Consider the following 57671-nt stretch of genomic DNA (forward strand, 5'->3'; position numbering starts at 1 on the left):
TCAGGCTACGGCTTAGTGTCGGGAACGATTCTGAAAATCCATTGCCTGCTACAGGGGGATCCGGACGATTGTTCTATATCCTGCTTGCTGCATTCTTCGTGGCACTTGCCGGTGCAGCCTATGGTTTGCATGTCAGACAATCTAAAAAGGAGGGGGCAAGGTAATGAAAAAGCTGTTGTGTTTGATGCTTCAATTACTTGTTTTACTGCCATTTGTAGCAGTCCTTCTTCCTCAAACGATGTCGGCAGAAGAATTAGGGGAAGACGTTGTGGAATTTGTATTGCATAAACGGATGATTCGAGATATCGATTATAACGACCAATTTGAATTCCATGAAAATGACGGTCTGGCTATCTCTGAGGAAGCGGGAAAAACAGCAGATATCATTTCGCAGACGGTCCCGCTAAATGGAGCGACATTCGCCGTTTACGATATGACCGATTATTATCATGACAAAAAAGCTGCTGAGAACATGACCTCTAGAGAATTCGTCCAGCAAATCGCTGAAACGAGCAGAAACAATATCCGTCAGTTGATCACAGAAGAAAGACTTGCCCAGGTTGGGGAGTCGGTAACGACTGGAAAAGATACGGTTGGTGGATTAGGAGATGGGATTGCACGCATCCAAGTACCTAAGAAAAACCAAGATCGAGATGCAGTTTATTTGATTTTTGAAGAATCAATTGATCCGGAAATCGGGTTGAATGTGGATATTGATCAAACAGCAATCCCGATTGCTGCTGTTTTGCCAATCTATCATCCAACAGAACCAACCGAGGAACTGCAAGAGATCCATATCTATCCTAAAAATGTCGGTTATTTAAGAGATCCATACTTTTTCAAGTATGGACGACAAAGAGGAACAACCGAAAAAGGACGCCCATTAGAAGGTGCTGTTTTTGCTCTGTATCAGATGATAGAAGGAGAAAAATATTATTTAGACATGGCTCCTGCGAATGACTTGAAAAATCAATGGATCAAACCAGCAAACAACGATCCTTTGAATGATAAAAATGTAAGCAAATTCATTTCAGATAAAGACGGTCTAGTCACGACAGGTCAACGATTTTTGCCCTCTGGTACCTATTATTTTGAGGAATTGAAAAGTGTAGAAGGGTACGAAATGGACGAAGCAAGTAAGCAAATCGAGGTCATTGTCCCTGAATCTTGGGTGGATGCAGAAGGACAGCCGCAATATGTAATGGTCAATGGGCAGAAGATGGCTGAATTGGAATCCGGAAAAGTTCCAGCCTCTGCCTATGAATCAGCAACACCACGCGTGTATAACGAGACCATAAAAGAAACAACGGACAAACCGAAAGAACCAAGTGGACCAAGCAATCCAAATCAACCTGTGAAAGGGTCCGTATTTCCACAAACCAATGAAGCAAGAACATTGATTTCTTTGTTAGGAATCCTTTTGTTGTTAGGTGCTGTTTTATTAATAAAAAAAGAACGGGGAGAAAAAAATGAATAAAAAAATGATGACCATGGGGATGAGTGCACTGTTGCTCGCAGCTGTAGGATTAGGAAGTTTTGGAAATGGAAAATTAGTTCACGCTGAAGAAGTCACGGAAAAACCAAGTGAAGTGACGATCACATTACACAAAAAAGCATTCACGACTGTGCCTGAAGAACGACCGAATAGCGGGTTGATATCAGATGATTTTGGTAATGAGAATCTTCCAGGCGTCGATTTTGAAATGTTTGATGTTACAGATGTCTATTATAATTTGCTGAAAGATGACCCTAGAACAACTGACATAGATGATGATGGGTTAGAACCTGCCGCTGCGATTGCTTTGATCCAATCAGATCACACAGCAGCATGGTTTGTATCTTATGGTATCGAAAGTATAGATAAGCAGACGACTGGCGAAAATGGTGAATCTGTTTTCAAAAATGTCCAAGTGACGGAAGAGGCACCTTCTTCGAGAGATAAAGTCTATCTCTTCTTAGAAACATATTCACCAGCTCATATTTCAAGAATCGCGTCTCCAATGGTTGTCATGATGCCAGTTATGATACCAGATATTATTGGCGGTGTATGGGATGGAACCTCTTGGAAAGATACGTACAACACCGATGTACACTTATATCCTAAAAATGAAATCCAAGATTCTTCCAAAGAAATGAATGTAGATGAAGCAGACGTTAGAACTGTGACGATTCGCAATGAAAATGGTGAAGAAGAAACGATCCGATATGTTGACTTGGAAAAAGGAAAAACAGTTTCTTATACAATAACTGCACCGATTCCTTACTTTATTGATGAAATCAATGAGGACAATACAACAGTCATCACGGATTTCGCGATCACAGATACGCCAACAGAAGGTTTGAGTTATTTTGATCAGGAACTCCTTGTACAAGCAGGAGATACAACACTGATAAAAGATACTGATTATACAGTAACAAAAGCGGGTAACGGTTTTGCCGTGGAGATCATTCTTGAAACAGGAGGTATACCGAACACAGCAACGCTTGAAAAATTAGGGAATCATCGTGGCGGGGAATTAACTGTTACCTATGACTTGCAAGTCAACGCAATCATCAATGCAGATGAATTCCATAACAATACAGCATTGATCGAAATCGGTAGAGGTGACGAGTATGACTACAACGAACGTCGCGTGCCACCAGAAGAAGTAACGACTGGCGGGAGAAGATTTGAAAAGTTTGATGCTTCAAGCAATGCTTTACTAGACGGTGCAAGATTTGAATTGTGGAACGAAGAGAAAACTGCTTATGCTGTTTTCTATAAAGATGGCGTACGTCTATCTGTTTATGAGTCAGGTGCTGATGCAGAAGAAATCACAATCGATTGGGTAAGTGATAATAGTGTAGAGGCAACAGAATTTGTCTCAAATGACCAAGGATACTTCGAAGTTGTTGGATTAGATTACGGAACATACTTCATGAAAGAAACAGTAGCACCAGAAGGATATGTTTTACCAACAGGTGAAGCAGCTTTCACAGAGTTCAATGTAGAATATGGTAGCTATGATGATGAACTTGTGATTGTGGACTATGAGTATCCAGGAGCAGCACGCGTACCAAACGTAAGACAAGGATTTCTTCCTTCTACTGGAGGAAACGGGATCTTAGCATTCTTGCTGATCGGTCTAAGTTTGATGATTGGGGCTTACAGCTGGTACCGTAAATCTAAAATGAAGTCTGAAGTATAAGCAACAAAAATAAGCTGCAGCAATCGGTTTTTATAAAGGTTGCTGCAGTTTTTTTAAATAAGAAGGTGAAGAAAATGAAAAAGAAAACAGAGAAAAGACCTCAAACAAAAATCAGTATGTTATTACAATTATTCATGGCAGTGATGTTTCTTACAGGAGCTGCAGTTTTTACATATCCATTTTTAGCTGATGCTCTCAGCAATTATTTGGACCAAAGAAGGATCGAGAATTATCAAAAACAGCTTGCACGAGAGAAAGAAGAAAAACATGAGCAACGATTAGCAGTACAAGAAAAGAAAAATCAGGCGCTTGCTCGTACGGCAGCCATCCCAGGAATGGGTCAAGTCAAAGATCCTTTTGAACAAGCGGTTAGAGATGTCCGAAATCCAGGAAAAGAATACTACGAACAACATATGATCGGAGCAATCTATATTCCGAAAATCAATGTTAGCTTGCCTTTATTCGATGAAACAAATGATCTTTTATTAGATAGAGGAGCGACAGTTCTACAAGGTACCTCTTTTCCAATTGGAGGAGAAAATACACATTCCGTCATTACCGCCCATAGCGGTGTTGCTGAGAAAAAATTGTTTACAGATCTTGAAAAAATGGAGAAAAATGACCGTTTCTATCTTGAAGTATATGGTCAGATGCTCGCTTATGAAGTCGTTGAGAAAATCGTTGTCCTTCCAACAAAAACAGATACATTAGCAATCAGAGAAAAACAGGATCTGGTCACACTTATTACTTGCACACCTTATACTGTGAACACCCACAGGTTACTAGTGACAGGAAAGCGAGTCCCCTTTACAGAAGAAGCCTCTTCGAAGATGGAAAAGACAAAAAGATACCATCTTTATCGATTACTTGCGCTCTTATTAGGTGTATTGCTAATACTTACTCTTTTCGGTTATTGGGGTTATCGAAAATTTAAAAGACAAAAACAACCAAAGAAAAATAACAGATGATAGACCAATTATTAAGAATAACATAATAAATTTAAGCTGCTTGGAAGAGACAAAAGCGATTAAATCGCCTATTTCCAGTTTTTTTGAACGTTTTCTAAAATGACATTTTACAGGTAAGCCAACTTGTTTCACAAAGGCTTCTTTGATATTGTAGAAGCAAGAAGAAAGATGGAGGGATTTTTTATGGCAAAAATCATGGTAGTCGAGGATGAAGAAATCATTCGACAATTGATTATGGAAGAACTTGAGAAATGGCAATTCGAAACCTTTGGAACGACCGATTTCAACCAAGTATTTTCAGACTTTGAAAGAGAAGAACCACAGCTTGTATTGCTAGACATCAATCTTCCTGTTTTGGATGGGTATTATTGGTGTCAAAAAATACGTGAAGTATCGAAAGTACCAATTATTTTTATCTCCAGCAGGAATACGAATATGGATATGATCATGGCCATGAACATGGGAGCAGATGATTTTGTGACAAAGCCTTTCCAAATCGATGTACTGATTGCCAAAATCAATGCGTTGCTTCGCCGTTCTTATAATTACACAGAATTATCCAGTGAGATGATGAGCCATAATGGTATTACGTTGAATGTCGACAACGGAAGTATGGAGATCAATGGAGAGATCATTGATTTGAGCAAAAATGAATACCGCCTGCTATTTATTTTGATGAAACACAACGGAAAGATCTTAAGCCGTGAAAAATTGCTGCGAGCACTTTGGGATGACGAGCGGTTTGTAGATGACAATACATTGACAGTGAATATCAATCGGTTACGCCGAAAAATCGAACAGGCAGGTATCCAAGGATATATCGAAACAAAAGTAGGACAGGGATATATCGTTCCCTGAAAGGATGAGCGGTTAAGATGAATTTCTTTAAATATTTGAAAGATCAGTGGACATTGATCTTGGGATGGCTGTTTTTTATTGCCTTAACGATCTTTGTGATGTGGCTAGCCCCAAATATCAAAGTGGATTTGAGCACGATTGCTTATTTAGCTTTGATCGAGGGCATCTTTCTGATTTTTTATCTGCTAGGCGGCTACTTGAGCAAAAGAAGATGGTGGGGGAAGTTAGCTGACATACAAAAAACATCTCCTTTGCAAAATTATTTGAGTGGCGGGCGGACAGAAGAAGAAAAACTGGTAGAAGAATATATCAATCAGCTGATCCGCGAACATCAAGAAGTGATGCAATCAGCAATCAGCAATCAACAAGACCAAAAAGATTATATTGACTCATGGGTCCATGAGATCAAAGTACCACTTTCCGCTTCCAAGTTACTGGTTCGTTCGATCGAGTTCGATATTGACGATCAAAAGTATACCTTACTCGAAAATGAATTATCAAAAATCGACGAATACGTAGAGCAAGTCTTGTATTATGCAAGACTCGACAGTTTCTCGCGGGACTATCTCATCCAAGAGTATGGATTGAAAGGAATCATCCAGCCTGTGATACGCAGTCAGGCCAATTATTTTATCCAAAAAAATCTTCGCTACGAAATCATTGGTGAGGATCATACTGTTTTGACTGATGCTAAATGGGTCGCTTTTATCTTCAACCAACTGCTTAGCAATGCCATCAAATATACGCCGGACCACGGAAATATCATGGTGAGCATAAAAAAGGAAGCGCAAGGAGTCAGTCTTTCTGTTAAAGATTCAGGAATCGGTATTCCGGAGGAAGATTTGAAACGAATCTTTGATAAGGGATTTACTGGAAGAAATGGACGACTTAGCAAAACGCATTCAACAGGATTAGGCCTGTATTTGGCAAAAAATCTGGCAGAAAAATTAGGTATCCAATTGACGGCTGAATCAACTGAAGGAAAAGGGACGACAATGACTTTATTTTTCCCAATCTTAAATTTTTATAATGAAAAACGTTAGAAAATCGTTAGAAACGAAAAAAAACGCTTGTGTTGTTAACGTTTTCGCTGATAAGTTTCTTATCATGTGAAATAAAAGGAGATTGGTTATGGAAATTTTAATAGCATTAGTCCCTATGTTGGCATGGGGTAGTATTGGTTTAGTAAGTGGTAAAATTGGTGGCGATGCCAATCAACAAACACTAGGAATGACGATTGGTGCATTTCTGTTTTCTTTAGTTGTCTTTTTCGTTGTTAGTCCTGTAATCACCCCTTGGATTTTCTTGATCGGATTTTTATCTGGCTTAGCTTGGAGTGTTGGACAAAATGGACAATTCCATGGAATGAAGTACATGGGTGTTTCTGTAGGGTTACCATTGTCTACTGGTTTTCAATTAATTTTGAATACGATTGCGGGAGCCGTTTTCTTCCAAGAATGGACACAAACGAAAGATTATGTATACGGTATTATTGCTTTAGCTCTTCTTGTAAGCGGTGCGTATTTGACGGCACGACAAGATGACGAAGGAAAAATAGATACAGATAATAAAATGCTTGATTTTGGTAAGGGTTTTAGAGCATTGATCTTCTCTACGATTGGTTATGGCGTATATACGATCATTGTCAACTGGGCGAATTTGGATGCGATGTCAATTATCTTACCTCAAAGTATCGGAATGATCTTAGGTGCAAGCTTCTTTGCTTTCCGTAAAGTTAAAGTAGATCAATTTGTATGGAAAAACATGATCTGTGGATTATTATGGGGCTTAGGTAATATCTGTATGCTTCTTACAGTCAAATCCCTTGGTTTAGCGGTTGGATTCTCACTTTCACAAATGGGGATCATTATCTCTACTTTAGGCGGGATTTTCATCCTTGGCGAAAGAAAAACGAAAAAAGAGCTCATTTATGTTATTGTTGGTTGCCTTTTAGTCATTTTAGGTGGTATCCTTTTAGGGTACATGAAAACAGTTTAATCACTGTTTTCCAACCTAAAATGGGGAGGAACTTCAATGGATTTGTTTCGTAAGAAAGAGATCAATCTCAATCATACGAGTGAGATGAAAAAAGAACTAAAAACGTCTGATTTGATCATGCTTGGAATTGGCGCGATCATCGGTACGGGAATATTTGTGGTGACAGGGGTTGCGGCCAATCAAAATGCTGGTCCAGCACTGTCACTTTCATTTGTTTTAGCTGCAATCGTTGTCATTTTGTCTGGACTGAGTTTCGCAGAGTTTGCTTCGCGAGTGCCAGTGATCGGTGGGCCATATGCCTATCTGTATGTTGTCTTTGGTGAATTTGCTGCCTGGTTGACAGGGTGGTTGTTGATCGGGGAATTTTTGCTAGCAGTTTCCTCTGTGGCTTCCGGCTGGTCTGGCTATATGCAAGGTTTCTTGAAAAGCTTAGGGGCCGAACTTCCACAAGCATTAACTGGCGGGTACAATCCGGAAAATGGTACATACATTGACTTGATTGCGGTGCTCGTAGTGATATTCGTCACTTACATCGTGTCGCTTGAAGCCAAGAAAGCATTACGTTTGAATAATGTCATGGTATATGTCAAATTTGGTATCATCGCGTTGTTTATCATTGTAGGGATATTTTTCGTTAAGCCTGATAATTGGCAGCCATTCATGCCTTTTGGTTTTTCCGGTGTGCTAGATGGTGCAGCTCTTGTTTTTTTTGCTTTCTTGGGATTTGATGCTGTTGCAATGGCAGCTGAGGAAGTCAAAAACCCACAAAAAGATGTACCAAGAGGGATCATTGGTTCGATACTAATCGCTACGGTCCTTTATATCATCGTGACGTTGATCTTGACAGGAATCGTTCCTTATACTGAACTAGGCGTTAATGATCCAGTGGCCTTTGCCATGAGGTATGTAGGACATGGGACAGTTGGTGCAGTGATCGCTGTAGGGGCAATCTTGACGTTGCTGACGGTGACGATCTCGATGATGTATTCACTCGCTCGTTTGTTGTTTGCTGTCAGCAAGGATGGTTTGCTGCCTAAATTTATGACAGAAATCGATCAAAAGCATCGTACACCGAAAAAAGCGACTTATGCCGCTGGTGTGGCAGCCATATTCTTTGCCGGATTTTTCCCATTGAATGTATTAGCGGAACTAACGAATATCATGGCGCTTGCCTATTTGATGCTAGTTAGTCTAGGCTTACTGAAGTTAAGAAAAGTGTTTGGCAAACCAAAAGCAGGAGAATTCAAAGTGCCATTCGTTCCGATCTTGCCAATCGTCTCGATCTTGACTTGTATCGTCTTGATGCTTCGTCTGCAGACGGTGACTTGGATCGTGTTCGGTATCGTAATGGTTATTGGACTGATTATTTATTTTGGCTATGGCTATGGACACAGCAAGATGAACGAGAAATAGATTCCAATGGAGAAGTTAGAAGAAAGATAAGGAAAACGCCCGTCAACAGTTTATTGAACTGTTGATGGGCGTTTGTTTTAGTAACAAGCAAAAAATGGTCTATTGGGTTAAATCCAAAAGTTTTTGTTTCAGATCTTCTTCCATGTGTCCAAGTTCTACTTCTGCATGACGACGTTTTTCTTTTCCTTCTTTTTGGATACGCAAAGTTTCTTGGATCGTTTCGATCAAATCGTTTTGTGTAGTTTGCAGGGTCTCAATATCCACGATTCCGCGTTCGTTTTCTTTCGCTGTTTCGATGGCTGAGATTTTCAGCATTTCTGAATTTTTCTTCAATAAGTCGTTTGTTGTTTCAGAGACTTGGCGTTGAGCGGTCACTGCATCTTTTTGACGAAGCAAGGTCAATGCGATCACGACTTGGTTTTTCCACAGCGGAATGGCTGTAGCGATAGATGCTTGGATCTTTTCAGCTAAGGCCTGATTTGTATTTTGAATCAAGCGGATTTGTGGGGCTTGCTGAATCGTGATCTGTCTAGCTAAGCGAAGGTCATGTGTACGTTTATCCAGACGATCTAGGAATTGTGTATAATCGTTGGCGATTTGGACATCCATCTGATCACCAGTTTCTTCTGCTTTTTTCATTGCTTCTGGAATGATCGTTGTTTGAAGTTCTTCCATTTTCAATTCTCCAGCAGCAATATAAATATTCAATGCATCAAAGTAGTCTTTGTTTTTTTGGTAAAGCTGTTCTAACATCAGATTATCTTTTAATAGTCCGTCTTTTTCTTTATCTAATTTCACTGAGATCTTGTCGATTTGTGCACCAATTTTTTGATATTTTGCTGTCACTTCATAAATCGATTGTTTGACCTTACCGAAGACACGTTGGAAGATATTTCCTTCTCCGGCACGCAGTTCATCAGGGTTGGCTTCTTGGAGACGGTACATCAGTTCAGTCAACGAATCTCCGACTGGGCCAATATCTTGAGCTTGTACGTGATTCAACATTGATTGTGAGAACTCACTTAATTTCGCTTGAGCAGCTGAGCCATAGCTGATGACAGACTGTGCATCATTGGCATCGATTTTTGCTGCCAGCTGTTTTGCTTGTTCTTGGCGTTCCGCCGGTAGTTTGTCAATTAAGCGAGCAGCTGTCTGTTGCTCTTGGAGCTGATCAATCTCCGCTTGTTGTGAAGTGGTCAGCGTGTCTGTTGGGGTTGAAAACGGGTTGTTCAATAAGTCTTCAAGTGTATCATTAACTGGTGTGATATCTTTTGTTTCAGTCGGTTTATGATCCATAAAAAATTCCTCCTTGTCGTATCTGTTCTCGATTCTTACATGAATGTCTCTACTTTAGAAAAAGTACTCGAAACAACCAGACATCATCTGAATGTTCCGAGTCTTCTTTTATGAACAAAAGAGTTAATCCTTTTGTTCTGGTTCATATTTATTATCACGCTTTAAGCTCTGTTTCGCAACAGATATCTCTACGTCGATATCATCTAGATCCTCAGCAACGAATTTTTGATAATCTTGTGCGATTAAAGCTGACAGCTGGTCGATGATCTGCGCGCTTTCTTCTAGTTTTTCATAGGTCTGTTTGTTTTTGATCTCATGGTCATTGATCTCATTATACTTATTTGTCAAATCAACTAGATTCGGCAGATGCGTATAAAGAAATTGACTTGCTTCATGCAGTCGATTTGGTTCCTTCACTAATTCTTTGAATAAAGCTTTTGCCGCTTTGACTGGGTCATGACGGAGATCGATTGCTTTAAGTTTGGCTGTCTGCTGCATGTTCACTTGCAACTGATTGATCTCATTTTTTGTTTGATTCATCGTTTGTCGGAAAAATGAGATTTCATTCGCTGTCATACCGCTTTTTTCATAGTGAGTCTCAAGTTCGTCAGTCAGTGCAGGGATTTCTTCTTGTTTGCCTTTTTTCCTGCGCGAACCGAAGAGCCCCCACAAAACTAAAACCACGCCTATCAATAAAAGTCCTAGAACAAAAGAAAAACCATTGTTTCGGACAAAGAGAAACAGCAAGACCAGTGCTAGAAGCCACGGCCAATTTCGTTTTATCATAATAAGCCCTCCAAGTCATTTATCGTTGAGTATTGAATTCTTTCCGTTATTCGATTACATTCTTATTTTAGCATACTGACTACTAGAAAGAGTATCGGACTAAAGATGGATTTTCTATATTTAGAGAAAATCTAAGGTTTATCTATGGTAAACTAATAGGGAATTTTCGAGAAAAATTGAAAAATGAAAAAAAAGCAGTTATGATTACAAAGAAAGCAGGAGAAGATATGCTGAACAATGAGCAATTTGAAGAAAAAACAATCAGTCGCAAAGAAATCTATAGCGGGAAAATTATCGATGTTGCTGTAGATGAAGTTCGTTTACCAGACGGAGGAACTTCGAAGAGGGAACTGGTATTTCATCCTGGCGGTGTTGGGATCATTGCTTTTGATGAACATGACCGCCTGCTCCTTGTCAAACAGTTTCGAAAGCCTTTAGAAAAAGTGATCTTGGAGATTCCAGCTGGAAAAATCGATCCAGGAGAAGGAAAAAATCCTGAAATGACTGCAGCCAGAGAATTAGAAGAAGAAACCGGCTATCGTGCGAAGTCGCTGAGCCATCTTACTTCGATGTATCTTTCACCAGGTTTTGCAAATGAAGTCCTTCATATTTATCATGCACAAGGAGTAGAGAAGGTCGAGAATCCTTTAGCTCAAGATGAAGACGAAGTACTGGAGCTGTATCATCTAACTCTTGAAGAGGCACAACAAGCGATGAAAGATCAGTTGATTTGTGATGCAAAGACGATTTATGCGATTCAATACTGGGAATTATTGACCAAAGGAAAGTAGAGGGATCGGCTTATGGCCAAAGGACCGCTTATTACGCGAAGCGAACTTCGCAAGCGACAACAAGCACAAGCAAGCGAGTCATTAAAAAAACAGCGAAAAGCAGAAACAGCTTATCGGCAAGAAGAAAAAAAGATTGCCAGCTTTTATCGTAAAGAAAGCAAAAAGAATAAACCAATCACGAAAACAAGGATCAGTGAACGAGAAAAGACGACCAAATGGAACTCTTTTTTGATGAAATCTCTTATTATTGTTATCCTAATGTTATGTGTGGTTTTTTTAGCAATCGCATTTATATAGAAAGAAGGAATTAAAAAGATGAAAATCGGTATTATCGGCGCAATGGAAGAAGAAGTAAAAATTTTGAGAGAGAACCTAAGCGAACCATTATCATGGGAACGCGCAGGCGCTTTATTTATTTCAGGTTCATTAGGTAACCACGAAGTGATTGTCGTACGTTCCGGTATAGGAAAAGTCTTAGCATCTATTACCACAAGTCTGTTGATCCAACAATACGGCGTGAACATGGTGATCAATACAGGTTCAGCTGGCGGGATCGGTGAAGGCTTACAAGTAGGCGACATTGTTATATCAGATAAAGTAGCTTACTTTGATGCAGATGCAACAGGATTTGGCTACAAACCAGGACAATTACCAGGAATGCCTCTATATTATGAAGCAAGCACATATTTGCGCAGTGAAATGGTTAAAGCAGCAAAAGCAACGAATTTGAACGCAAAAGAAGGATTGATCGTTACAGGTGATACATTTGTCGACTCGCCAGATAAAATCAAAGAAATCTTAACGAATTTCCCTGAAGCATTAGCTTGCGAAATGGAAGGAGCCGCTGTTGGACAAACAGCTCGTCAGTTCAATATCCCATTTTTGATCGTACGTGCAATGAGCGACACAGCAGATCACTCGGCGACACAAAGCTTTGACGAATTTATCGAAGACGCAGGCAAACGATCAGCAGAAATGGTGATCGAATTTGTCAAACATCTCGTATAAGGAGGACTAAGATGAACGCATTGATCTCGATTGACTACACATATGATTTTGTTGCAGAGGATGGAAAGCTGACTACTGGGACAGCAGGACAAGTAATTGAAAAAAAGCTGACTGCTCATACAAAGAAGTTTATTGATCAAAAGGATTTTGTCGTTTTTGCCATTGATGCGCATGATCCAAAAGATTCCTTTCATCCGGAGAACCGCTTATTTCCTCCGCATAATGTGATAGGAACGGGTGGACGGGAATTGTACGGCTCTTTAAAAAGTTTATACCAAGACTATGAGCAAGAGGAAAATGTTTATTGGATAGACAAACGGCATTATTCCGCTTTTAATGGAACAGATCTAGACATCCGTTTGCGAGAACGCCAGATCACAGATATTTATTTGACCGGCGTATGTACAGATATCTGTGTGTTGCATACAGCAGTCGATGCGTATAATCTAGGATACAAACTCCATATTTTCAAAGATGCCGTGGCAAGTTTCGATCCCGTTGGACATGAATGGGCATTGAGACATTTTGAATCCACACTAGGCGCAGAAATTTTATAAAAAAACAAAGTGATTTGATAAAATAAAAAGCACAAAATAATAAAAAAAGAGCATAAAACAAACGACTTTGTTTTATGCTCTTTTTTATACGTTATTTTAAAAAAACTTATTCTTTTTACGTTAATAAATCTCTTTATTATCAACAACTTAAGTTATATTTTTTCTTTTTATAAAATACACTTATTATAATTTTGTTTTTTATTGACAGTAAAAATAAATTAGGTAATACTTTAAGTAAACGCTTTCTAATTTGTTACGGGAGGAATACACTTGTTAAAAAAACGTATAAAATACAGTGCGCTAATGATGAATCTCCTTATGCTCAGTACCCCGGTTTTAATTTCTGTCGTTGAAGTTGCTGCTAACGAACAACAGTCTGTGAACGAAGAAAATGCACACGTGAACATTGAAGGGATGTCAACAATGGAGGAAGTACCAAGAACTAGTGAAGATATGGATACGGAAGAAGGAAATGATCCTATGATGAAAGAATCAGAAAATGAAAAGACAAAAAAGCAATCTGAAGAAGCAAATGAAGAGTGGAAAGGGGTTGTTTTCGGAGAAAGCACAAGTGCTAGTAGGTATGCCATTGAACCATTAGAAGACGGCGTGCGGCTCTCTTCCACGAATAACGGCGGAAAATTCCAGTCAAGCGGATCAGATGGAATGACCTATTATTATCAAGCAATCCCCAAAGACATCAACTTTAGGATGCGGGCGACGATCGAAATAGAATCTTGGACCTATACGAATGCCCAAGAAGGATTTGCTTTAATGGTAAGAGACGCAGTACCAAAAGATCATTTGTTTGGGCAGGCATTTTATTCAAATTCATTTGCCATACTAGGCAGTCGGATCGAATATGTCTGGGACTCGGATAGACAAGAAGTGGTCAACACGAGCGGCAGCAAATATACGATGCGACTTGGATTAGGGACACGGGCAATCACAGGAATATCATCTGAAGATCCGCAAGCTGCGCCAGCTCCTGAGAGTGTCTCAGTGGAAACAACACCTTTAGAGACTTCAGCAGGGTTCTTGGAAAAAGAAACAGGTTCTTATAATATATTCGGAAACGGTCATGGGAATCTGTTTCCGGCCACGAACTCGATTACTAAACTGGACGTAGAGATGAAAAAAACGAATACTGGTTTAGAGGCATATTATTACGATCCTGAAACAGGAGAAGAAATGGCTTCTGACATCATGTATGACTGGGAAAAATTATACGCTTCAGATGAATCGGTTATTTATGCAGGATTTGCTGCAGCAAGGAATATGACGATCAAGGTAGAAGGAATCGAAGTTGCTTACTCGGATCCTGCGACAGATCCTCCTGGGCAAGAAAGACCTACTCGCTTGATTGATCCGATTTACACTGTGACCTCTAGTAATCATTCAGGAAACCAAGACCATACTATGTCCTTTAGAGCAAATGCTGACGGATTATTAACAATCAAAAATCAAGCAACAGGAGAGGTACTTGAGAACGCAAAAGACTTGGCAATCACTGCAAATCGGGAATTTGATTATCAGACAAAACTGATGGAAGGAACGAACGAATTTACTTTCAGTTTTACACCAGATAAAAACTATCCGCCAGAAGAATACGTAGAGATGGCTAGTTATGAAACAAAAGAGATTCTGCATACAGTTGACTACCGTAAACCTAACTATTCGACAGTTTATGTAACACCGGAAGGGTCAGATACAGGAAACGGAAGCAGACAAAATCCGTTATCTCTGACGCAAGCATTGAGATACGCATATGCTGGGCAGACAATCGTCCTGGCTCCTGGAACTTATTCCTTTGAAAGAGGATTGACGATTCCAAAAGGAGTTAACGGGACAAGAGAAAACCCGATTCAATTGATTGCAGAGAAAAATCCAGAAAACAAGCGACCTGTACTTGATTTTAAAGGAACTGGAAATGGGATGACACTGTTTAGTCATTACTGGGTTTTACGTGGGTTTGACGTTACAAATAGTGCCGCTATGCAAAAAGGATTGCAGATTTCTGGAAACCATAATTTGATTGAAGAGATCCATGCTTATCGGAATGGAAATACAGGAATCCAAATCAGTGGTAGCTCAAATGATCCTTTCGAAGCATGGCCAGCGCATAACTTAGTCAAGAACTGTACATCTTTTGAAAATGCCGATCCAGGATTTGAAGATGCCGATGGATTTGCGGCCAAACTGACAATAGGAGAAGGGAATGTATTTGACGGTTGTATCGCTTATCATAATGCAGATGATGGTTGGGATCTTTTTGCTAAAAATGAAACAGGTTCAATCGGGAAAGTAGTCATCAAAAACTCAGTTGCTTATCGAAACGGTTGGGTACCGGGAGTTGAAGGAGAAGGGAACGGTAATGGATTCAAAATGGGTGGTTCCTCTTTATCGGGCCCTCATGAATTGATCAATAGTTTGTCTTTCGAAAATCTTGCAAAAGGAATCGATTCCAATAGCGGAACAGATATTATCGTCAATAGCAGTACAAGTTTTAATAACGGTTCATATAATGTGGCTCTTTATACCTCTTCGGCAGGAAACACAGACTTCCATGCTTCTGGTATCTTATCTTTCCGAACAGAAAATCTTGAGATGAGAGAGCAGATCCGCCCATTGAATCAAAACGAAGATCAAATCTATCACTCGTTGAACTACTATTGGAATGAACGAGAGAAACAATCAGAAAATACTCTTGGACATACCGTATCAAAAGATTGGATCGAATCTCTAAATACACATTCGCAAGAAGGGCAGCAGCCTGTTACTCGCTATGCGAATGGAAGCATCCATGTCCATGGATTGATGCAAATCAAACCGGAGAATCGTCAAACAGAAAAGGGAAGAGTAGATGGTCTTCCACTATCTGTAGGTGCTACTTTTGACGGAGAAACCTCACCGTCTTCGGAGTATCCAGAATATGCAATCGTACAAGAACCAAATCAGACAAAACCAAATGAACAAAATAATCCGATTATTATACAAGAAGCAAATGGTGTGGCGGAGAATGCAGAAGGAAATATCATTGAACTGAAGCCTTTTACAGTTTTTGTGTCAACTTTCACACCAAATCAAGGAACGCCTGTCTTTGAAGATATGCGTTATTTCCCAGAAAAGATCCAAATCGTTGAAACACAGTCAAGTGCTCAATTTTCTAATCATACCGCTATTTTTTCAGCACCTTCAAAAGGAGAATATACGCTAGAAGTCACTTATCGTTCGGAAATATTTGATGGGGAAAAATGGTCTGCTCATACAGAATCTGTTACCCAGCAAAAAGCGATCACTGTGCGAGAAACTGCCGATGTGCCCCCGGGAAATGACAAACCAGAAAGAGAAAATCCAGGAAATGAATCACCAAATGGAAAACCAAATGGAAAACCAAATGGAAAACCAAATGGAAAACCTTCTCATCCGGATAGGACAGCAAAAGAAAGTGAAAAAAATGGCACTCAAGGACTCCCAAAAACGGGAGAATTTAATAACCCGTTGCTAGCATTAGCTGGAGGAATTTTGTTAATCGGTGTAGTTGTTTATGTCATGAAACAGCGAAAAAAATAAGTGGAATTTCTCCTTTTATGATGTAAAACAATTGACTGAGGAAAGTAAAAATAGAAGGAAATGAGACCAATAGATGTCTCACTTCCTTCTATCTTTTTATAGATGAGGTTCTCCTTGCTGCTTTTGATTGGCTGTTCTTATTACTTGATGCAGGACAGCTTTTTCACAATCTCTCCACTAAACGGTGTTCAATCAGCTGACCCTCGGTATTAGCTCAACAAACGGCAAAATATGAAGAACTATTTTTCCGTTTTTTTCTCTAATACTCAGGTCAGGACGCTGATTTCACAACCTCTCGATAAACGGTGTTCAAAAGCCAGTTTCTCAGTAGTAAGTCAAATTTATGCAAAAATGTGGAAAGCTATTTTCACAAAATTTTTCTTACTACTTGAAACTAAGCGGCTTTTTCACAACTTCTTACCAGATTCGCACTCTTTTTTCTGGCGCTAGATACATAGCGTCTTGTTCCGTGATACCAAATGTTTCATAGAATTCGTCAAGGTTTTTTGGTTGCACGTTTGCTCGGAGTTTAGCAGGGGCATGGACATCGATTTGCAGTAAAAGTTGTTGGTATTCTTTTTTTGCTTTTGTACGCCAAATCGTTGCCCAATTGACAAAAAATTCCTCGATAGAAAGATCTGATTCCGTTTTTGCTGCTTCCAATGCACAGCTTAGACCGCCTGCATCAGCAATATTTTCCGAAACGGTTAATTTTCCGTTTACTTTTCCGTCAGCAAAAGGCAGACCATCGAATTCTTCGATCATTGCTTGTGCTTTGTTTTGAAATTGTGTAAGATCTTCTTCTGTCCACCAGTTGTTCAAGTTGCCATATTCGTCAAATAAAGCGCCGTTATTATCAAATGCATGGGAAATCTCATGAGCGATAACAGCTCCGATTCCACCATAATTAGCAGAGCTTGATTGTTCTAGACTGTAAAATGGTGCTTGAAGGATCGCTGCCGGAAAGACGATCACATTCCGAAATGGATGATAATAAGCATTGACCGTGTCAGCACTCATTTCCCATTCTGAACGATCCACTGGTTTGTTCCATTTGCTGAAACGATCTTTTAATGTGAGTTTGCTGAAAACAAGAGTATTTGAAAGCAAAGTACCACCCTGATCTGCAGGTACTGTTTTGAACTGGTCGAATAATGCTGGGATCTTATCGGGGTAGCCTACTTGGATACCTAAGTTATTTAATTTTATGACGGCTTTTTCTTTTGTTGCATCCCCAAGCCAGTCATTTTCTTCTAGACGTTTTTTATAAACGGCGATCATTTTTTTCACCATTTGTTCTACGTCTTTTTTAGCAGCTTCGCCAAAATATTTTTTTCCGTAGTAATCGCCAACTACTTGATCGAATTGTCCAGAGGCAAGGTAATACGCTGCTTTTTTCTGAGGCATTGCTTCGTCTGTTCCAGACAATACGCGAGAATAGATTCCGCTGACTTGGCGGAATTCTTCTGATAAATAACCACTAAGAGAACGTACTGTTTTAATGATCATCCAGCTTTTGAATAACGGAAAATGAGCTTCTGTCAGGATGTCATTCAAATGATCGAAGTACACTGGATCAGTTACGATCACTTTATCTGGAGTTGTCCCAATCAAACCCGTGACAAGTTTTTTCAAGTCCAGTTTATCTGTGTATTGAATAAATGTATCAAAAGATTGCGGATTATACATTTTGCTGTAATCTGCGTTTTCTTCTGCACTTTTTACATGAGGAGCAATCAATTTATCAAATTGCACTGCTTGTTCCGTGATTGCTTCTGCCTGACTTTTTTCTTTGCCGGCAAGCTCTAATAACTGAACAGCCATATCAAAGAAAACGCCTATTAGTTGTGCACCGTTGGGATGGTCTGATGCATAATACGTCTTATCTGGAAGGAATAAAGAAGGCGGATAAGCAAAGAAGGCGTTCGTTTGCGCATTCTTCATATCTGCATCTACATCCAGATTAAATGGCAATGGTAATGTATCCAACAGCCATTCTGGAAATTGCTTATTCAATTCGTCGAAAGACTGCAATGATTCAATTTTTTCGATTATAGGTTGAAGTGGTTGAGCATGCAACTCATTTCTTCGGTCATAATCGTTTGCCAGTTGATAATATGCAAGGAAATGTTTCATTTTTTCTGAAGACACTTTTTCTGGATGGGCAAGCAGATCGTCTGTTTCTCCCATCAAAAGTTGGTCGATCCCGTCAACTAAATCTTGGAAACCGCCTGTAGCTGGTTTATCTGCAGGGATTTTTGCTGTTTTTTGCCATTCTTCATTGACTGCTTCATAGAAATCTTGTTTCAATCGTTCTTTGTTCATTCATCGATCGCTCCTTTTTTGTTTCGTGTGCCCATTATCTTACAAAATGAAGGAATTAACAAATAGAACATAAAAAATTGAAAATTCGAACAATCAAACTGATTTGTTTTTTTCAATCCTTCACTTATAATGAAAAAAAGGAGGCGATCCCAACTGAATCAAGTAGTGGATAAACCTTTATATTTCAAAGTAGATAAAAAAATTAAAAAATTAGCCAGCACTCAGCAGCTGCAGTCAAGAAAAAGTAAATTGCTTTTTTTAGCTCTGGTTTTTGAAGATCAAAGTTATGTGATTATCGATCAATCAGGACATCCGGTAGAATATTCTCCAGCAAAATATACTTATCAAGAGGGTCTTTCTTGTAAAAAATGGAAGCTGATCAATGAAGAGCCAATCGAGTTATCTAGATGGATCAACAGAAAAGAAGATATTCCCGCTTTGATCGAAGAAAAAAGGTCAGGAAAAGAACTCACAAATTGTTGGGTGGGATTGCCAGAAGAACGTTTTTTAAGGTATAAGAAATGGGCTACCCCCTCAGGCTATCTTTGTGGTACTTACGCGGCAGCAGTTCTGCTTGCCTATTATCAAGACTATCGTAAAGAGTGGATGCTTCCAAATGAGATTCGCAAGAAAAATACGGCTGATTCGATGGTTTTGACGAAGGCATTGCGTAGCCAGATCCAACCACTAGGACTTCCTACGATTCCTTTTCAGGTTAGTACAGGGATTTCTAGTTTTTTAAAGAAGAATGGCAATCATGAGCGTGCACGAGCAACTCTTCTAGGTTCATGGCAGCGAGCTACAAAACGTATACGTGAAGGCAAACCTGTGATGATTGGTATTTTGAAAGTACTTGGCAGTACATATGGCAATCATTGGGTGACAGCGTACGCTTATTTTGAAACTGAAACAGGAGAACGTTATTACAAAGTACACGACAACTGGGGCGATTATCATAAAGTCATTCCTGCCAGTTGGAGTAACGGAACAGTTTCACTTCCTTAAGAATTTGCTGAAATTAACAGAAAATCTTGGAAAAATATGTTAAACTATCGAAGAATAGAGAAGTTTTGGGGAGGACTACATGAGTAATAAGTATCAGGATGACACGTTGAAGATTTTTAGTTTGAATGGCAACCGTCCATTAGCTGAAAAAATCGCGAAAGTGTTCGGAACAGAATTAGGTAAAAGCGTCGTGAAGCAATTTAGTGATGGCGAGATTTCCATCAATATCGAAGAAAGTATTCGAGGGGATCATGTGTATATCGTTCAATCAACGAATGCACCTGTCAATGACTACTATATGGAACTACTGATCATGATCGATGCAATGAAGCGAGCAAGTGCGAAAACGATCAATGTCGTATTGCCTTACTATGGGTATGCTAGGCAAGACCGCACGGCGAAACCTCATGAACCGATCACTGCGAAATTGATCGCTAACTTGATCGAAGAAGCAGGGGCAACTCGAGTACTGACTTTAGATCTGCACACGGTTCAAGTACAAGGATTCTTTGATATTCCTGTAGATAATTTATTTACGATGCCGTTGTTTGCTCATTATTACCGTCAATTAGGTCTGACGGGAGATGACATCGTAGTTGTTTCGCCAAAAAACAGCGGTGTTCAGCGTGCACGTAGTCTTTCAGAATATTTGAACAGCACATTAGCCATCGTAGATCATGCAGATGATGCTTCAACTGAGGGTGGTTATGTGATCGGTGATGTTCAAGGAAAGACATGTATCATGGTAGATGATATCTTGAACACAGGAGCAACGCTTGCACGAGCAGCAAATGTATTAAAAGAAAACGGCGCAAAAGAAGTATATGCCTGTGCGTCACATGGATTATTGTCCGATCATGCGAAAAGTATTTTAGACAATGCACCAATCAAAGATATTTGTATCACTGATTCTGTTTTCACAGAAGAAAATCGTCATCCAGAAAACTTAACAATCGTTACATGTTCAGAATTAATGGGTGAAGCGGTCAAACGCATCCATGAAAATACACCGATGAGTCCGTTATTCCGTCTGGAAGAAAAAGAATTCGAATAAACAAAAAAAAGAGGGAAAGAAGTTGTGACAGAAGTGAGCAGCTTCAAGGAGCTGCGACAAGACTTTTGTCACAGCTCCTTTTTTCTATGCCCATGAAACGTCCTCTAGACAAAAATGAGCTCTTCTTTGGTTTGTTCGCTATTTTATGCTAGAATGTGCCTAGCAATAATTTGGAAGGGATGAATGAAGTGAAAACTATTTATCTGGATCATGCGGCAACTACCCCCATGCATCCACAAGTAATTGAAGCGATGACGGCAATCATGCAAGACACGTTTGGAAATCCTTCAAGCATACATGGATTTGGTCGCCACGCGCATGAAAAATTGGAAACAGCAAGACAAATCATTGCAGACAGTCTGCAAGCAAAACCTCACGAGATCATCTTTAACAGTGGGGGAACAGAAGGGGATAATACAGCTATCTTAGAAACAGCGTTCTCGCGTCAAAAAGAAGGCAGACATCTAATCACTACAGCTATCGAACATCCTGCTGTTCTTAATACCATGAAATATTTAGAGACAAAGGGGTTTGACGTTACATATCTGCCTGTAGATGAAAAAGGGAATCTGTCGATCGAAGAGGTCAAAAAAGCGTTACGAGAAGATACGATCTTGGTCTCTGTGATGTATGGGAACAATGAAATCGGAAATTTGATGCCAATCAAAGAAATCGGTGAACTTTTAGCGGATCATCCAGCTTATTTCCATACAGATGCGGTACAAGCGTACGGAAACCAAACGATCCATCCAGAAGAATTAGGAATCGATTTATTAAGTATCTCTGCTCATAAAATCAATGGGCCAAAAGGCGTCGGTTTCTTATATAAACGAGACGGAGTAAATATCCCTGCATTGCTTTTAGGCGGGGAGCAGGAAGAAAAGCGGCGTGCAGGTACAGAAAATTTAGCAGGGATCTGGGGTATGGCAAAAGCAGTTGAACTGCTGTCACCTGAAGAACGTGAAGCACGTAACAACAAATATAAAGGATTACAGCAATTGATTCTTGATACATTAGAAGCAAACGAAATCCCTTATCAAGTAAATGGTGATTTAACGAATAAACTCCCTCATGTGTTGAATCTTCGCTTAATTGGCGAAGCAAATGATTTGCTACTGATGAAGCTTGATCTTAATGGGGTCGCTATTTCTACTGGTTCAGCTTGTACAGCAGGAAATATCGAGCCTTCACACGTATTAGAAGCAATGTATGGAGAAGATACACCGATACTAAAAGAATCCATCCGTATCAGCTTTGGTTTGGGAAATACCGAAGACGACATCCAGTATTTCCTTGATCAATTAGTTCGTGCTGTCAAAAAATAACTAGTGAAGTCATTCTTATATGAACAGATGTCTGAGAGAACGCCTTCATTTTTTAGGGAACTTAACTGAAAAACCTAGTAAAAATCAGGATAAACTTTTATAATAAAGAGAAACTAATTTTATCGAGGTGAAAATCATGGCATTTGAAACAACAGCAACGGTACTGGGCGCACCAATTAGCTATCGTTTGCATCCTGATGCAAAAAGATATACATTGCGCGATAATGGATTTACAGAAACAAACGGAGGCAATTATCAATTGATCCGACCATTAGATGCCACGCCGCAAAGCAAAGAAGGATTCAAATTAAAAATCACTGTATCAAAAGATATTCAAACATTGAAAATGTCGATCACTACAGCAAATGGATTGAAAGCAGTCAATATTTTCAAAGATCCAAAACAGAAAATGAGCCAAGATAAATTTTATTTTCTGATGGATGGGATGATTAGCCGTGGGTTATTCGAAAAAGTCGAATGATCTGTGGATATAAAAAGACAACTAGTTTTGAAACGGCCTATTGTTAGATGACTAACTTTGTAAGGACGACGCAAATTAGTTGTCTTTTTTATTTTTAAATTTAACACATGTTGTTATTTTTAATATTTTGCTGATTTATTGTTTCTAAGTAAAGAAATTTAAATTGAAACGATTGTTATTTAGGGAAAAAGGTATTTTTTGAAAAAAGAATCCCGTATAATGATTGTTGTGCAAACGCTATACAAAATGAAAAAGAAAAGAGGGATGTTTATGGAAAATGAACAGTCGGTCGTTTTAACGAATTGGAAGAGAAATTATTTGTTCTTTTTATCGGGACAGTTTTTGTCAGGAATCACTAGTATGGTCGTCCAATATGCGATCATCTGGTATTTGACAAGAGAAACCGGTTCGGCGACAATTTTGAGTTTTGCTACTTTACTAGGAATGATTCCCATGGTTTTACTAAGCCCATTTGTAGGACCGCTAGTGGATCGCTGGGATAAAAAAGCTCTTTTGATTGTCACGGATATTATTGTAGCGATTTTCGCGCTTATTTTAGCAGTAGTCGGAACGATTTCAGAATCCTTCCCGATTTGGCTAGTTTTTGTGTCTTTGTTTATGCGTTCGGTCGCACAAACATTCCAAATGCCAACGATCCAGTCGATTATGCCGACAATCGTTCCATCTTCTCACATAACAAGGACGAATGGACAGTTAGGAATGGTCCAGTCAGCGAATTTCATCATTGCGCCAGCTCTAGGTGCGGCTTTGTTTTCAGTCGTTCCTGTCAATTACCTTATTTTATTAGATGTATTGGGGGCAGTTTTTGGTGTCGGCTTATTGATTTTTGTGAAGATCCCAAAAGTTTCTCCTGAAATATTGGAAGTTCCGCTTACTATTTTTAAAGATGCAAAATTTGGGCTGCAGCAATTGATGGATAACAAAGGGTTATGGTACATAACGATCAATGGTGCATTTGTGATGCTGTTGTTCATGCCAGCAATCAGTCTGTATCCATTGATGACGCTAGATTACTTTGGTGGTTCCGTTGGACAGGCGGGAGCAGTGGAAGTAGTCTACGCAGTCGGAATGCTCTTAGGCGGTGCACTGATCAGTTTTATAGGAACATGGAAAGACCGAATGAAACCTATTATTATAGCCTACATCATTATGGGCCTGACGATCGGTGCAAGCGGATTGGTTCCAAACGATAGTCAAGGGTTCTTGTACTTTCTTATCTTGAATGCAGGAGCAGGTTGTGCAACGCCATATTTCAATACACTGCTGATGGCAATGGATCCAGCAGAGTTATGAATCGAATGTTTTAGGTCGTGTCTTAGGGAACTTCAACTCTTTGATGAACCTGGCAGGTCCAATTGGATTATTATTTGCAGGACCATTAGCTGATCGTTTAGGGGTAGAAAAAATGTTCTTGTTTTCTGGAATCGGGATTTTATTATGCGGAATCGTTTTATTTTTAACGTCAGCTGCTCGAAATTATGATAAAGAATTACAGAAAAAATTGGTAAAAGAACACCATGAGCAAAAAGACGAATAGTATGGAATGGAGTTGTGACAGAAGTCTTGTTACAACTCCATTTCTGATCCTAATGTTCCTGTGGCAATAAGCCTACTCAAATGAAAAATATGAGTAATTATCTTTATTTGTTTAATACTTGATATAGGGCAGTTTTTTCACGACCTATCGTACTTCCTCTTTGCTTCATAGATTTCTTTGATTTGTTGCTCAGATAACGGAGTGCCAAATGGTAGTTTTTCCTTTAAGAGTTCTCTTTCCGGTGCGTCTACGCCTACATTGACATCGTTCTCGATAGGTACGCTGTAATGATGGATATGTCCATGAAGATTGCGGATAGTGTCGTTAGGCCCGAGCAACATCGGATAATGAGTCAAGTAATATTGTTGATGGTCGAATTTAACGATGGCACCTACATCATAAAAATAAAATTTGGGACTTCCGTCAGTAAGCCTAGGATCATTTTTTTCTAAATAACGGAAAAAAGCACGACTGTCATGGTTCCCTTTGATCAAGTGGATTGTTCCTTGCAGTTGAGTGACCAGTTCCAAAATTTCTGCATTTGCTTTTTCATATTGCGGATGCATAGCAAGGTCGCCTAGATGATAAACATGGTCGGTTTCTTTTATTACTGCATTCCAGCTAGTGATCAACTGTTGGTTCATTTCATCCACATTTGCAAAGAGCCGCGGAGCAAAGTCGTTTTTTCCTAATAAGCGTTCATGGAAAAAGTGCATATCACTGGTAAAGTAATTCATGTATCTCTTGCCTCCCTTTTTTCTTAGAGTAAACAAAATCACTTATCTGAGCAACTCATAACATCTAAAAAGAAAAGGTTGTAAATGAGACGTGCAGCTTTAAGCGATAAGAAGCAATTTTGAAAAATAGTTTTTCACAATTTACAAAATTATTCCTTATTGCCGAAAGGCTGGCCCTTTTTATGAGTATGCCAATTTTTTATATCGAATGCTCAAAAGATGAGTGATTTTTTGGTTGACTATCATGTTTGTGTACTGAATAGGTCCAGTAGAACAGTATTTTTACGACTTGATAATTAAGGGATGAAATTTTCAGAAATATGACGTATAATGTAAAATACTGAAAAGTTGCGACCTTCAACTCGTAGATGTTTCAGAATCTAATTGAAATGATGGTGATATCATGACAGACAACAGCAAAACACGCGTTGTCGTAGGGATGAGCGGCGGTGTCGACTCATCTGTAACAGCACTTTTGTTAAAGGAACAAGGATACGACGTGATCGGAATATTCATGAAAAATTGGGATGACACGGACGAAAACGGTGTATGCACGGCCACGGAAGATTATAAGGATGTAGCGAAAGTAGCTGCTCAAATCGGGATTCCTTATTACTCTGTGAATTTTGAAAAAGAATATTGGGATCGTGTATTTGAATATTTCCTAGCCGAATACCGCGCAGGACGTACACCTAACCCAGACGTGATGTGCAACAAAGAAATCAAATTCAAAGCATTCTTGGATTATGCAATGGATCTTGGCGCCGATTATGTAGCTACTGGACATTATGCGCAAGTCACTCGCGATGAAAACGGCGTGGTCCACATGCTTCGTGGAGTAGACAATAATAAAGATCAAACTTACTTCCTTAGCCAATTATCACAAGAACAGCTTTCAAAAACGATGTTCCCTCTAGGCGGCATGGAAAAATCAGAAGTACGGGCAATTGCTGAACGCGCAGGCCTTGCGACTGCTAAGAAAAAAGATTCAACGGGAATCTGCTTTATTGGTGAAAAGAACTTCAAACAATTTTTGAGCAACTATCTGCCAGCAAAAAAAGGAAATATGGTCACTCTTGATGGTGAAGTCAAAGGACAACATGCTGGCTTGATGTATTATACGATTGGTCAACGTCAAGGACTAGGGATCGGTGGCGGAGGAGATTCGCAAGAACCCTGGTTTGTTGTAGGAAAAGATCTAGCGACAAACACATTATATGTGGGGCAAGGGTTCCATCATCCTGCATTGTATGCCACAAGCTTGGATGCAAGTGAAATCCACTTTACGACGAATGAACCAATGCCAAAAGAATTCAAGTGTACAGCGAAATTCCGTTATCGTCAGCAAGACGTTCCTGTGACAGTTCGCTTATTGGATGATAATCGTGCAGAAGTCGTATTCGACGAACCTGTACGTGCAATCACTCCTGGACAAGCAGTTGTATTTTATGATGGAATGGAATGTCTGGGTGGTGGTTTGATCGACCACGCATATCAAGAAACAAAAGTTTTACAATACGTTTAAGCGATATTAAATGAATCAAAACAGCTATGGCTAACAAAAGAAACACCTTTTCTTTTGGATAGCATAGCTGTTTTTTTGCAATAAAATTAATTTTTATTCACTTTATACTTGAAATACTTGTGTAAAAAGTTCATAATATCCAATAATATGAATAAAGTTGCTTTTTGTTAAGCAAGAGCAGTTGCAAAATAGAAGGGAATCTTTTGCAAGTGATTTGTTCAATTTTATAAGTGAGGGTGATGGAAATGGAAAAGAAATCGACGGGTATTAGCAAATGGGGACTGGTTGCTCTGGTTGTCAGTTCGTCAATCGGAAGCGGTGTGTTTGGGATCACAAGTGATCTGGCTAGTTCTGCAGCTCCAGGGCCAGCGATCCTTTCATGGATAATCGTTGGGATTGGTATTTTAGCTTTGGTATTATCGCTGAATCATTTAGGAGAAAAACGTCCAGATCTAGATAGTGGTATTTTCGGTTACGCGGAAGCTTCATTTGGTAAATTAGGTGGCTTCATCAGTGGTTGGGGTTACTGGTTGTCTGCGTGGCTGGGAAATGTTGCTTTTGCAACGATGCTGATGAGCGCCATGGGAGAATTTTTCCCGATATTCAAAGGTGGACAAAATGTTCCTTCTATTTTATTTGCAAGTATTTTTATTTGGGGTCTGACTTTATTAGTAAACAATGGAGTTGAAGGAGCGAGCGTCATCAATACAATCGTGACGATCTGTAAATTAGTGCCATTATTCCTATTTTTAATATTTGTATTTATCGCATTTAAAGTGAATATATTCACTGCTGATTTTTGGGGTAACGTATCTGATAATCTAGTGAATGGAACAGGGCAGCAAGGAACGATCTGGTTGCAGATTAAAGGTTGTTTGATGGTTATGATGTGGGTCTTTGTAGGGATCGAAGGCGCAAGTGTTTTAGCCAACCGCGCGAAGAAACGTTCAGAAGCCCAGCAAGCATCGATCATTGGTCTGCTTTGTTTATTGTTTATCTATATCCTTGCTTCGATCTTGCCATACGGCGTCTTATCTCAAGAAGAGTTAGCAACTATTTCACAACCTGCTATGGCAAATATTTTAAAAGGAATCGTGGGAAATTGGGGAGCAGCGCTGATCAATATCGGCTTGATTATTTCGATCATTGGTTCTTGGTTGTCTTGGACGATGCTCCCAGCAGAAACAACGATGTTGATGGCTCGAGACGGTCTGTTGCCGAAAGGTTGGGGAAAAACGAATAAAAAAAATGCCCCAACTTATTCGTTAGTTGTTACTGCAATCTTGACTAATCTATTCTTATTGACTTTCTTAGTTACTGATTATGCCTATCAATTTGCCTATTCTTTATGTACAGCGGCAATTTTGATTTGTTATCTACTTGTCGGGATCTATCAAGTCCAGTTTTCTTTAAAAGAAGGAATCAAAAAACAAGTAGTGATCGGTGGGATTGCTGTAGTTTTTGAATTGATGGGCATCATTTTAGCAGGATTTTCTTATGTCCTTTTATGTAGTATTGCCTATCTTCCTGGTTTTTGCTTCTACTGGATCGCTTGTCGTGAAACCAAACATCAAATTACGGGAAAAGAAAAAGTAATGATTGGGCTGATTTGTGTGGCCGCACTGCTTTCAATCGGGTTGCTTGCTGTAGGCTGGATCAAGATATAAGGGGGAAAGAAACATGAAAATCGCAAATTTCGGTGTAGAAGAATGGCTAAATAAATGGGAAAAGAAAGCGGTATATGATATTGCACAAAGCTCGATCGAAGCATTGACATTAGACGAACTCGTTGGCTTAGATGGGACTAGCGTAAGTGAATTTTTCGAAAAACGCAAAAACGAACCATTGGACTATGGCTGGATCGAAGGATCAGATGTTTTCAAACAAGAAGTCGCTTCTCTTTATCAAACCGTCAATCCGGAAAACATCTTACAAACGAATGGAGCGAATGGTGCTAATCTTTTAGCTCTATACGCGTTAGTGGAAGCAGGAGACCATGTTGTTTCGATGCTTCCTACTTATCAGCAATTATATGACATCCCCAAATCTTTAGGTGCCGCTGTTGACTTTGTTCATTTGAAGGAAGAAGAAGATTGGCAGTTTGATTTAGAACAGCTAGAAGCCTTAGTCAAACCTGAAACAAAAATCATCTGTTTGAATAGTGCAAACAATCCTACAGGCACATTGCTAGATCGGAAAACTTTAGAAAAAATCGCAGAAATTGCTCGTACAGTAGATGCATATGTATTGATAGATGAAGTATATGCGCCTTTAACGGATAAAGGTGAATTCTTGTCGATCGTAGATGTCTATGAAAAAGGTATAGCAACCAATTCCCTATCCAAAACCTACTCCATTCCAGGTATTCGTATTGGCTGGACAGCTACTGGACCTGAGTTGGCAGAAGTTTTTCGAAAGTATCGAGACTACACGATGATTTGCGGCGGAGTCCTGTCAGATGATCTTGCTGTACATGCATTGAAGAATAAAGAAAAAATATTGGAGCGAAACAAAAAGATCATTACAGAGAACCTTGTGATTTTAAAACAATGGGTAGCCAATGAACCGAAAGTTGAACTTGTCGCTCCCAATTACGTCTCTACTTCTTTCATTAAATTAGCCATCGAAGAAGATGACCAGACATTTTGTATCAATTTATTAGAAGAAACAGGAGTACTATTAGTACCAGGAAGTGCCTTTGATTTACCGAAGCATGCCCGACTAGGTTACTGTTGTAAAAAAGAAACCTTGGAAAAGGGATTATTCCTCTTATCTGAGTTCTTGAAAAAACAGGCCTAAACAAAAACACTGCAAGGACAGTCTGTGACAACTGTTCAAGCAGTGTTTTTCATTTACGCTTATTGTCTATGAGAAGGAGAGTGCCCTGAAGATATGGAGACTCCTGAAGCTTTTTCTTCTGCAGTTTCTTGCTGATGGATTTCTTGTGTATTGTGTCGTACAAGCAAGAAGTTGACCAAAACAAGAAGAGAAGTCGAAAGAAAAACGCCACGATAACCAAATGCACTGGAAACACTGGAGCCAATCATAGGCCCTACTACGTTACCAGTTGCTTGGAAAGATTGGTTATAACTGAAGATCCGTCCAGCAGCTTGATGAGGCGAATATTTTGTGATCAATGCTTGGACAGCAGGGAGCAGACAAGCATCAGAGATACCAATCAAAAAACGTAAGGCAGCTAATTGCCAAACATTCGTGACGAATGACATTGGGATATAAACCAGAATCGCAAAACCCAAACCAATCGCAAGTATTCTTTCACTCCCGATCTTGTCACCTAAGCGACCAAATCTTGGAGCGGCTATCAAAGTGGCAATCCCAGGTATCGAAGCGATGATTCCGCTGATCAACGTAACATTCCCATGTCCATGCAGCAATTGGCGAATGTACAGACTGATGATTGGACTAATGGAATTGTTGGATGCTTGGATGATCATCGTTGTGACGAACATACCGATGACGACGTGTGGATATTTCAAGTCTTTGAAAATCTGTTTGGCAGAAACCATGTTTTCTTTTTTCACTGGGACAAATTTTTCATGGACGAAAAACAGACTCAACAAGAAGACGAAAAATAAGATGATCCCTGTAATGAAAAAGGTAGGGCGATAGCCAAACGCTGAAGCAGAGATCCCGCCAAGAAGCGGTCCAAGTAATGTTCCTGTAACAGAACCAGTTGCTAAGGTTCCAAGAACTTGACCACTTTTTTCTTTTGGCGTCCCAGTTGCGACAAGGGCAGTGGCATTACTGATATAACCAGAAAAAATCCCTTGAAGCAGACGCAATGCGACTAATTGATACACACTAGTCACGCAACCCATCAAAGAAATGACGATTGCCATTCCTAATGAAGCACGCAACAGCATCAATTTTCTTCCTTTTTGGTCGGCTAATTTTCCCCACCAAGGAGAGATCAGCGTAGTCACCAAGAAAGTAGATGAAAAAGTCAATCCGCTCCAAAAGTTCAATTGTGACGTACTATAATTACCTAACGTATCTATGTAAAGTGACATAAAAGGCATGACTAAACTAAATCCGATACCAGCCATAAATGTTCCAAACCATAAGACAAACAAGTTTTGTTCCCAAGTTTCTCTTTTCCTAAATAATTTTTCCTTTATTCTTGCAGCCAATTAGACTCCTTCTTTCTGAAAATTTTCATCTACAGCTCTTTATTATAAACTACAATATGTAGTTTATCAATGAAAGTCTCTTTTTTCTCTTTCTTTTTCGTGGTAAACTGAAAGAGTGAAGGATTTATTTTATGAGAGGAAACATGGAAATGAAAAAAAGAAATCTGTCTCAAGAGAAAATCATCGACTGCTTTCGAGAACTAGCAGAAGAGATGGATGTTCAGCAAATAACCTTTCAGCATTTAGCCAAACGCTTGGATATCAAGGCTCCCTCGCTGTATAACCATTTCAAAAATATTCGTGATGTCAAAACAGCGCTAACAGCGAAACTTCTGCAGGAACTTAATGACCAGCTGCGTCGGGCTCTTGTAGGAAAAAGTGGTCAGGAAGCACTGCAGATCTATGCAGAAACTTATCGATCCTTTGCTTTTTCAAATCAAGCAGTGTATGAGTTACTGATCAGTGTACCGCATACCAATGAAGCTGTTTTATTAGATGGAATCCATGAAACGAATCAGATCATTTTGCAGATATTTGAGGCTTTTCAATTAACGAAAGAAGAAAAAGTTCATCGAAGCAGGGAACTTCGTAGTATGATCCACGGTTATCTTTCCTTACGTTTTTTAGGATACTTTACAAAAGAACCAACAATCGATCCAGAAGACAGCTATTTTTGGATGATCAATGACTTTATCGCTACTTTGCCTTAAACAATCAGATTCATTTGTAACAATTTTAAGATGTTCATTAAATGACCCTTTTATAAGAGAAAATTCTTGCAACTTTCTTGAAAAGTGACTAAGATGAGTCTAGAAAAGCTGAAAGAAGGAGCACGAGTATGTATCAAGTAATTACCATGTTCGGGGACAATGAGCCTTGGTGGTTTTTTGAAGACTGGGAAGAAGATATTGAAGCAGAAGAAACATTCGAGTCTTTCGAAGAAGCACGACAAGCGTACGAAAAACAATGGAACGAAATCCATCAAAATTATGAATATATCAATGCAAAAAGTAACTTTCTCAGCGCCTTTTGGAATGACGGAGATGAGCGCTGGTGTGAAGAGTGTGACGATGATTTACAGCAATACAAAGGACTTGCGTTGTTGAAAAATCATCAGCCCATCACAGTAGAAAGCGGAAAGGAATTTTATGAAACAACTAATTCTAGCGGAAAAACCAAGCGTTGCGAAAGACCTAAGCAAGGTGCTTGGTGCTAATCAAAAGCACAAAAATTATTATGAAGGACCCAAGGTGATCGTTACTTGGGCCCTTGGTCATTTATTAGGATTGAAAATGCCGGAAGATCTGAATAAGGAATGGCAGAGCTGGCAAATGGACACGTTGCCAATGATCCCTAAAAAACTAGGAATCAAACCACTTCCTAAAACAGGACATCAATTAAAAGCAATCAAGCAGCTGGCTCAGCGAAAAGATGTCTCAGAAGCAGTCATTGCGACAGATGCCGGAAGAGAAGGGGAACTTGTTGCTCGCTGGATCTTAGAGTATGTGCATTTCAATAAACCAGTGAAGCGGTTATGGATCTCTTCTCAAACAGATAAAGCAATCAAAACTGGATTCAAGCAACTAAGACCTGCGAAAGAATATGATGCATTGTATGAATCTGCTCTTGCCCGGGCAAAAGCGGACTGGCTGGTAGGATTGAATGTGACCAGAGCCTTAACTGTGAAGTACGCGGATAATTTATCAGCAGGCCGTGTGCAGACACCGACACTAGCATTAGTGAGAGACCAAGAAAAGAAAATCGAGCAGTTCCGTCCACAAACGTATTTCACGATCACGTTGCAAGCTGGAAAAGAACAAGCCAAAATGCTTCAAAAAAATCAATTTGCTTTAAAAACACAAGAAGAAGCACAAAAACTTGTTCAATTGATCAGTACAAGCAAAGGAACTGTCACAGAAGTCCAAGAAAAATTAAAAACGGAATCTGCGCCATTGCCTTATGATTTAACAGAGATCCAAAGAGAAGCCAATCAACGCTATGGCTATTCTGCAAAGAAAACATTAAATCTTGTACAAAGTTTGTATGAGACCCATAAGATCGTTACTTATCCGCGTACAGACAGCAAATATCTGACAAATGACATGAAAAGTACGATGAAAGAACGATTGCAAGCAGTCAGCGACTTTGCTCCTGAGGTCAAGCAGTATTTGAAAAACGGAGCCATCGTCCAACAGACAAAAGTATTCCAAGACAGTAAAGTGACCGATCACCATGCACTTTTGCCAACTGAAAACAGAGCACGTTATGAAAAATTAAGTAATGAAGAGCAAAAAATCTATCAAATGATTGTCTCTCGTTTTTTAGGACTGTTTGCTCAACCCCATAAAGTCAGCCAAACAAAAGTTACGGTTGAATTTGGTAAAGAACGATTCATTTTTCGGCAAAATCGTGTCGTCCAAGCAGGATGGAAAGGCGAAACTGAAACTGAGACGGAAACAGTCAAATGGGAAAAAGGAATGAGAATCAATCCCGATTTCACCATCAAAAAAGAACTATCTGCACCGCCTAAACCATTGTCAGAAGCAAGCTTGCTTGGACAAATGGAAAAATACAGTCTGGGAACCCCAGCTACGCGTGCAGAGATTATCGAGAAACTAATCAAATCTGAACTGATGGAACGTACCCCTCAAGGACTGCAAGTATCTCCTAAAGGTAAGCAATTATTAGTATTGGTAAATCCCTCTTTAGTAACACCAGATTTGACAGAAAGCTGGGAAAAAGACCTTGAAGCTATTGCTGCAGGAAAGAAACAAGCAGGAACCTTCTTGAATGGAATCGAAAAAGAAACAAAACGCTTGGTGAATGAGATCAAATCAAGCAAACAAGAATATCAAGATTTCTCGATTACCCAAAAGAAATGTCCAGAATGTGGGGCCAATCTGCGCGAGAAAAACACACGTGACGGCAAAATCTATGTCTGCACCAATTCAGATTGCAACTACCGCAGAAGAAAAGATCCAAAAGTCTCTAATCATCGATGCCCGCAATGTCACCGGAAAATGGAAATCATCGAAGGTAAAAACGGTGCTTATTTCCGTTGTAAATACGATGGAACGACAGAAAAAATGCTTGATAAAAAAGAGCAGAAGAAGAAAATGACCAAACATGAAGAACGACGCTTGCTGAAAAAATATGCACAAGCAGAAGAACCAGAAGAAAGCCCATTAGCAGCAGCACTAAAAGCAGCAATGAAGAAGTAATAAGATATGAAAGAGGTTGTGATAGAAGTGGTCAGCTTCAAGAAATAAGAAGGAATTTACGGAAATTGCTTCTCAAATTTTTGTGAAATTTCGGCTTATTTCCGAAGAAGCTACTTCTGGAACACCATTTATTCGGAAAAAAGGACTGTGACAAGACTTTTGTCACAGTCCTTTTTCATTTAAAAAAATGTTTACTTCATTTGACGTATATTATTGGTGAGGCTTCAATTCATTTGGCTTCACTTTTTCTGTTTCTCTTATGATATAAACAGGACGCTGTTTCGTTTCTAAGAAGATTTTCCCGATATATTTCCCGATGATTCCAAGACATAACAATTGGATTCCACCAATGAACAGGAAGATCGAGACCATGGAAGGCCATCCTGATGTAGGATCACCAAACAACAATGCCCGCAAAATAATGAACAAAATTGCAATACCAGAACCGACACAAGACAAAGCGCCGATAAATGAAGCAATCGTTAACGGTGCATCCGAGAAGTTCACGATACCATCAATCGAGTAGTTGAATAATTTCCAGAAGGACCAAGATGTTTCGCCAGCCACACGTTCGCGGTTTTCATAAGAAATATATTCTGTTTTAAATCCGACCCAGCTAAATAATCCTTTTGAAAATCGGTTGTATTCTGTTAATTCTAGGACGGCATCCACCATTTGACGAGTCATCAAGCGGAAATCACGAGCGCCATCGACCATTTCTGTATCGCTGATTTTATTGATCAACTGGTAGAATTTTTTCGCAAAGAAACTGCGTATCGCAGGCTCGCCTTCACGAGTCGAACGCCGGGTGCCGACACAATCGATATCAGAAGTAGTGATCCGGTTGATCATCTCAGGAAGCAGTTCGGGCGGATCTTGCAGATCAACATCCATCACGGTCACTAAATCTCCTGTAGAAGCTTGCAATCCAGCGTACAGAGCCGCTTCTTTCCCAAAATTTCTGGAAAATGAGACAAAGCGGACATAAGGATAAGCTGAGGCTAGCTTCTTGATTGCTGCTAACGTACCGTCTTTTGATCCGTCGTCAATAAACAAATATTCGAACTCATGGGCACCTTTGAATTTTTCAACCTCATCAAAAAAAAGAGGAACAGTTTTTTCTTCATTAAAACATGGGACAACAATTGATACTTTCATCGTTTCTATCCTTTCAATCGTATGTTTATATATGGTTTACATTCAAAATTTAATAAACCTTAAATAACACCTTTAAAATTTGATTTTACGTAAAAGAACAGGTATTCTTTTTGTAAACTAACGTATTTAGTTTACCATGTTTCCTCGGTTTATCAAACTTTTAAGAACAATTTTTATTAGTTGGCAAGTAGTTTTGGATAGAGAAAAAGGAGGAAGTTCCAGTCTATTGACCAGGAGCAAACAAAATGAAAATACACACACCTATCGGCTTTTTATGGTTAGATGCAGATGAATCCGGATTGACTGCTGTATCTTTTCAGCCAATTTCAGAAAGCGAATCAGCGAATCAGCAAATTTTAACGCGCACACAAGAACAGTTTGAAGAATATTTTGCGGGAAAAAGAAAAGAATTTGATGTTCCTTTATCTATAAAGAGAGGTACGCCTTTTCAGCAAAATGTCTGGAAAGCTTTGTCGACCATTCCTTATGGAGAAATCCGAACGTATAAAGAAGTAGCCGTTGCTGTTGATAGTCCGAAAGCTGTGCGAGCGATTGGGCAGGCAAATCGAACCAATCCATTGCCAATCGTTATTCCTTGTCATCGAGTGATCGGGCAAAATGGAAAACTGACAGGATATATGGGAAACGCAATAGATGGGGTTGAAGTCAAACGCCAATTGTTGTTGTTAGAAGGATATCTGCAAAATTAAAAACAGTTGTGATTCGGACATTGTTCCATGCGAGAATCACAACTGTTTTTTCATGTTCATTCTAAACTTTGATCAGCCAAATAAATAGTAAAGCCATCACTGTTTGGAGAAGCCCGACAGCTAATCCATAAGATAAGAAGCGTGTACCTTCTTTCATGAATTTTGCAAAGTCTAAACGCAGACCAATTGCCGCTAAAGCAGTGATCTCAAACCAGCTGCTGATAAAATGTGCCGATTGGTCAATAACTACAGGTAAAGAAAACAAGCTGTTGACCAAACAAAAGATCACAAACCCTAATACATACCAAGGAAGCGGTAATTTTCGTTTTTTCTGCGTATCAGTTGGCGTTTCAAACAGAGCTGGTTGTTTCTTGTGCATGAATTTTTCAAACAGATAGACAACAACAACGAGCATCATAATACGTAGAATCTTAAATAGCATGGCGAATTCGACAACAGAATTGTCAAGTAAGCTTGCCCCAGCGACTACTTGACCAACAGATTGGAGTGTACCACCCAAAAGTGCACTTTTTTCAATGAGATTTCCACCAAACAACTGTAATCCAAGAAAAGGGAGAGTCAACATCATCACAGTACCCAGTAGATTGACTAGTGTGATGATCTGTCCTTTTTCTTCCTCTTTCGCATGGATGGAAGGGGCAATCGAAGCAATAGCAGAAGAACCACAAACAGCGTTTCCTCCAGCCATCATCAAAGAAGAAGTATCGCTGAATTGCAGTTTTTTACCAATCAAGTAAGCACCGATGATAGTGACTGACATTTGCAGTAACACAAAAACAATTCCTTTTATACCAATTTGAGCAATCGTTTGAGCTGTGACAGTTGCACCTAGTAAAAAAACAGAGAATTCTAATAGTTTGCTTTCAGCAAATTTTGTGCCGATTGCTAGAACAGGCTGTTTAAAAAAAGTATTTCCTAATAAAATACCCAATAAAATAGCAATAGTCGCTCCACCTAACTGTGGCAGATAAATAGCAAGAAGCCTGCTGAAGGCAGCGATGGCAAAAGAAAGCAGTAAACCGGGTAAGATTTCGCGGACCGCTGAATCCTTTACAGATTTTATTGGATGTGACAATGATTTCATTTGATCGGTTCCTTTCGTCAATAAATACTAAAAGCATACTCGAACATAGTAGCACTAAACCAGTATTTTGACAAAAGAACAAGAGGTCGTGACAAAAGTCTTGTCACGACCTCTTGTTTCGAATAAACGGTGTTCAAAAGCCAGTTTCTCGGTATTAAGCCAAATTTATGAAAAAATGTGGAAAGCCATTTTCACAAAATTTTTCTTAATACTCGAAACTAAGCGGCTTTTTCACGACCTCTTGGTAAACGGTGTTCCAGAAGTAGCTTCTTCGGAAATAAGCCGAAATTTCACAAAAATTTGAGAAGCAATTTTCGTAAATTCCTTCTTATTTCTTGAAGCTGACCACTTCTTTTACGACCTCTTGGTAAACGGTGTTCAAAAGCTTGCATCTGCGGTAATAAGCCCAACCAGTACAAAAACATGAACAGCTGTTTTTGTTTGGCCGTTCTTATTACTTGATGCAGAACAGCTTTTTCACAACCTATTGAATCGATTATTAAGCGATTTTTTTAGAAACAAATTTTCCATGTTTGCTATGTTCTTTAATTAAGAAACGTACGTAATGAGCAAGAACGTAGAAGACAACTACACTTGCAAACAGACATTCCGCAACTTTTAAGAAATCCAATACGCTACTATAGATACCTAAACTGTTGAAGTAATGAACAGTAGTAAATATAGCTGTTGCAGAGATAACAAGCGGGAATGTAAAGGCTGCATAGCTTGGATAAAAACGAAGCTTGAACAAACGTGGAAGCATAGACAGCACAACGAAATACAATACTTGAGATAAAGCGAACAATGCTACGACAAGATAAAAATTAGGTTCAGCAAAGTTTTTAAGATAACCTGTTAGGCAAAGAGAACCAGGTGCTGCAACGATCGTAATCAGCGGACGTGTCGGATGAGCCATATTTCTTACGAAAAAGACACGTTTGATGATGATCGGCAATAAGAACGCATAGCAGATCAATGAAATCCAAAAGAAAATTTTTCCAATAAGCGGGAAGAAGTTCCCGGCAGTTACAGTGATGACCCCAAATCCAACGTAAATGATAAACCAGCTTGGATAAATTGCTTCAATTGAAAGATCAGCTTTGATAACATGGTGATAATTGAAATAAAAGACAAGGATCACTTGGAAGATAACAGCGCACAGCCAAATGAATTTGACAATTGGTGCAATACTTTCATATGAAACAAAATAAGTACAAATAACCATGAGTGACATCGTAAAAGTTGGTGAAACGGAGGCGATGATTGGATCATGCAACGTTTGTTTCGTGTGTTCGAATAAGATAAACAATTTAACAAAAATGAATATCATAAGAATCATAGAGATACCGCCAGTTAGATTGCCTAAAGCAACATGGTGATAGTCTTTAAACAGATTTCCAAGGGAAGCTAACCCAAGGATCAACCCGCAGATCGGGATCGGAATAATTTTCAAAAAGTTCTTCATATATAATATTCTCCTTTTTATTTAATAGATTTTAGTACCAAGATGAACGAATACATTGTAAAATGAATAGGAATGTATGATTACGAGCAAGCAGACAGCTGATTGTCTTCATCTAAGTTACTAGTTGGATCAGCAACTGTTTTGTTGTACATTTCTATTATAGATGGTTTTTTGTATATTTAAATCAAATAGTTTTTATAGTAATTATCATAAAAAGTTATGGAAGTGGTGCCATGTTTAAGTTATTAACGACTTTTCGAGCAGTATATGAAACAAGAAATTTTTCCAGAGCAGCAGAAGTACTGTTTTTATCTCAACCAGCAGTCTCGAATCAAATCAAACAGTTGGAGCGGGAATTGAATATCGATCTTTTTCAACGTAACGGAAGAAAAGAGATGCTTCCAACTAAGCAAGCCGACTTATTATATGAACGGACACTGGTTTTGTTAGAAGAATGGGAAGAAACTCAGCAAAAATTGCTCAATGAACAAAATGAAGAAGAAGTATGTCGGATCGTTGCTTCCCACACCTTTGCTGTCTATCTTTTGCCTCAGTTGATGAAACATCTGATCAAAAGGTTTCCTAAAGTGCATTTTGAGATCGAAATCGCGAATTCTCATGAATCATTAGAACAAGTAGCGAAACATGAATCCGATTTTGGTTTTATCGAAAAGCCATTAGAGACTTCCGGCGTACAAAGATACTCTTTGATGGAAGACCAGCTAGTCATCGCTGGGGACCCAAAAAGCAAATTGTGGCTTGTAAGAGAAGCAAACTCTGGTGTTTTTCATTACACGCAGCGTTATTTTGAAGAGATGAATATCCAAGATAAGAAGATGATCGTGAAAAGTAACGATGTAATTGTTGCGTTGCTGAAGGAAGGAATCGGTCGCTCGATTTTGTCTAAGCGCTCTGTTCCAGAAAATGTGCCAATGACTCCGTTGAATTTCCATCGATATTTTTATTTCATCCAACGAACCAATCTGGTTTCTGATCAGCTGCTAGAGATTGCCGAAGAGATCCTTCGATACAATGAAAGCACAGAAACTTCTCACAGCGAGGAGAATCTCAGTTGGTAGATAATTGCATGTATCAAAAAAAGTTCTATGATACACTAAAGATAAGCAGTAGGCTTTTGTACTGCATTTGCTCAAGCAACTGCACAAACGGAAAGTTAATTTTTCCCAAATGTCTATGGAAAGACTTTCCATTATCTAACTGGACCGCTATAATAATCAGCAGTATGGTTTTTAAGAAAAGGGATGAAACATGGAAAAAAAATTAAAAGCTTCGAACGATAATCGTATTGATTATGGCGTGATTTTACCAGTCTTTCTGTTATGTTTGATTGGTCTGCTCTCATTATATGTAGCACTTAGCCATGATCCGAACAATCCAGCAGTCTTGAAAGGCGTAGGGATGCAAGTTGTGTGGTATTTAGTTGGAGCGGCAGCAATCGTTGTCATCATGCATTTGAATTCCAAATGGATCTGGAAACTGACTCCTTACCTTTATGGTTTGGGGTTAGTGGTAATGGGACTCTTGCTCAAATTCTATGATCAGAATTTAGCTGCTTCAACAGGGTCTAAAAACTGGTTTCGATTCGGTGCGTTTACTTTCCAGCCAGCAGAGTTGATGAAGATTGCGTACATCTTGATGATGGCACTGATCGTAACTAAACATAATACGCAAGTAAAAGAACGGACGATGAAATCGGACTTTTGGCTGATTGGGAAGCTCTTGATCGTGACAATACCGGTTTTAGCATTGATCATGGCCCAAGATGACTTTGGAACGATGCTTGTCTTTCTTGCGATCTTTGGCGGGATTTTCTTGATGTCTGGAATCTCTTGGCGCATCATCGCACCTGTAGTAATCTTGGCAGTAGTCGTTGGAGCAGGAACGATCTTCTTGGTTACGACTGAAGGCGGAAGAGACTTGCTTTACAAAGTTGGCTTCAAATCTTATCAGTTTGCACGTATTGATTCATGGCTGGACCCTTTCCATGATACGTCAGGAATGAGTTATCAGCCGGCCCAAGGACTTTTGGCAATTGGTACCGGTGGCTTGTTTGGTAAAGGATTCAACGTAAGCAATATTTATGTGCCTGTTCGTGAGTCCGATATGATTTTTACCGTTATCGGTGAAAACTTCGGCTTTATCGGTGGTGCATTCGTCATTTTCTTGTATTTTATTTTAATCTATCGTATGATTCGGGTGTGTTTCGATACGAATAATGAATTTTACGCCTATATCGCAAGCGGTTTGATCATGATGCTGCTGTTCCATGTCTTTGAGAATATTGGAGCAAATATCGGATTACTTCCTTTAACAGGGATCCCATTGCCTTTCATTAGTCAGGGAGGATCTTCGATTTTAGGGAACATGATCGGTATCGGGTTGATATTATCGATGAGATACCAAAATGAAGCACCTGCAAGATCTTCAAGGAGGTAAGAAAATTGTACACCTTTTACTGGTACCCGAAATGTTCAACATGCAAAAAAGCCAAAGCGTGGTTAGACCAGCATGGCGTTAGTTATCAAACTGTTGATATGATCAAAGAAGTACCGAAGGCCTCAACGATTGAGACTTGGCTAGAAACGAGTCAAGTACCAATCCGTCGCCTGTTCAACACAAGCGGGATGAAATATCGGGAACTTGGACTGAAAGATCAAGTAGGCGAGTTTACGGCTTCAAAAGCGAGCCAAGTCTTATCGACAGATGGTATGCTGATCAAGCGACCACTGATCTTACGAGAGGACCAGCTTGTTGCAATTGGATTCAATGAAAAAATTTATGAAGGAGAACTGATATAAAATGGCAGGCAAGCATTTGAAGAAAAAGGACAACCTTTGGATCTTATTTAATGGAAAGGAATACTGTGTTGGTTTGACAAATGAAGCGCAAGAAGAACTTGGAGACATCACGTTTGCCAATCTGCCAAAAGCAGGACAATCGCTAAAAAAAGATGAACCTCTGATCGAAGTTGAAGCGGAAAAAGCGATCAATGAATTTGCCAGCCCGCTAACGGGTACAGTTTCTTCTGTTAATGATAAAATCGGTGAAGATATCAATATCTTGAATGATTCAGATGAAATGAATGCGTGGATCTTAAGTTTCAAAGATGTTGATCCAAAAGAATTTGACGAATTATAAAATCAGAAAATCACTTGAAAAAAGTTGACACTGATTCTTCCAGTTGCTATAATCATAAGCAATCCTATATGAAACGAGAAAGCTTTGAAAAGAAGAGTACATGTCACGGACGTTTGAAGAGAGCCCTGTTTGCTGAAAATGGGTAACGAAAATGAGATGGAAGATGGTCTTAGAGCAGAGTAAGCGAGCGTAAGCAAACTTACTACGGGAGTGCCCGTTACAGCGCGACAGTATACGGAAAGAAGCTAAGTCCAAGTACTGGAAGAGGCTGTTATTGCGAAGTAACGGTAAATCAAGGTGGTAACACGGAAGTTCAAGCTTTCGTCCTTTTGCTTAAGGCAAGAGGGCGAAGGCTTTTTTGTTTGAAAAATCATAAGAGAAAGATGTGAATGGCATGTCATTAATCCAACTAACGAATGTCAAAAAGACATTCAATGGGAAAAACGGAAACATCCAAGCCGTCAATGACGTTTCACTAAACGTTGAAAAAGGGGATATTTATGGAATCGTCGGCTATTCTGGCGCAGGAAAAAGTACATTAGTCCGTCTCCTGAATGGACTTGAGCTTCCCACGAGCGGCGAAGTGATCGTAAACGATCAAGATATTACAAAATTAAAAAACAAAGAATTACGTACATTCCGAAAGAAAATCGGTATGATCTTCCAGCATTTCAACCTGTTATGGTCAAGAACTGTACTTGAAAATATCCAGCTGCCGCTGGAATTAGCTGGCGTACCAAAGAGCAAACGTAAAGAACGGGCAGAAGAACTGTTGCGTTTAGTCGGGTTAGAAGGACGCGGACAAGCATATCCTTCACAACTTTCCGGCGGACAGAAACAACGCGTCGGTATCGCACGAGCATTGGCAAATGATCCTGAGATCCTGCTTTGTGATGAGGCTACTAGCGCATTGGACCCGCAAACAACAGAAGAAGTATTAGACTTATTGTTAGCGATCAATAAGAAATTGAATTTGACCATCGTCTTGATCACACATGAAATGAATGTGATCCGCAAAATCTGCAACAAAGTCGCTGTGATGGAGTTGGGGAAAGTCGTAGAAGAAGGAGACGTATTGACTGTCTTCAGACAACCGAAAAAAGAAGTAACCAAACGCTTTGTACAACAAGACATCGAACCAGAAGCTGATTCGACAGAACTATTAGCTGAACTCATCAAAGAAAATCCAAGCGGCCGTTTGGCAACTTTGACCTTTAGCGAAAGAAATGCCAACGAGCCAGTCATTTCCCAAGCGATTCGACGCTATAACATCGATGTCAACGTTGTGTATGGAAAGATCAAACAAGTGAAAGAAGGTTCCTTTGGTTCATTGACTGTCTTGATGACTGGTGAAACCAAAGAATTAGATCAAGCAGAAGTGTTCATCAAAGAACAAGGAGTAGGAATTGAGGTGATCCATCGTGGATAAAAGCTTTTCAGAGACATATCTAGATTTTAAACAAATCAACCCGGAAACGATGAATCAGGCTATCCTTGATACACTATATATGACATTAATCTCAATGGTCTTAGTGACGATCATCGGATTAGTTTTGGGATTGATCCTTTACTCTATTGGACGCAAAAACAAACCGTATGCTCGAATCATTTATGGAATCGTATCGATCATCAGTAATATTTTCCGGTCAACGCCATTTATGATCCTGATGGTTTTGATCATTCCATTTACTAAAGCAATCGTAGGCACTATGCTAGGTGCGCAAGCAGCCATTCCAGCTCTTGTTTTATCCGCAGCACCATTTTATGCCCGTCTAGTAGAGATTGCTTTTCGTGAAGTCAGCCCTGGTGTACTGGAAGCAGCAGATGCAATGGGAGCAAGTTACTGGGAAATCATCTGGAAGGTCTTGATACCTGAAAGTATTCCCGCATTGATTTCTGGATTAACAGTTACAACGATCTCGATGATCGGATTTACTGCGATGGCCGGCGCGATCGGCGCAGGTGGACTTGGAGGTCTTGCTTGGCAGGAAGGCTACCAGCGTGGTAATCTGACAGTGACATTCGTTGCGACTTTAATTATTTTACTAATCGTATTTATCGTTCAAGGAATCGGTGATTTCTTAACTAAGAAAACAGACAAAAGATAATAGGATATAGGGGGATGTAGGATATGAAAAAGAAAATTTTTGGATTAGCAGCAGCGCTTTTGCTGACTGTAGGATTAGCAGCATGCGGTAACAACAGCGACAGCAAAGATTCAGCAAATAAAGCAGACGACACGACATTGAAAGTCGGCGCTTCACCGACACCGCACGCAGAGATTTTGGAACATGTGAAACCATTATTGAAAGATGAAGGAATCGATCTTGAAATCGTCAAATTCGATGACTATGTATTACCGAACCAATCTTTGGAAGAAGGCGACATTGATGCCAATTACTTCCAGCATATTCCTTATTTGAACAAAGAAATCAAAGAAAAAGGATATGACTTTGTCAATGCCGGTGCTGTCCACATCGAACCAATGGGCTTGTACTCTAAAAAAGTCAAAGATGTTTCCGAATTAAAAGATGGTGCAACAATCATTACTTCAAATTCTGAATCAGACTGGGGACGCATCATCACAATTCTACAAGATGCTGGCTTAGTCAAAGTCAAAGATGGAGTAGATCTGGAAACAGCAACATTCGATGATATTGAAGAAAACCCTAAGAACTTGAAGTTCAACCATACGATCGACCCATCACTTTTAGCTTCTACGTACCAAAATGATGAAGGTGACCTAGTTGCAATCAACGCAAACTTCGCTTACGGCGCAGGGTTGAATCCATTAGAAGATGCCGTATTGCTTGAAAAGGACAACTCTCCTTACGTGAATATTATTGCGACTCGTAAAGGTGATGAAGACAGTGACAAAATCAAAAAACTGATTGAAGTGCTTCACCGCAAAGAAGTCCAAGAATGGATCACAGACAAATGGGGCGGCTCTGTTAAACCAGTAAAGGCTGATGCAAAATAAGGTATGGAACAAAAAAGATGAGAAATAAGTCTGTAATGGCTTATTTCTCATCTTTTTTATACCTGTTCTAATTTAGAAATCAAAATTGTTTAATAATAAATAAAAGATATTTGATTTTAGTAAGGAAGGTCATTGCGCTTCATTCTCAATTAGTCTAAAATGAGTGAGAACGAAAGAGAATTTGGGGGTATAATGCATGTCTGTCTTAGAAATAAAAAATCTACATGTGTCGATCGAGGAAAAAGAAATCCTTAAAGGCGTAAACCTAACAATGAAAACCGGAGAAATCCATGCCATCATGGGACCTAACGGCACAGGAAAATCTACCTTATCTGCCGCTATCATGGGCAATCCAAACTATGAAGTAACAGAAGGCGAAATTTTGTTTGACGGGAAAAATGTTTTAGACTTGGAAGTAGATGAACGTGCGCGACTTGGCTTATTTTTAGCTATGCAATATCCAAGTGAGATACCAGGTATCACGAATGCGGAATTCATGCGTGCAGCGATCAATGCGAAACGTGATGAAAACGACAAAATTTCTGTTATGGCATTTTTGAAAAAGTTAGATGAAAAAATGGCTTTACTAAATATGCCAGAAGAAATGGCTGAACGTTATCTGAACGAAGGTTTTTCTGGCGGAGAAAAGAAACGGAATGAGATCCTGCAATTGTTGATGTTAGAACCAACATTTGCAATTTTAGACGAAATCGATTCAGGTCTGGATATCGATGCTTTGAAAGTCGTTGCTAAAGGAGTAAATGAAATGCGCGGAGACAATTTCGGTGCATTGATCATCACCCACTATCAACGATTATTGAACTATATCACACCTGATGTCGTTCACATCATGATGGAAGGCCGAGTAGTCATGACAGGGAATGCTGACCTAGCTAAACGTCTGGAAGCAGAAGGCTACGCTGGTATCAGTAAAGAATTAGGAATCGACTATAAAGAAGAAGAAGCGTAAGGGGGAGCAAGAATGAAAGAAAAAAACTGGCTCGATTATCTTGACGCGGTAAATGATTTTTCTTTAAGTAAAGGCGAACCTGATTGGATGAGAACCTTCCGTCAAGACGCACTAGCGAAAGCAGATGAACTGCCATTGCCGCATATCGATCGGGTGAAATTCCATCGCTGGTCGTTATTTGATGTGAAAGAAACACAAACCATCAGTGAAACAGGCACGATTCCGGCATTTGATGCAATGAAAGACAATCCTGTGCTTGTCCAACAAGGTTCATGGACGATTTTTGAACAACTGCCTGTGGAATTAGCAGAAAAAGGAGTCATTTTTACCGACTTGTTCACTGCAATGATCGAATATCCAGAACTAGTCCAAGAATATTATATGAAAAAAGCAGTAAACATGAACGAAGACCAATTGACTGCACTCCATGTAGCTTTTATGAACAGCGGTATTTTCCTGTATGTGCCTAAAAATGTCGTGATCGATGAACCACTCGAGTCCTTATTCATTCAAGATGGCGCATCCGATGAGCACTTCTTCAAGCATGTGTTGATCGTGGCAGATGAACATAGTGAATTTTCTTATCTGGAACGTTTCCAGACAACCAAAGAACAAGTAGCAAAATCATCAGGTAATATCATCGTGGAAGTCATCGCTAAAGCTGGTTCAAAAATCAAATATTCAGCCGTAGATCAATTAGGAGAAAATATTACTTCTTATATGAATCGCCGTGGGCACATTTTACGAGATGCTTCTGTCGACTGGGCAATTGGTGTCATGAATGACGGTCATGTGATCGCTGACTTTGACTCAGATTTAGCAGGAGAAGGTGCACACGCAGAAGTCAAAATCGTGGCAATCAGCTCGGGCAGACAAATCCAAGGAATCGATACGCGAGTAACCAATAAAGCCCCTCATACGATCGGGCATATTTTGCAACACGGAGTGATCCGAGAAAAAGGAACATTGACCTTTAATGGTATCGGCCACATCTTGAAAGGGGCAAAAGGTGCAGATGCCCAACAAGAAAGTCGTGTCTTGATGCTTTCTGATAAAGCACGTGGTGATGCGAATCCTATTCTTTTGATCGATGAAAACGAAGTAACTGCTGGACATGCTGCCAGTGTAGGACGAGTTGATCCAGAAGAAATGTACTATCTGATGAGTCGAGGATTGCATAAAGAAGAAGCAGAGCGCTTAGTGATTCGAGGATTCCTCGGTTCTGTCTTAACAGCAATCCCTGTAGAACAAGTTCGGAAAGAATTAGTCGAAGTAATCGAAGGGAAGTTGAATGGATGATCGATGCTAAAAAGCTACGCAATGATTTTCCTATCTTATTTCAAGACGTCAATGATGAACCTTTAGTTTATCTGGATAATGCAGCGACGACCCAAAAGCCAAAACAAGTACTCCAGGCATTAGCGCACTATTACGAACACGATAACGCCAATGTTCATCGCGGTGTCCATACGTTAGCAGAACGCGCGACCCATGATTATGAACAAGCAAGAGAAAAAGTACGGGCGTTCATCCATGCAAAAGAAACAGCAGAAGTGCTGTTTACTCGTGGTACGACGACAAGCTTGAATTGGGTAGCCAGAAGCTTCGGCGACCGCTATATCAAAGCAGGAGACGAGATAGTGCTCTCTTACATGGAACATCATTCTAATGTTATCCCGTGGCAGCAGTTGGCAAAACGAACAGGTGCTGTCTTGAAATATATCGAACTAACAGAAGAAGGCTTCCTGGATATGGAGGATGCAGCGAAAAAGATTACGGACAAAACCAAAATCGTCTCCATTGCTCATGTATCCAATGTCTTAGGTGTCATCAATCCTGTTCAAGAATTAGCTGAACTTGTCCATGAAAACGGCGGGGTCATCGTAGTAGATGGTGCTCAATCTGCCCCGCACATGACCATTGATGTTCAAGCACTAGACTGTGATTTCTTTGCTTTCAGCGGACACAAAATGTGCGGACCAACAGGTATCGGTGTTTTATATGGTAAACGAAAATGGTTAGAAGAAATGGAACCTGTTGAATTTGGTGGCGAAATGATCGATTTTGTCGAATTATACGACAGTACATGGAAAGAACTACCTTGGAAATTCGAAGCAGGGACACCAAATATCGCTGGCGCTATCGCATTAGGTCATGCAATCGATTATTTGCAAGAACTCGGCATGGACAATATCCATCGATATGAAGAAGAACTAGCCGCTTATGTGTTGCCAAAATTACAAGCAATCGATGGATTGACTGTTTATGGTCCGCAAGACCCGAATTTTCGGACAGGAGTCATTGCGTTCAATTTGGATGGGTTACATCCCCATGATGTCGCGACAGCTTTAGACATGGAAGGGGTAGCCGTTAGAGCAGGTCATCATTGTGCGCAACCGCTATTGAAGTACCTTGAAGTATCAGCGACTGCTCGCGCCAGCTTTTATTTCTACAACACAACGCAAGACGCCGACCGTTTAGTTGAAGCAATCATGGCAACAAAGGAGTTTTTCCAACATGGGACTATCTAAATTAGACAATTTATACCGTCAAGTGATCTTGGATCATTCTTCCCATCCACATCATCGTGGAAGCTTGACTGACTCGACAAGCAAGATCGAATTGAACAACCCCACATGTGGAGATGTGATCGAATTGCAAGTTGATGTAAAAGATGGAATCATCAAAAATATCGCCTTTGACGGCAGCGGCTGTTCCATCAGTACAGCAAGTGCCTCGATGATGACAGATGCCGTCATTGGAAAATCAATAGAAGAAGCAGAACATTTAACTGTAGACTTTCTACAGCTTGTCCAAGGAAAAGAAGTCAAAGATCCCGACCAATTAGGCGATGCTGCTATGCTTGGTGGTGTAGCTAAATTTCCCGCTCGGATCAAATGTGCGACACTTGCCTGGAAAGCACTAGGAAAAGCAATGGAAAACGATGGTACCGCAGCTTTCCATCATTACCACAAGGAAGAGGAGTGAGAACATGGGCGTACCAGAATTAGAAGAATATAAATTCGGGTTTCACGATGATGTCGAACCGGTTTTCAGTACAGGAGAAGGCTTGACAGAAGAAGTGATCCGTGAGATGTCAAGAATCAAAGGCGAACCAGAATGGATGCTTGAATTCCGTCTGAAATCTCTAGAAACATTCAATAAAATGCCAATGCAAACATGGGGGCCCGACCTTTCAGACATCGATTTCGATGCCATCAAATATTACCAAAAACCAAGTGACAAACCCGCTCGTGACTGGGAAGACGTACCAGAAAAAATCAAAGATACATTTGAAAAGATTGGTATACCAGAAGCTGAACGAGCTTATCTAGCCGGTGCTTCCGCACAATATGAATCAGAAGTCGTGTACCATAATATGAAAGATGAATTCGAAAAGTTAGGAATCGTCTTTACTGACACTGACTCTGCTTTGAAAGAATACCCTGAATTATTCAAAGAGTACTTTTCAAAACTTGTACCGCCAACCGACAACAAATTAGCAGCGCTGAATTCAGCCGTATGGTCAGGTGGCACCTTTATTTACGTGCCAAAAGGCGTCAAAGTCGATGTTCCATTACAAACGTACTTCCGGATCAATGCGGAAAACACGGGGCAATTCGAACGTACGCTGATCATTGTTGACGAAGGAGCAAGCATCCACTATGTCGAAGGTTGTACGGCACCTACTTATTCAAGTAATAGTCTGCATGCTGCCATCGTAGAAATCTTTACAAGAAAAGATGCGTATTGCCGTTACACCACGATCCAAAACTGGTCAGACAATGTGTACAACTTAGTAACCAAACGAGCAAAAGCATACGAAGGCGCAACCGTTGAATGGATCGACGGAAACTTAGGTGCAAAAACAACGATGAAATACCCAAGTGTTTACTTAGATGGAAAAGGTGCACGAGGCACCATGCTCTCCATCGCCTTTGCAGGAGCAAACCAAATCCAAGATACGGGTGCAAAAATGATCCATAATGCACCAAATACATCTAGCTCTATCGTCTCTAAATCAATTTCAAAAGACGGCGGAGAAGTAAACTATCGAGGACAAGTAACCTTTGCCAAAAACAGTGCGGGTTCGATCTCTCATATCGAATGTGACACGATCATCATGGACGAATGGTCGAAATCCGATACGATCCCATTCAATGAGATCCACAACAGCCAAGTCTCTTTAGAACACGAAGCCAAAGTCTCAAAAATCTCAGAAGAACAACTCTACTATCTGATGAGCCGAGGCCTGACCGAATCTGAAGCAACTGAAATGATCGTCATGGGCTTTGTTGAACCATTCACCAAAGAACTTCCAATGGAATATGCAGTCGAACTCAACCGATTGATCAGTTATGAGATGGAAGGTAGTGTGGGTTAACAACTATTTCATTGCTCGAAACGTTGATATTAAAGCGTTTCGAGCATTTTTTTATTCATCAGTATATTAACTTAAAACAACGATCGTCTAGAAATAATGAACTGAACAGCTAATAGTATCTATTTGTCTGATGAATCTAAAGACTTGAATGTTTACTACTAGATTGTTCAAATTCTAGTAGTAGCTCAAGCAACATTTTTTAATCACTACTTTGAGTGCGAACGACAATAATAAAATGTATGAAAGGGGATGGGAATAATTCTCTTCCCTTTTTACTAAATACATTCTTTTCCGTTATTAGAGAGGACTGAGCACACAATATAATCCTATTCGTTGATATGATGCCAAACAAACTTGCGAAGGCTGAGCTTGCTGGTGAGTAACCTTTTTAGAAATGGAGCGAGATAAATTCACTTCTTCCATTTGTTCGAACTAATTGGGCCGTCGGTAATGAGTATCACGATTAGAATGAACGATTGGATTCACTTTGACTTGGCGGGTAGCGAGTCTAGCACTTAACATATTATTTACTGATCCTGCATTAAGCTTGAATTTAATGGACTAACTAATGATAGCAATATCGCGATAATCAACAAGTAGTAATAAATGAATTTTCTCTGCGGGAATTCTAAACTCAAAATTATCTGTCAGCCAATTTCAGTTGGCTTTTTTCTGCTTATTTGGAGATAAAGAATTTTTCAACATATCCTCTTTATAATTTTTTGGTTAATTTTTCCGTATTTTTCCAAAGTTTTCTAGCCTTGGTTGCTGCTATTTCTTCACGCCATTGCGTCAGGTATCACTATTTGGATTTGGAACTGTACCCCCAGAATTAATGGGTACCTTTAATTTGATTTTTTATCAAACGCCGGAAGATGCTGTCTTTAAAGCCCTTGGGGTAGAATAGACAACTTTTTATTAAGCTAATATCTTCAGAAAATTAATCAATGAACTTAACTTCATAGTTTAAACAGAAAAAATTAATTGCTTAAATAACTTTTCCATTTGCTGGTTTGACCACGTACCAATCTATATTACTTACTAGATTAGTCGTTAATCTATTCGGATCGAATGGGCAAAATATTTTTGTGTATGTTCGTCCTTGATTATGATTCCAAAAAGAATCATTGGGAGGCTGTGGCGTAAATATTATACTATAAGCCAGAAATACCTATATTTAGTTATTTCTGGATTTTTTGATAGAAAAATAACAGAAGAATAATACAAATAGCCTAATACTAGAATAGTTAGTCATTTTTTTTTACCTATCATTCTGAACTTTTTTATTTAGGAACTTTCATCTCAAAGCTTTTTCAATTAATTTGTACCCTTGTTTTTTTTGATAAGATCATGTGCATTGTTCTATCTCTACGTTCATCTCCTACTTAATGCCTATCTGGCTCCTGAGGGGTTCTTTTTAAGGCGTCGTCATAGTCTTGGATGAGGATTTCTTGGTAATCTGAGGGAATGGCTTCCCAAGAGAGCAGGCGAACGTTCATGACGTGTTTTCCTTTGTGTTTGATTACAGCATGATTCTTACCTTTTTCTACCTCTCCAGCGTGAAAAGACAGCCATGTACCATGGCCAAAGATATCATTACATACCCAATGTTCGATGGAATTGTCCACGTATCCTACAGGGAGTGTGGTATAGCCGATTTGTGGTTTCAAAAAAGGATTGAATCGATCAATCGTTTCATTTTTGTATTGATAATTGATAAGAAAAAGATAGACCAAACAAAAGACGAGCAGAAAGAAAGATAGTGTCTTTTTGAGTGAGAAGGGTTGTTTTGATGAATAAGATTTCTTGATAACAAGAGGTTCATCCGGCAATGTTGGTTCTATTGATTCGGTAGCTGATTCAATAGAAGGAAAATCAATCGGCAGACCTAAAGTCTGATGTAAAAGTGACAGCATTTCAAGGTCTGGCATTGTACGAGAATTTTCCCAACTAGAAATCGTTTTATCGGAAACACCGATTTTTTCGCCTAATTCTTTTTGCGTAAGCTTACAATTTCTGCGGTAAGTTCGTATTTTTTCTCCGATGTTCATCTTCTTCTCCTTTCGATTCTACAGTATATAGATTTATTCTACATGACCTATACACTTGATAGATACGTTTTTTTGATGAAAAACGGTATGATTTTATCGAAGAATCATTTAAGTAAGGGAGAGTGGTGATAATCAAAAAAAAGTTCACAGTTTTACTCACAATCATAGTAATCGGTATCATGAGTGGTTTTGCCTTGGTTAGTGTAAATAAACAGGTACTCTATCGGACAAATGAATTTTTCCATCAAACAGATACTTATACTCCGATTCGATTGCCACAACATTTTATTGGGCAAGAAGAATATGAGCAGCTAATCATGGTATTTGAAAATGTCTCATCAGAAACTGAGCTTTCTTATATGAAAAAAACAGTAAATGAATCCAATGAAGTAGATACATCTTTGAACTTCAAGATACAGCCAAAGCTTGAAATGACATTGTATTATCAAGGGGATGTCAAAGCTTCTCACGAGAAGGTACCCTATTCTAATACCTCCTTTCGCGTAACGTCCATTGAAGAATCGATCAAAATAAAAGATTTTGAAGGTGAATTTTTCTTGATGACGAGAGAAAAAGAAGCCTATGAACGGTTCATTTCACTATTCACTGATCGATTCAATCAAGCATTTCACACTGATTATGCCACTAATATTTTTGAAGACTTTGAAAATAGCTATTCGTATTCGGTTATTTCAAGTACAGACGTATATAATTATCGAGTGTATTTAACTATTGGGTTGATTCTTTTATTCCTTTTGTTACCGTCCTTTTTCTTATTGATGAATAAAGAAATCAGTTTATTGTTGAATAATGGCTTTTCATTACATCAAGTATTGTGGTGTTTATTGGGGAAAAAGAAAATCATTATTACATTCATAATTGCAGGAATCATTGGTGGTTTTATTTTTATGTATTATAAGGAGCAATTTCTTTATTTGTTCCAGATGTACGTTTTCTTGTTCAGCGGAATATATGGTATCTCTTTGATTTCTCTTTTATTAGTTGAAAAAATCGCTTCGTTAAGAGAAGCGTTCAACTATATCCAATACATTCTTTTTATATTTGGATTGTTGTTTTCTCTTCTTTTGACCGTTGCCAATGTCGAATTAGCAACTATCGTTTTTTCTTCTTCACAGTTAGCTGTTTCCCATGAACCTCCAAAAGAAATCGCTGATGAAGACTATTATGTGTTTTATCCAGTAACCATCGGGAAAAACCACGTGGATTTTATTTATTCCAATCGTTTTGCATCAGCAGCAGATCAGGAATTATATGAAACTTTGAATAAAAATGGAAGTATATTAGTCAATGTATCAGATTACTTGAATGAAGAAAACGAACAGTTTGGCAGAGGGATAAAAATAAATCTGAATTATCTTAAGAAATTTCCTTTGATTGATGTCTCTGGAAGGTTGATCCAAATAACCGAAGAAGAAACGCACCCTGTTATATTGATCCCTGAACGATATAGACATACAGATTTAAAAAATGACCTGGCGCAAATAACAGAATATTATCAAGAAATCAGTGAAAAAGAACCGGAATTTCTATTTATAAAAAACAATCAACCCATTTATACATTTATTCCTTCTATCCCCTGGATCGAACATTATCCGGTTGTTGAAATACTGACATTGAAAAACAGTACGTATTGGGAAAGGAATATTCTCAGCGGAGAAATCTATCCACCGTTAAAGATCAAAATAGGCTCTTTGTCGAAAGAAAGGTTATTTGAGCTGATTGAAGAAAGTCAGTTACGTGATAACTTGCAGTTATCATTTCCGTATACTCAGACTGAAGAGATAGCTGTCAAAGTGTTAAGCAGATCATTTCATTACTTGATACAGATATGTTTTCTCACTTTCTTTTCTTTCTTCTTGTTGAGCTATGTCATGTTATGCATATATTTTGTCTACAATTGTCGGAAAATCGCTATCTTTCGTTCAAGTGGTTATTCGCTCTTTGAAACGTATAAAGATTTCTTCATGATGAACCTCATCAAATGGGGAACGACAAGTGTAATCTTCCTTTTTCTTATAGAAAGAGAGCCTAAATATCTTTTTAATATTTTTTTCTTTAGCTTCATTGATTTTATTCTTTCAGTTGTTTTTATTTTGTCTACAGAAAAGAAAAGTCAGTTATTGCTGATGAATGGAGGTTAACAATTGGAGCCGTTGATAGTGATAAAAGGTGCGAAAAAAATCATTCGAAACAAAACGATTCTTCATTTGGATCGTTTCACTGCGGATGCTGGGGATCTTGTGACTGTTGTTGGAGAAAGTGGAGCAGGTAAAAGTACGTTATTGAATATATTAGGATTGAATGATCAGTTCAGTTCAGGACAATTCTATTTGTTCGATCAAGAGACGAAACAATTAACTGGAAGAGAGAAGCGCTTGATAAAAAGAAATACCATATCTTTTCTTTTTCAAGATTTTGGGTTGATTGAATATGAAACAATCGATTTTAATTTAGATATTGGATTGAAGTTTTCGAATTTAAATGTTTCAGATAAGCGAACAGCAAAGTATGAGGCATTGAAAAAAGTAAATATAAACAAGAAGCTAAGTACGCCTATCTACACATTATCTGGTGGTGAGAAGCAAAGAATCGCCTGTGCGAGAGTTTTATTGAAGAATAGCAAAATCATTTTAGCCGATGAACCAACTGGGTCATTGGATAAACGAAATAAGGATAAAGTAGTTGAAATTTTATCGCAACAGGCTTCCCAAGGTACGTTAGTTATCGTGGTCACGCATGATCCATATCTGACCAAAATAGGAAACAAGAAGATCATGCTTTAGAAAACAAATGAAAAAACAAACTTTTTCTAATAAAAACAACAAAAAAATGTCTGGAAAATCGAACATAAAAGTGTCCGATTTGAATATCCCAACAGCGGAAGAAGAAAAACAAAATAGATAACATTTGTTCTAAGAATTAGTTACGTTAAATACGGAACGCAAGATAGACTTGAAAAACGGTAACAAAAGAAGTAGTATATTAAGGTGTGATGTGCTACTTGACATTTATTCTGCTGAGCGAACTTTCTGGATTGTGTAGCCTTATATCTATTCAGGATGTATCGAGCAGATTAGTAAAGGTGTTCTTGATGATTTTCATCTTGAACACCTTTGTTTTTAGCAATTCGCAAAAAACGAAAAGTAGGAGAATTGATAAATGAAAAAAAGATTTTTAGCACTTGCCATCGTACTAGGCACTGGCTTATTGTCAGGCTGTACGAATGCCGGTGAAAAAACAGCCGTTAGTTATAAAGGCGGTACAATCAGCGAACAAGAAGTAATGGATAGCTTGAAAAAAATGCAAGGAGCAGATTCCGCTGTGCAACAGTTGATCGTTTATCAAGTATTTGAAGATAAATATGGAGATGACGTATCAACCAAAGAAATCGATTCCCAATATGATCAAACAAAGAAACAATTGGGTGATTCATTTGATTCACAATTGAAATCTGCAGGTTACACAGAACAAACATTCAAAGACAGTATCAAACAAAGTCTAGCCTTTCAAGAAGGTCTAAAGAAACATATCAAATTGACCGATGAAGATTTAAAAACGGCTTGGGAATCTTTCCATCCAGAAGTGGAAGCTCAAATTATCCAAGTAGCAAGTGAAGATGATGCAAAAGATGTGAAGAAAGCTGCTGATAAGGGAGACGATTTCTCTAAATTAGCCAAAGACAAGTCAACTGATACTACGACAAAAGAAGATGGCGGAAAAGTGAAATTTGATTCCACTACTACAACGGTTCCGGCAGAAGTCAAAGAAGCAGCCTTTAAGTTGAAAGATGGTCAAGTTTCTGATGTGATCACTTCTACCAATGCTTCAACTTATACTACGGAATATTATGTGGTTAAAATGATGAAAAACCAAAACAAAGGCAACGACATGGATAAATACAAAAAAGAATTGAAAGAAATTGCAACAGACACAAAATTAAGTGACAGTACCTTCCAGAATAAAGTAATTGGCGAAGTATTGAAAGACGCTAATGTAAAAATCAAAGACAAAGACTTTGAAAATGTTTTGAGTACATTCACTTCAGATTCTAGTACAGCAAGTAGTAAATAAGCGGTATAAATAAAAAATATGAACTATTTAAATCAATAAAACTGTTCATCTAAATCTTTTTATTAGAACTAAATCAACAGTAGTTTAATTACTACTTGATTTAGTTCTTTTTATTTTAAAAATTTTTTTTACTTAGAATCCAGCGACCCTAGATATTTTTCTGTATAATCTTAAATAAAGAAAACAATATCAAAAAATGCACGTAGAAGTAGATAAATGGAGTGGTTTTGCAAATTTCTTTTATTTCTAGAAGTTATTCACGTATACGGATTTGTTTTTCTCACAAATAAAAAGGCAGGAAGTACAATGGATCATTTGTATATAAAATATATTCATCAATTTTCCGTTTTGGTGTTAGGCACACTAATTATAGCGGGGATTGTCGCATTTATTATTCAAGGTCGTGACATATTAACAGTACATCAAGAGTTTTTCAGTTATGCATTTGGTATTCCTCTGATCGCTATAAGGTCTGATAACAAAAAGTGGAAGAAACGCTATTACATTTTCTTGCTATTTTTGTGTTTTTATCTGCCACCTAAAATTTTTACTTTATTAGGTATACAATGCGTATCATTTTCTTTTATTTCCTATATCATTGTTTTAATTTTCCTCAGTTTCATAGTATGGGTGTTTTATCTTGTCAAAAAATAAATGAATGTTTCATGAACAGTACTTCATCACAGCCTAATTTTTTTCTTTATGCTATCGTTATATTAAAGAAATCAATCAGAAGGGAAAGAAAGTGATGAAAAAAGTTTTATTAGTGGTAAACCCCAGTTCAGGCGGTGAACAAGCAAAGGAATTTGAGCAATTAGCGATAGCAAAATTGGAATCGGTGTTTGATGAAGTGGTCGTCTTGCATACAAAAAAAGCAGGGGATGCAAAAAACTTTACTCGCGAAGCGGCTACGGAAGGGTATCATAGTGTGTTTGTCATGGGCGGAGATGGAACAGTCAACGAAGGAATCAGTGGAATCGCTGAACAAGAACATCGGCCAAATTTCGGATTTTTCCCATTGGGTACGGTGAATGACTTGGCTCGAGCATTAGGGATACCGCTAGAACCTGAGGAAGCGATCAATCATTTTTCGATTGAATCAGTCAAGCCATTGGATATTGGAAAAATAAATGACGACTATTTTATGAATGTCGTCGCAATTGGCTCTATCCCTGAAGCAATCAATGATGTAGATGCGGAGAAGAAGACGAAATTTGGAAAACTAGCTTATTTCATGTCAGGAATCAAACAGTTAGCTTCCACACAATCCTACTCGTTTCACGTAGAAGTTGATGGAAAGAAGGAAGAAATTGAGAGCAGTACCTTGCTGATAGGACTAACTAACTCAGTCGGCGGTTTTGAAACATTACTTCCAAATGCAAAAGTGGATGATGGTAAGCTCCATTTGGTTTATTTAAAAGATTCTTCTTTGATCGATACGCTTAAAACATTGCCAGACCTATTAAAAGGAGTAGATGAATCTACGAAAAATCTAGCCTATCTTACTTGTGAGCAATTAGTTGTGTCATTAGCTGATGAGGAAGAATTGACGACGAATGTTGATGGAGATGAAGGGGATAAATTACCTGTGACAATCAAAGTGTTACCCTCACATTTACAGGTTTATTGTTAAAATGGAGGTTGTGACCGAAGAGTTGTCAGGAGGACATCGGTTGTTCGGAATAAGGGACTGTGACAAGACTTTTGTCACAGCCTTTTTCCTACGATTAGTCAAGTAAAAGGTGCAAGAAAAATAGCTCGTAAACGAAAGCGACAAAA

50 protein-coding genes, 1 pseudogene and 1 other annotated feature (1 of these 52 only partly in view) are annotated in these 57671 nt (G+C 39.0%); of the genes and pseudogenes, 42 read left to right on the plus strand and 9 right to left on the minus strand.

The genetic code is table 11. The features are described 5' to 3' along the window. The 8 genes from QK255_RS02515 to QK255_RS02550 all read left to right on the plus strand — a co-directional run. Window positions 1-164, plus strand: partial view of a SpaA isopeptide-forming pilin-related protein gene (locus tag QK255_RS02515; RefSeq protein ID WP_025479605.1) — the final stretch only. Its footprint begins 4345 nt before the window's first position; 164 of the gene's 4509 nt are visible here — the last part of the coding sequence; the start codon falls outside the window, past its left edge; it ends in the stop codon at window positions 162-164. Further along, window positions 164-1477 (plus strand): pilin N-terminal domain-containing protein, encoded by a 1314-nt coding sequence (locus QK255_RS02520; RefSeq protein WP_002340984.1) that lies wholly within the window; start codon window positions 164-166, stop codon window positions 1475-1477. Before QK255_RS02515 ends, QK255_RS02520 begins: the two co-directional genes overlap by 1 nt. Then, entirely contained in the window at window positions 1470-3188 is a 1719-nt protein-coding gene (locus QK255_RS02525) for a SpaH/EbpB family LPXTG-anchored major pilin (RefSeq protein WP_002291236.1), read from the plus strand. Before QK255_RS02520 ends, QK255_RS02525 begins: the two co-directional genes overlap by 8 nt. Window positions 3189-3262: 74 nt before the next feature. Continuing rightward, window positions 3263-4156, plus strand: coding sequence for a class C sortase (locus QK255_RS02530; protein WP_002291235.1), 894 nt, complete (start codon window positions 3263-3265; stop codon window positions 4154-4156). 183 nt (window positions 4157-4339) lie between these two features. Beyond that, on the plus strand, window positions 4340-5014 hold the full coding sequence (gene sapR / locus QK255_RS02535; protein ID WP_002291233.1) for a two-component system response regulator SapR: 675 nt from the start codon (window positions 4340-4342) through the stop codon (window positions 5012-5014). A gap of 17 nt (window positions 5015-5031) precedes the next feature. Then, window positions 5032-6057 carry a two-component system sensor histidine kinase SapS gene (sapS, locus tag QK255_RS02540; RefSeq protein ID WP_002291231.1) on the plus strand — a complete coding sequence of 342 codons (1026 nt, stop codon included), beginning with the start codon at window positions 5032-5034 and terminating at the stop codon, window positions 6055-6057. Window positions 6058-6145: 88 nt separating this feature from the next. Beyond that, entirely contained in the window at window positions 6146-7012 is an 867-nt protein-coding gene (locus tag QK255_RS02545) for a GRP family sugar transporter (protein ID WP_002291228.1), read from the plus strand. 36 nt (window positions 7013-7048) lie between these two features. Then, window positions 7049-8425, plus strand: a complete 1377-nt coding sequence (locus tag QK255_RS02550; RefSeq protein WP_002291226.1) for an amino acid permease — start codon at window positions 7049-7051, stop codon at window positions 8423-8425. A gap of 99 nt (window positions 8426-8524) precedes the next feature. On the opposite strand, the gene QK255_RS02555 is transcribed toward QK255_RS02550, so the two are convergent. Together QK255_RS02555 and QK255_RS02560 are read right to left on the minus strand one after the other, a co-directional pair. After that, window positions 8525-9721 (minus strand): toxic anion resistance protein, encoded by a 1197-nt coding sequence (locus QK255_RS02555; RefSeq protein WP_002291224.1) that lies wholly within the window; start codon window positions 9719-9721, stop codon window positions 8525-8527. Window positions 9722-9844: 123 nt separating this feature from the next. Continuing rightward, complete coding sequence (locus tag QK255_RS02560) at window positions 9845-10507, minus strand: 5-bromo-4-chloroindolyl phosphate hydrolysis family protein (RefSeq protein ID WP_002291223.1); 663 nt, start codon at window positions 10505-10507, stop codon at window positions 9845-9847. A 227-nt stretch (window positions 10508-10734) separates the two neighbouring features. Here QK255_RS02560 and QK255_RS02565 point away from each other — a divergent pair, with 227 nt between their 5' ends. From QK255_RS02565 to QK255_RS02585, 5 genes are all read left to right on the plus strand, one after another. Next, window positions 10735-11298 carry an NUDIX hydrolase gene (locus tag QK255_RS02565; protein WP_002329574.1) on the plus strand — a complete coding sequence of 188 codons (564 nt, stop codon included), beginning with the start codon at window positions 10735-10737 and terminating at the stop codon, window positions 11296-11298. A gap of 12 nt (window positions 11299-11310) precedes the next feature. Beyond that, a complete protein-coding gene (gene macP, locus QK255_RS02570; protein ID WP_002291219.1) occupies window positions 11311-11595 on the plus strand; it encodes a cell wall synthase accessory phosphoprotein MacP in 285 nt (94 codons plus the stop codon). Window positions 11596-11613: 18 nt separating this feature from the next. Continuing rightward, entirely contained in the window at window positions 11614-12306 is a 693-nt protein-coding gene (locus QK255_RS02575; RefSeq protein WP_002291218.1) for a 5'-methylthioadenosine/adenosylhomocysteine nucleosidase, read from the plus strand. 11 nt (window positions 12307-12317) lie between these two features. After that, window positions 12318-12863: a cysteine hydrolase family protein gene (locus tag QK255_RS02580; RefSeq protein ID WP_283341576.1), complete on the plus strand. Its 546-nt coding sequence runs from the start codon at window positions 12318-12320 to the stop codon at window positions 12861-12863. Between the two features lie 270 nt (window positions 12864-13133). Then, entirely contained in the window at window positions 13134-16436 is a 3303-nt protein-coding gene (locus QK255_RS02585; RefSeq protein ID WP_283341577.1) for a right-handed parallel beta-helix repeat-containing protein, read from the plus strand. A gap of 417 nt (window positions 16437-16853) precedes the next feature. On the opposite strand, the gene QK255_RS02590 is transcribed toward QK255_RS02585, so the two are convergent. Then, the gene (locus tag QK255_RS02590) at window positions 16854-18761 is read right to left on the minus strand and encodes a M13 family metallopeptidase (RefSeq protein WP_002342000.1); all 1908 of its coding nucleotides are present in this window, start codon (window positions 18759-18761) and stop codon (window positions 16854-16856) included. A gap of 129 nt (window positions 18762-18890) precedes the next feature. Here QK255_RS02590 and QK255_RS02595 point away from each other — a divergent pair, with 129 nt between their 5' ends. From QK255_RS02595 to efmA, 5 genes and pseudogenes are all read left to right on the plus strand, one after another. Further along, on the plus strand, window positions 18891-19766 hold the full coding sequence (locus QK255_RS02595; RefSeq protein ID WP_002291211.1) for a hypothetical protein: 876 nt from the start codon (window positions 18891-18893) through the stop codon (window positions 19764-19766). A 79-nt stretch (window positions 19767-19845) separates the two neighbouring features. After that, window positions 19846-20820: a ribose-phosphate diphosphokinase gene (locus QK255_RS02600; protein WP_002286741.1), complete on the plus strand. Its 975-nt coding sequence runs from the start codon at window positions 19846-19848 to the stop codon at window positions 20818-20820. A gap of 179 nt (window positions 20821-20999) precedes the next feature. Beyond that, complete coding sequence (locus QK255_RS02605) at window positions 21000-22145, plus strand: cysteine desulfurase family protein (protein WP_002291210.1); 1146 nt, start codon at window positions 21000-21002, stop codon at window positions 22143-22145. A 136-nt stretch (window positions 22146-22281) separates the two neighbouring features. Next, window positions 22282-22626 (plus strand): DUF1831 domain-containing protein, encoded by a 345-nt coding sequence (locus QK255_RS02610; protein WP_002286736.1) that lies wholly within the window; start codon window positions 22282-22284, stop codon window positions 22624-22626. 270 nt (window positions 22627-22896) lie between these two features. Beyond that, window positions 22897-24184: pseudogene (efmA, locus tag QK255_RS02615) on the plus strand (multidrug efflux MFS transporter EfmA). A gap of 137 nt (window positions 24185-24321) precedes the next feature. On the opposite strand, the gene QK255_RS02620 reads toward efmA, so the two are convergent. Next, complete coding sequence (locus QK255_RS02620) at window positions 24322-24921, minus strand: metallophosphoesterase family protein (RefSeq protein ID WP_002291205.1); 600 nt, start codon at window positions 24919-24921, stop codon at window positions 24322-24324. A 403-nt stretch (window positions 24922-25324) separates the two neighbouring features. Between QK255_RS02620 and mnmA the strand changes: the two genes are divergently transcribed. The 3 genes from mnmA to QK255_RS02635 all read left to right on the plus strand — a co-directional run bounded on the left by mnmA (window position 25325) and on the right by QK255_RS02635 (window position 29245). Then, window positions 25325-26446 carry a tRNA 2-thiouridine(34) synthase MnmA gene (gene mnmA / locus QK255_RS02625; protein WP_002286726.1) on the plus strand — a complete coding sequence of 374 codons (1122 nt, stop codon included), beginning with the start codon at window positions 25325-25327 and terminating at the stop codon, window positions 26444-26446. Between the two features lie 245 nt (window positions 26447-26691). Next, window positions 26692-28113, plus strand: a complete 1422-nt coding sequence (gene arcD / locus QK255_RS02630) for an arginine-ornithine antiporter (RefSeq protein ID WP_002342001.1) — start codon at window positions 26692-26694, stop codon at window positions 28111-28113. 13 nt (window positions 28114-28126) lie between these two features. Then, a complete protein-coding gene (locus tag QK255_RS02635) occupies window positions 28127-29245 on the plus strand; it encodes an aminotransferase (RefSeq protein WP_002291201.1) in 1119 nt (372 codons plus the stop codon). Between the two features lie 59 nt (window positions 29246-29304). On the opposite strand, the gene QK255_RS02640 is transcribed toward QK255_RS02635, so the two are convergent. Further along, complete coding sequence (locus QK255_RS02640) at window positions 29305-30597, minus strand: multidrug efflux MFS transporter (protein WP_002291199.1); 1293 nt, start codon at window positions 30595-30597, stop codon at window positions 29305-29307. A gap of 149 nt (window positions 30598-30746) precedes the next feature. Here QK255_RS02640 and QK255_RS02645 point away from each other — a divergent pair, with 149 nt between their 5' ends. The 3 genes from QK255_RS02645 to QK255_RS02655 all read left to right on the plus strand — a co-directional run bounded on the left by QK255_RS02645 (window position 30747) and on the right by QK255_RS02655 (window position 33818). After that, on the plus strand, window positions 30747-31307 hold the full coding sequence (locus QK255_RS02645; protein WP_002323745.1) for a TetR/AcrR family transcriptional regulator: 561 nt from the start codon (window positions 30747-30749) through the stop codon (window positions 31305-31307). Window positions 31308-31435: 128 nt separating this feature from the next. Continuing rightward, on the plus strand, window positions 31436-31813 hold the full coding sequence (locus QK255_RS02650; RefSeq protein WP_002291196.1) for a DUF1033 family protein: 378 nt from the start codon (window positions 31436-31438) through the stop codon (window positions 31811-31813). Beyond that, entirely contained in the window at window positions 31746-33818 is a 2073-nt protein-coding gene (locus QK255_RS02655) for a DNA topoisomerase III (protein WP_033583050.1), read from the plus strand. Before QK255_RS02650 ends, QK255_RS02655 begins: the two co-directional genes overlap by 68 nt. A gap of 210 nt (window positions 33819-34028) precedes the next feature. Here the strand turns inward: QK255_RS02655 and QK255_RS02660 are convergent, their stop codons facing one another. Continuing rightward, window positions 34029-34976 (minus strand): glycosyltransferase family 2 protein, encoded by a 948-nt coding sequence (locus QK255_RS02660; RefSeq protein ID WP_002289773.1) that lies wholly within the window; start codon window positions 34974-34976, stop codon window positions 34029-34031. A gap of 245 nt (window positions 34977-35221) precedes the next feature. Here QK255_RS02660 and QK255_RS02665 point away from each other — a divergent pair, with 245 nt between their 5' ends. Continuing rightward, window positions 35222-35686: a methylated-DNA--[protein]-cysteine S-methyltransferase gene (locus tag QK255_RS02665; RefSeq protein ID WP_002291193.1), complete on the plus strand. Its 465-nt coding sequence runs from the start codon at window positions 35222-35224 to the stop codon at window positions 35684-35686. 61 nt (window positions 35687-35747) lie between these two features. On the opposite strand, the gene QK255_RS02670 is transcribed toward QK255_RS02665, so the two are convergent. Both QK255_RS02670 and QK255_RS02675 read right to left on the minus strand, forming a co-directional pair. Then, window positions 35748-36791 carry a YeiH family protein gene (locus tag QK255_RS02670; RefSeq protein ID WP_002291191.1) on the minus strand — a complete coding sequence of 348 codons (1044 nt, stop codon included), beginning with the start codon at window positions 36789-36791 and terminating at the stop codon, window positions 35748-35750. Window positions 36792-37290: 499 nt separating this feature from the next. After that, entirely contained in the window at window positions 37291-38256 is a 966-nt protein-coding gene (locus QK255_RS02675; RefSeq protein ID WP_002291188.1) for a TDT family transporter, read from the minus strand. A 233-nt stretch (window positions 38257-38489) separates the two neighbouring features. Here QK255_RS02675 and QK255_RS02680 point away from each other — a divergent pair, with 233 nt between their 5' ends. From QK255_RS02680 to sufB, 12 genes are all read left to right on the plus strand, one after another. After that, window positions 38490-39335 (plus strand): LysR substrate-binding domain-containing protein, encoded by an 846-nt coding sequence (locus tag QK255_RS02680; RefSeq protein ID WP_002291186.1) that lies wholly within the window; start codon window positions 38490-38492, stop codon window positions 39333-39335. Window positions 39336-39525: 190 nt separating this feature from the next. Next, the gene (locus QK255_RS02685; protein ID WP_002291183.1) at window positions 39526-40713 is read left to right on the plus strand and encodes an FtsW/RodA/SpoVE family cell cycle protein; all 1188 of its coding nucleotides are present in this window, start codon (window positions 39526-39528) and stop codon (window positions 40711-40713) included. Window positions 40714-40718: 5 nt separating this feature from the next. After that, complete coding sequence (locus QK255_RS02690; RefSeq protein WP_002295166.1) at window positions 40719-41075, plus strand: arsenate reductase family protein; 357 nt, start codon at window positions 40719-40721, stop codon at window positions 41073-41075. A 1-nt stretch (window position 41076) separates the two neighbouring features. Further along, on the plus strand, window positions 41077-41415 hold the full coding sequence (locus QK255_RS02695) for a glycine cleavage system H family protein (protein WP_139898471.1): 339 nt from the start codon (window positions 41077-41079) through the stop codon (window positions 41413-41415). A 75-nt stretch (window positions 41416-41490) separates the two neighbouring features. Beyond that, window positions 41491-41747, plus strand: a binding site (T-box leader). A gap of 62 nt (window positions 41748-41809) precedes the next feature. Further along, the gene (locus QK255_RS02700; protein WP_002304234.1) at window positions 41810-42844 is read left to right on the plus strand and encodes a methionine ABC transporter ATP-binding protein; all 1035 of its coding nucleotides are present in this window, start codon (window positions 41810-41812) and stop codon (window positions 42842-42844) included. Next, window positions 42837-43523, plus strand: coding sequence for a methionine ABC transporter permease (locus QK255_RS02705; RefSeq protein WP_002287674.1), 687 nt, complete (start codon window positions 42837-42839; stop codon window positions 43521-43523). Before QK255_RS02700 ends, QK255_RS02705 begins: the two co-directional genes overlap by 8 nt. A 23-nt stretch (window positions 43524-43546) precedes the next feature. Continuing rightward, on the plus strand, window positions 43547-44395 hold the full coding sequence (locus QK255_RS02710; protein ID WP_002291174.1) for a MetQ/NlpA family ABC transporter substrate-binding protein: 849 nt from the start codon (window positions 43547-43549) through the stop codon (window positions 44393-44395). Window positions 44396-44591: 196 nt separating this feature from the next. Next, entirely contained in the window at window positions 44592-45365 is a 774-nt protein-coding gene (gene sufC / locus QK255_RS02715) for a Fe-S cluster assembly ATPase SufC (RefSeq protein ID WP_002287679.1), read from the plus strand. A 12-nt stretch (window positions 45366-45377) separates the two neighbouring features. After that, the gene (gene sufD / locus QK255_RS02720) at window positions 45378-46664 is read left to right on the plus strand and encodes a Fe-S cluster assembly protein SufD (RefSeq protein WP_002287681.1); all 1287 of its coding nucleotides are present in this window, start codon (window positions 45378-45380) and stop codon (window positions 46662-46664) included. Beyond that, window positions 46661-47896, plus strand: a complete 1236-nt coding sequence (locus QK255_RS02725; RefSeq protein WP_002325111.1) for a cysteine desulfurase — start codon at window positions 46661-46663, stop codon at window positions 47894-47896. Before sufD ends, QK255_RS02725 begins: the two co-directional genes overlap by 4 nt. Next, the gene (gene sufU / locus QK255_RS02730) at window positions 47883-48353 is read left to right on the plus strand and encodes a Fe-S cluster assembly sulfur transfer protein SufU (RefSeq protein WP_002287684.1); all 471 of its coding nucleotides are present in this window, start codon (window positions 47883-47885) and stop codon (window positions 48351-48353) included. Before QK255_RS02725 ends, sufU begins: the two co-directional genes overlap by 14 nt. A 4-nt stretch (window positions 48354-48357) precedes the next feature. Beyond that, window positions 48358-49749, plus strand: coding sequence for a Fe-S cluster assembly protein SufB (gene sufB, locus QK255_RS02735; protein WP_002287686.1), 1392 nt, complete (start codon window positions 48358-48360; stop codon window positions 49747-49749). Window positions 49750-51134: 1385 nt separating this feature from the next. Here the strand turns inward: sufB and QK255_RS02740 are convergent. Continuing rightward, the gene (locus QK255_RS02740; protein WP_002291169.1) at window positions 51135-51800 is read right to left on the minus strand and encodes a helix-turn-helix domain-containing protein; all 666 of its coding nucleotides are present in this window, start codon (window positions 51798-51800) and stop codon (window positions 51135-51137) included. Window positions 51801-51925: 125 nt separating this feature from the next. Between QK255_RS02740 and QK255_RS02745 the strand changes: the two genes are divergently transcribed. The 5 genes from QK255_RS02745 to QK255_RS02765 all read left to right on the plus strand — a co-directional run bounded on the left by QK255_RS02745 (window position 51926) and on the right by QK255_RS02765 (window position 57525). Continuing rightward, window positions 51926-53962, plus strand: a complete 2037-nt coding sequence (locus QK255_RS02745; RefSeq protein WP_002329542.1) for a DUF1430 domain-containing protein — start codon at window positions 51926-51928, stop codon at window positions 53960-53962. 3 nt (window positions 53963-53965) lie between these two features. Beyond that, entirely contained in the window at window positions 53966-54604 is a 639-nt protein-coding gene (locus tag QK255_RS02750; RefSeq protein ID WP_002291166.1) for an ABC transporter ATP-binding protein, read from the plus strand. A 376-nt stretch (window positions 54605-54980) separates the two neighbouring features. Continuing rightward, window positions 54981-55892 (plus strand): peptidylprolyl isomerase, encoded by a 912-nt coding sequence (locus QK255_RS02755; protein WP_002291162.1) that lies wholly within the window; start codon window positions 54981-54983, stop codon window positions 55890-55892. 216 nt (window positions 55893-56108) lie between these two features. Next, a complete protein-coding gene (locus QK255_RS02760) occupies window positions 56109-56546 on the plus strand; it encodes a hypothetical protein (RefSeq protein WP_283341578.1) in 438 nt (145 codons plus the stop codon). Between the two features lie 94 nt (window positions 56547-56640). Beyond that, complete coding sequence (locus QK255_RS02765) at window positions 56641-57525, plus strand: diacylglycerol/lipid kinase family protein (protein ID WP_002291161.1); 885 nt, start codon at window positions 56641-56643, stop codon at window positions 57523-57525. Window positions 57526-57671: the final 146 nt, after the last annotated feature.

This window comes from Enterococcus sp. ZQ21 (genome assembly GCF_030053755.1).
In the GTDB taxonomy this organism is placed as follows: Bacteria; Bacillota; Bacilli; order Lactobacillales; family Enterococcaceae; genus Enterococcus_B; species Enterococcus_B lactis.

What these genes read in the sequence shown, in the direction of transcription:
- QK255_RS02595 (WP_002291211.1), top strand. Translation starts at nt 18,891, where the DNA reads ATGAAAAAAAGGAGGCGATCCCAACTGAATCAAGTAGTGGATAAACCT.
- QK255_RS02555 (WP_002291224.1), bottom strand. Translation starts at nt 9,721, where the DNA reads ATGGATCATAAACCGACTGAAACAAAAGATATCACACCAGTTAATGAT.
- QK255_RS02665 (WP_002291193.1), top strand. Translation starts at nt 35,222, where the DNA reads ATGAAAATACACACACCTATCGGCTTTTTATGGTTAGATGCAGATGAA.
- QK255_RS02600 (WP_002286741.1), top strand. Translation starts at nt 19,846, where the DNA reads ATGAGTAATAAGTATCAGGATGACACGTTGAAGATTTTTAGTTTGAAT.
- QK255_RS02565 (WP_002329574.1), top strand. Translation starts at nt 10,735, where the DNA reads ATGCTGAACAATGAGCAATTTGAAGAAAAAACAATCAGTCGCAAAGAA.
- QK255_RS02740 (WP_002291169.1), bottom strand. Translation starts at nt 51,800, where the DNA reads ATGAACATCGGAGAAAAAATACGAACTTACCGCAGAAATTGTAAGCTT.
- QK255_RS02660 (WP_002289773.1), bottom strand. Translation starts at nt 34,976, where the DNA reads ATGAAAGTATCAATTGTTGTCCCATGTTTTAATGAAGAAAAAACTGTT.
- QK255_RS02575 (WP_002291218.1), top strand. Translation starts at nt 11,614, where the DNA reads ATGAAAATCGGTATTATCGGCGCAATGGAAGAAGAAGTAAAAATTTTG.
- QK255_RS02525 (WP_002291236.1), top strand. Translation starts at nt 1,470, where the DNA reads ATGAATAAAAAAATGATGACCATGGGGATGAGTGCACTGTTGCTCGCA.
- QK255_RS02620 (WP_002291205.1), bottom strand. Translation starts at nt 24,921, where the DNA reads ATGAATTACTTTACCAGTGATATGCACTTTTTCCATGAACGCTTATTA.
- QK255_RS02580 (WP_283341576.1), top strand. Translation starts at nt 12,318, where the DNA reads ATGAACGCATTGATCTCGATTGACTACACATATGATTTTGTTGCAGAG.
- QK255_RS02760 (WP_283341578.1), top strand. Translation starts at nt 56,109, where the DNA reads ATGGAGTGGTTTTGCAAATTTCTTTTATTTCTAGAAGTTATTCACGTA.
- sapS (WP_002291231.1), top strand. Translation starts at nt 5,032, where the DNA reads ATGAATTTCTTTAAATATTTGAAAGATCAGTGGACATTGATCTTGGGA.
- QK255_RS02670 (WP_002291191.1), bottom strand. Translation starts at nt 36,791, where the DNA reads ATGAAATCATTGTCACATCCAATAAAATCTGTAAAGGATTCAGCGGTC.
- sufD (WP_002287681.1), top strand. Translation starts at nt 45,378, where the DNA reads ATGAAAGAAAAAAACTGGCTCGATTATCTTGACGCGGTAAATGATTTT.
- QK255_RS02545 (WP_002291228.1), top strand. Translation starts at nt 6,146, where the DNA reads ATGGAAATTTTAATAGCATTAGTCCCTATGTTGGCATGGGGTAGTATT.
- QK255_RS02610 (WP_002286736.1), top strand. Translation starts at nt 22,282, where the DNA reads ATGGCATTTGAAACAACAGCAACGGTACTGGGCGCACCAATTAGCTAT.
- QK255_RS02765 (WP_002291161.1), top strand. Translation starts at nt 56,641, where the DNA reads ATGAAAAAAGTTTTATTAGTGGTAAACCCCAGTTCAGGCGGTGAACAA.
- QK255_RS02635 (WP_002291201.1), top strand. Translation starts at nt 28,127, where the DNA reads ATGAAAATCGCAAATTTCGGTGTAGAAGAATGGCTAAATAAATGGGAA.
- QK255_RS02695 (WP_139898471.1), top strand. Translation starts at nt 41,077, where the DNA reads ATGGCAGGCAAGCATTTGAAGAAAAAGGACAACCTTTGGATCTTATTT.
- QK255_RS02700 (WP_002304234.1), top strand. Translation starts at nt 41,810, where the DNA reads ATGTCATTAATCCAACTAACGAATGTCAAAAAGACATTCAATGGGAAA.
- macP (WP_002291219.1), top strand. Translation starts at nt 11,311, where the DNA reads ATGGCCAAAGGACCGCTTATTACGCGAAGCGAACTTCGCAAGCGACAA.
- QK255_RS02605 (WP_002291210.1), top strand. Translation starts at nt 21,000, where the DNA reads ATGAATGAAGTGAAAACTATTTATCTGGATCATGCGGCAACTACCCCC.
- QK255_RS02725 (WP_002325111.1), top strand. Translation starts at nt 46,661, where the DNA reads ATGATCGATGCTAAAAAGCTACGCAATGATTTTCCTATCTTATTTCAA.
- QK255_RS02560 (WP_002291223.1), bottom strand. Translation starts at nt 10,507, where the DNA reads ATGATAAAACGAAATTGGCCGTGGCTTCTAGCACTGGTCTTGCTGTTT.
- QK255_RS02655 (WP_033583050.1), top strand. Translation starts at nt 31,746, where the DNA reads ATGAAACAACTAATTCTAGCGGAAAAACCAAGCGTTGCGAAAGACCTA.
- arcD (WP_002342001.1), top strand. Translation starts at nt 26,692, where the DNA reads ATGGAAAAGAAATCGACGGGTATTAGCAAATGGGGACTGGTTGCTCTG.
- QK255_RS02685 (WP_002291183.1), top strand. Translation starts at nt 39,526, where the DNA reads ATGGAAAAAAAATTAAAAGCTTCGAACGATAATCGTATTGATTATGGC.
- QK255_RS02650 (WP_002291196.1), top strand. Translation starts at nt 31,436, where the DNA reads ATGTATCAAGTAATTACCATGTTCGGGGACAATGAGCCTTGGTGGTTT.
- QK255_RS02520 (WP_002340984.1), top strand. Translation starts at nt 164, where the DNA reads ATGAAAAAGCTGTTGTGTTTGATGCTTCAATTACTTGTTTTACTGCCA.
- QK255_RS02755 (WP_002291162.1), top strand. Translation starts at nt 54,981, where the DNA reads ATGAAAAAAAGATTTTTAGCACTTGCCATCGTACTAGGCACTGGCTTA.
- sufB (WP_002287686.1), top strand. Translation starts at nt 48,358, where the DNA reads ATGGGCGTACCAGAATTAGAAGAATATAAATTCGGGTTTCACGATGAT.
- QK255_RS02645 (WP_002323745.1), top strand. Translation starts at nt 30,747, where the DNA reads ATGAAAAAAAGAAATCTGTCTCAAGAGAAAATCATCGACTGCTTTCGA.
- QK255_RS02590 (WP_002342000.1), bottom strand. Translation starts at nt 18,761, where the DNA reads ATGAACAAAGAACGATTGAAACAAGATTTCTATGAAGCAGTCAATGAA.
- sufU (WP_002287684.1), top strand. Translation starts at nt 47,883, where the DNA reads ATGGGACTATCTAAATTAGACAATTTATACCGTCAAGTGATCTTGGAT.
- sapR (WP_002291233.1), top strand. Translation starts at nt 4,340, where the DNA reads ATGGCAAAAATCATGGTAGTCGAGGATGAAGAAATCATTCGACAATTG.
- sufC (WP_002287679.1), top strand. Translation starts at nt 44,592, where the DNA reads ATGTCTGTCTTAGAAATAAAAAATCTACATGTGTCGATCGAGGAAAAA.
- mnmA (WP_002286726.1), top strand. Translation starts at nt 25,325, where the DNA reads ATGACAGACAACAGCAAAACACGCGTTGTCGTAGGGATGAGCGGCGGT.
- QK255_RS02680 (WP_002291186.1), top strand. Translation starts at nt 38,490, where the DNA reads ATGTTTAAGTTATTAACGACTTTTCGAGCAGTATATGAAACAAGAAAT.
- QK255_RS02675 (WP_002291188.1), bottom strand. Translation starts at nt 38,256, where the DNA reads ATGAAGAACTTTTTGAAAATTATTCCGATCCCGATCTGCGGGTTGATC.
- QK255_RS02710 (WP_002291174.1), top strand. Translation starts at nt 43,547, where the DNA reads ATGAAAAAGAAAATTTTTGGATTAGCAGCAGCGCTTTTGCTGACTGTA.
- QK255_RS02550 (WP_002291226.1), top strand. Translation starts at nt 7,049, where the DNA reads ATGGATTTGTTTCGTAAGAAAGAGATCAATCTCAATCATACGAGTGAG.
- QK255_RS02530 (WP_002291235.1), top strand. Translation starts at nt 3,263, where the DNA reads ATGAAAAAGAAAACAGAGAAAAGACCTCAAACAAAAATCAGTATGTTA.